A 57671-nucleotide genomic window follows, 5' to 3' on the forward strand; every position below is an offset into this window, starting at 1 on the left:
GTCATCGGCCATCATGAATGCGGAATGACCGGACTCGACCCGGAAAACGTCATCCTGCATATGACGGAGAACGGGATCAAGGACGAAACCATCAACACGCTGCTGCATTCCGGAATGGATCTCAAGCGCTGGCTTACCGGGTTCGACGATGTCCATGACAGCGTGCTGAAGAGCGTCAGCATTATCCGCAATCATCCGCTGCTGCCGCCCAAAACACCGGTTCATGGCCTGATTATCCACCCCGGGACCGGAAAGCTGGATCTGCTGACCAAAGGCTACGATATTGTGGAGAGCAAGCAGAACTAGGATGTTTTTTTAGAGCGCGCCGCTGCCCCCTGTTTAATGGGTTCTCATTTGCAAACAAAAAGTGTGCAGCCTTACTGTCTGGGACAGGAGCTGTACACTTTTTTTGTTTCGGCTTGTTATTTTACGAGCATTTTGAGCGTATCGTCCATGATCTGCCCGCCTGCTTCGTAACCGCTGTACAGCCAGCTGCTGGTTGAAGGCATCTCATAAACATGGCCAGCCTTAACGGCAGGGAGATTCTTCCAGATTGGACTGTCCAGTGTTTCCGTCGTTTTGTCGCTGTTCACCAGGAAGATATGATCCGCATTAAGTCCAGCCAGCTTCTCCAGCGATACGGGACTCCAGGTAGCTTTCTGGTCAGCCGTAATATCGGACACCAGATTCGGAGGCGTCATGCCAAGATCGCCATACAGAACGGCGCCGCTGGAACGGGTTTCGTCCACGATATAGAACTGCTTCTGCACCAGCCACAGGATCGCCGCGGATTGTGTGCCGATGGATTGCTGAAGCTTCGCCTTGGTATCGGCCACCTTCTGGTCATAATCCTTCAGCGCCTGTTCGGCCGCCTCCGTCTTGCCAAGCAGCTCGCCTATCTTGAGCAGCGTCTTGCGCCAGTCTTTATTGATTTCATCGCCAATCACGTAGGTCGGTGCTATTTTGGCATATTGCTCATAAAGACCTTTTTGAACCTGCGACTCGGAGCCAATCAGGATCAGATCAGGCGAGAAGCTTGCCACCGCCTCGAGCGGCAGATCGTAGCTGATAATCGGAATGCCCTTCAAATCCCCCTGCAAATAATCCTGGACACTTTCCGGCCCAATCGACCATTGGGCTATGGGCTTGATGCCCAGTGCGACCAGATGATCCTCAAGATAAGAAGCAAGAATCCGCTGCGGATCAGCCGGAATCGTCACTTCATGACCCATCGCATCCGTCACGGTTTTCTCAGTTTGCGCTTCGTTGGGCGTGTCTGTGCCGCTGCCTTCCGGAGCTGCCGAATCTCCTGTTGGGCTGGTGGCGGAATTGCCTGCTGCCGGTGTACCGGCGCCGCTGTTATTATCAGCCTTGCCAGCCCCGCCGCATGCCGCCAGAAATACGGTCATCACCAGCAAGACGCTCAATGCCAAGGTGAATTTTAAAGAACGTTCTTTACGCGAATGATTCATGAGTTCCTCCTGCTTTTCTCTGTAAGTTATAGAGCGTCCATTATGTAAGATGATGCGTTCATCGCCCTTAAACTATGATAATGATAATCAATATCATTGTCAATGAGAAAATTGGCTCCCATTCCTCATGCGGTCAAGATTCCTCTTCCGTCCTTACTTGTCCGTTTGACGTCTTCTTGTTTTCTTGGCCGCCGCGGCTGCCGCTCTTGCTGTGATGACATCGCTCCGATCCCGCAGCGTATGACGGTGCAATAGTTCTTGATCCTCCGGGCTCTCTGCACCCCATACGAGATTCCGGGAGCTGCAAATCTCTTCACATTCGAGCCTCAGCGCTTCATCCGCAAGCGGCAGGTTCATATCGCGGAACGGCCCCTCCACTTCCAATCCGGCAAGGCGCTCTCTCACCATGCGAATCAGTTGATGTCCGTCCAGGCCGAGCTCTTCCAGATGTTGAGGCACCAGCCGGTCCAGCGATTGCCCGAGCATTTTGGCCGCGCCGCGCAGATTGCCACGGCGGTGATGATAGGAGCCAACCGCAATTTGTATCAGACCGACCCAGGTATCTGCATACGCATCACCAGGATGCTCTTTCCAATATTCCTCCAGCAGCTCATGACATTCAAAGTAATCTCGCGTTCCATGAAATTCCACTAAATATAAAATATAGGCCTTTGGGTAGTTGACATCTCCCATTGCTATCCTCCTGAATTTCGACGTGATACGCATTAAAAGTGAAACCTTTGATCATATTAGACGTAATTGAAGGGAAAGGCAATGATCCTTTCATCGCCTAAATACCAGAAGGAGAATGACAGATGAAAAAAGGTTTAATGTTGTTCATGGCGTTCACACTCTTCTTTGCTGTCAGTGTGGGATCGGTAGATGCCAAAAGAGGCGGAGGCTTCAAGTCTCCCAGACAAGGCTTTACCCAACATCCCGCAAAGAATCCCGATAGCGGAATAAATAAATCGACAGGCGGGACAAGCGGTGCCGTAAAATCAGGGACGGCTGCAACAACGAAACGCGGTTTTTTCAGCGGCGGCAGCTTAATGCGAGGTTTGATGATTGGCGGTCTTGCCGGCCTGCTGTTCGGCGGAATATTCGGAGGAATGGGATTCCTGGGCAATTTTCTGGGATTGATCGTCAACGTGCTCGCGATCTACATTCTGATTGCGGCCATACGGGGTATCATCCATTACTTCCGTAACCGGCGCAGGCCATCCAATCCGAACAACCGGGGCTCCTATTAATAATGAGGATCTATACGGATGAGATCATCAATGCGATTTGCCTGAATATTGCGGATCGCAAAGGCCTTCCTCCTACCGCGGTAGAAGCGCAATTGTCCTGGGACGAGCAGTATGGCTATACCGCCGAGGTTTGGGTGCAGGGCCGCAGCCAGTATCTGGTCGAAGCCAACCTGCTGGAAGCGATCGAGCAGTATATGCTTAAGCAATACCAAAGACGCGTGTTCCGCTCCCAGATCAAATTGGATGTGGACGAAGAGTTTTGGGCAGATATTGAGGATTAATTCAGGTTAAACGTATTGTTTATTACAAGAAGATCGGACATGGAGGAAGAAAAACCTTCGTGCCGGTCTTTTTTTATGGGTTTGACAAAAAGGTTGCAGCTGTCAGCGATGTAAATAATGGAAGACCGCCATTCTGCCGAAACCTCCTCTCTATTCCAGCGTTTAATTTACTAGACTAGTAGAGGAGGAGCTGAATCAATCTTATGCGTCAACGATGGAAGCTGATCATTGCGATCGCGATGATTCTGCAAGCTGCATACGGAACAGCCGCTTCTTCTGTAAGCGCCTCCGATCTTACGACCCATTACCGCGTCTATCAGAATGACCAGGCGGTTAAGGAATTTCCGACCGAAGCGGGAGCAATCGCTTTTGCGAAAAATTTAACTTACAGCCATGTTGAGCTGATAACGGGTCGAGTATGGGTATGGGATAATTTTCCCAAATACAAGGTTTATGAGAATGGGTATTCCACAGGAAACCGGGAATTCAGGACGCTTGCCGAAGCGAAGACCTTCGCCGGGAAGCTTCGTTTCCCGCAAATCCGCGATCTGGAGCAGCCAGGATGGATATCCGGCACCTACCCCCGCTTTCAAATGTACCAGGGAGACAAATCTCTTCCGGGTTGGAGCTATGCCTCTCTGGACGAGGCCAAGCAGGCCGCAAAGGCTTACAGCAATATACACATTGTCGAGCTTGCGACCAATCAATGGATTTGGGATAACTTAAGCACTGCGCAAAAGCAGGCCCAGCGTTCGGCGGCAGCCGTCTACGATATCCGGCAAAATGGCGCATCGACCGGAGGCATGCGCTACTCCTTCCTCCTCGATGCCATGCGAGCCGCTGCCAGGCAGCCAGGAAGCGTTGTGGTAAACACCGCAACCGGACTTGTTCCGTATACGACAATAAAGCCGTTCACTGTCACTCAAAATGGCCGGCTGGTTCAATCCTTCAGCGGGCTGGGCGGCGCGCTGGTTTATGCCAAGACGCTGTCGGGTGCGGCAATCATAAAAGACGGGCTGGAATGGTGGACCAATATTCCTTATTTGAGCGTTAGACAAGGGGATCGTGTTGTGTCCTATTTTCATACGAGTCAAAGCGCAGTTGCTTTCGCCAAGGGTTACAAGAACGCTTCGGTCGCTGCGGCAGACGGCCGTATTATTTGGAGCGATACAAGTCAGCTTGCTTATTTCGCCTGGAATGGCACATCCAGCACGGATACCATATTAGCACAGGTCCAAAATACACAGGGGTTGGATATCGACTCCCCTTCCTGGTTCGAGCTTGCCGGGTCTGACGGAACGCTGACCGATTATTCCGATCCTGTCCTTGCGGCATCGATGGAGAAAGAGGGCTTAAAGCTGACGCCGCTTGTGCATAATCAGTTTGATACGAAGATGACCAGCGTTTTCCTTCGCAATCCGGCTGCAAAAGCCAAATTTATCAACTCCCTGGTGGAGCGTCTCGCAGCGCTTAAGGTTGAAGGTGTGAATCTTGATTTTGAAGGGCTGGACGGGGGTGACCGCGCCCTCTACACTTCCTTCGTTGCCAGTCTTGCTGAGGCTGCGCACCAACGCGGCCTGACGGTATCCATCGATTTGCCGCGCGGCGATGTGGCGTGGGATGCCCAGACCGCCTATGATCATAAGGCTTTGGCGAATATTGCCGATATGATCATGATCATGGCTTATGACCAGTATTGGGAGGGCAGCCAGCAAGCCGGCTCTGTGTCCGAGCTTCGCTGGGCTGAAGAGGGAATCAAGCAGTTCCTGGCCTACGGGATTCCCCGCGGCAGGCTGATGCTGGGCATTCCCTTCTATGTTCGCGAATGGCGGCTCGACGCAGCAGGAAAGCTGGTCGACAGCAAGGCTGTCTTGATGAAGGACGTCGCGGAAACGATTCAACAGCAAGATGCTGTAGGCACGTATGATCGCGGAGCAGGCCAAATGAAATATACGTATAAAAAAGACGGGTATACGTATGTATTCTGGGCGGAAACAGCGGATACCGTGAAGGCGCGGGTTGACCTCGCCAGAAAATATGGCCTGGCAGGCGTTGCGGCCTGGCGTCTGGGCTATGAAAGCTCTGCTCTTTGGACGATGCTATTACAGCAGAAGTAAAGATTTGTCCGCCACTTTATTAGTGCTTCCTTCCTCCGATATGGTATGATAATAGGGAACGGTTGAGAAACTATTAGCCAGCTTAAGGAGGAGATCAGGATATGTCGCAATATAAAGAAATTCAATCTCTTGAAGAATGGAACTCCGCTCTGGAAGGTTCTGCAGATCGTCCGCTTGTTGTGTTCAAGCACAGCACGACCTGTCCGGTAAGCGCGAATGCGTATGAGGAGTTTACAAAATATCTGGAGCATGACTCCGGGTCCGATACGGATTATGTCCTGGTAAAGGTGATCGAATCCCGTCCGGTTTCCAACCAGATTGCGGAAGATGTAGCCGTCAAGCATGAGTCTCCTCAAATTATCATGATCAAGAACAAAGAAAAATACTGGAGCGCTACACACTGGGCGATTACAGAAGCCCATATGCGCGCGGTAATGCAATAGTACCGATTCGCTTGAAACCCAAACAGCCAGCCTCTGAACGTCTGATGACGTCGTGGCCGGCTGTTTTATTTTGTTAAGCTAGCTGTTCCCCTTCAATTGCTTCACCCGAGCCAACCGGTGCTTCGCAAGTGAAATTTCGGCACACATAGGCAGTCGCCTGGCCGCCTATTGAGCGTTTATCGGCCAAATGCTGCGGGTGCGGGTAGCTCCCGTCATTGCTGCCATGCTGCTCCGCAATGAAACGCAGGCTGCCATACGGTATGTAAGTCTTCTGGGCTGCTGCGAGCATCCGCCGTGTTTCTTCATCGGCGGGATCTCCGGCAATGACCACATCAGTCCCCCTCCGCTCTCGGCAGCAAGCCCCGCCAGCAGCAGCATCGAATGGCCTCTGGATTAGCGCCCTGCCGGACCGGCTCTCGATTTGTTAAATTATAGTATAGTCAATGATCTGGAAAATAAAAAGAACGCCGGTTAAGCCCCCACCTGCTTACACAGGTAGTTACGTGCACTTCCTCCTCCATGTGGTTTTGTTTATCGCGCCTTGGACAATCCTTGGGTCAATGCCATTCCGTAACATTCATCCAATCACGCAGAAGCCTGTATGCATAAATTACAATGTACCGAAAATTCAAGGAGGTGCTTTGAATGTCTGATGTAGTTGGCGGTGTTGGCTCAAGTTTCGCATTTATACTCGTTCTCTTTATCTTGCTGGTCATTATCGCTTGCAGTTGCGGTAAATTCGGTTATTAATTACCCCGGAACCTGACCCCCTTTCATGTTCCGGACTTGCAAAATCCAAAAAAAGGACCCGCTTCTGCGGGTCTTTTGCCATTTTCTCTATAATAATATATTTTCGCTGCTCCATACGAACCCCATTTGCGGCGCCATGTCGCTTCACAGATAAACATCGGAATTTGTTACTGAGTTTGTATCGTTGTCGGTAATGCAAACCAAACGATGGAGATGTTCACTGAATTGGAGCCAGGAGCAATTATGCATGCCGTGGAGAAAAACTGAGGCTATATTCATTGGGGGACCCTTTTCCTGCTGCGGCTTTCATTTAAACGATGACAGAGGAATTCCATTAATCACGATAAACAATATCGTTCCAATGAGAAATATAACGTAGGCCAGCAGCGGCCTGGAATAATGGAGCACCACAATCGGGAGCATTACGAAATCAAAAAGCATGGATTTCAGCAGGTTCCATCCGTGATCGTAGTGATAATCTCCAAACACATACAGAATTCCTTCTATTAACGTTAATAACAGCGCCCATACAGATATGTAAATCCCTTTTTTAATAATTCCTTTATCGTCTGGATAGTTGGTCAGATAAATTAGTGTCTTGGGTGGATAGAAGAAAATACATATCAATAAATCATTAATTAAATCTCCTCCCAATGCAGAACGTTGATCCCACAACGTATATCTATAGGTTATTAGATTAATCATTAAATCACCAGCAATTAAGAACAAAATAGTGGATTGGTAATTTTTCCAATTCCTCCAATCACTTTTGTAGTAAGCAACGATCCAAACCAAAAGAAAAATCGCTATACGCATCATAATAATCACCCCAGTATCAAACATTCCCATTTCGTTTACTTTTAATCGTCAACTGAGGGATGCAAAAAAGCCACCCGCAGTGGAATGGCTGATATTATAGGTATAAAATACGCATAAACACTCATTCCCGTGCTTTTTCACGTTATTTATTTACAGACTTCTCATCATTAATCCAAAATAGAAAATTATTCCTTTTTGTCCCATGAATCAGGATAGTCTTTCCTTCCCGTTCCGCAAAAGCGAGCGGATATGAATATACATCCAAGTGATAATCGTCCCGGGATAACTTCCCAATCTCTTTGCGATGATGCAAGTCAATAAGAGAGGCATATTGATAGAAAATCGCGGTATACAAGCAAATAGGGCGACGTGCTTTTTAGCGGACAACGCACATCCCCCTATCCTCAAAAAAGCATAGTCTGGAGTATTAACCATCCATAGACGATACAGAAATTACAGAGTGCCTCGTATAGTTGGCCACTATCGCATGAACTTGCCCCGGCATAGGCAAGGGCTCCCTTGCAGTCTTGCTGATCAGATTTGCACTATAGACATTGACGAAGCTCGGGTTAGGATAAAAAGTCAATGAATAGGCATATTTACTATCCGCTGTAATTGTCATTCCTCCAGAACTGGCAAGGGGAATAAAGGCGCTTGGAGGCGTCGATATACCAGCGGGAACGACCGAAATGACTTGCAGCCCTGACTGCTGTTGATTTATTGAACTTCTAATTAAGACGCAGATCCGCTTCCGATCCGGTGTCACGGCAATTTCTCTTTGATCCGTATAGCTGTCGATCGACTCAATGACGGTATTTCCGTTCATTCGAATTATTTTATCAACATCCGATTGAATAATATACCTTGAATTATTGGGTAATCCGGTCATGCTGAGCGGACTCTGCAAAAGTGGATGGGTGATGCGCTGATTATTGAACAGATCGTTTACAGGAGCCGAGAAGATATCGCCAGGGCTGTGATCTAGAGTTTGGATATTCAAAGCCTGAATTTGATATGCTCCCTGGTACCCGACAACCGCGAAAGGAATTACTTGTTCCATATAGGCGGGTGATCCGTATTCGCTTGCAAGACTTGCAAAAATATCATGCGTAACCGACTGTGTTCCTACAGGAATAGCGTCCACTATGCCTCTCGCCGAAGGAGTGCCCGCCAAATTATTGATAGCCACAAATACAGTGCTGCTGTCAGGTGATACTGTCAGCGATACATTTTCACCTGATGTGGTGTGAAGATCGTACAGAAATTGTTTATTGGCTGCATCAAAGACTTTGACAATACCGGAGTGCAGATCGGCTGCGTAGAGATAGTTATTATCCGGAGTCACCAGCATGGCATTCGTATACCAGGATTGTTCAAATGAATATATCTTGACCGTTTCTCTAGTCAATAAGTGGACTGCATAAAGCGAGCTGTCTACTAAATTGGCTACATACAGCTGTGTCTCGTCCGGGCTTATCGCAAGGTTCAGCAGGTTAGACGGCACTCCTCCGGTAGCCACACCAACAGGAACTGACGCACCGGTAATGGTATTGGTTACGGGATCCACATAAGAGATCAATGCTGTTGATTCATCGGGGGATAAATGAGCGACATAAACGTAATTGGGAGAAGTGGACGTTTGGAATACGGACGCATTGAAATCGCGTTCGCTCACGGTTGGATTATAACCGCCAATCTGGCTTTCTACCCGCGCGCGCAGGGTGTAGGTATAGGAGCCAGCTGACGGTTCGTCAACGAATGTCAGGGAGACGGGTCCCTTGAAGTTAATGGAGCTGCCGGTTCTGGTATGATCATAGATAACCGCGTTGGAATAGACGGGGTCACCATTTCGAAGAATTTGATACGTTATGTTCAGTACACGGGGCAAACCTGGCGGGCTGCTGAAGGCAAGCTGAAAAGCGGCATCCAGCTTAACGACCAGCTGATCCGTCGATACAAGCAAATTATGAATCGTATTCAAGGTTACCCACGCACCGGGCGTTCCTGAAGGAAATACGACCGGTGTCATTGAGCGGTTGTAGCCCATGACCGGGATTATTCCCGGACCATACCCCATCGGCCCGATGGGGCCAGCCGGTCCTGGCGCTCCCGCAGATGGATTGCCGGCAGCTCCCTGGGCTCCAGGCGGTCCAACAACTCCATCACCTGTTCCCGAAACGGGATACCCCATCATGCCTGCAGATCCTGCCCCTTTCGGACCTGTTCTGACTTGAAGATCAGAATCTCCCTTCGGCCCCGTCGGACCTAATGGTTCTATAATCATACGATGCACTCCCTCTCTGGAATCGTGAGCAGTCCCACAAAGTACCTAACTGGAATTCCGTTATGGATTATCTGGCTGCTGTCTCTCTATCATCTTTACAATATATGAAGTTTACAAGATTATGTCTTGGCATTTGCCTCAATTTTCTAAATCAGGGCAGCTGTAAACCCAAATAATAGATGCCAGTCTGGTATAGAAATTAAGCTTGTATTTCTGCTGACAGCTAGTGCAATAGAATGGGGCCTTGAGAGGAATCTCTCAAAGCCCCGCTTCATTCAGATCGTGATACGGCTATCATAGCGGTATCGGGGTTTGGCCCCGACAGCATCCACCTCCCGGGGCAAAAGAAATCCAGCAGCCCTGCGGATTATGTAGCGCAGCTCATTCTTGTGCCAAAAGGAGACGACATCAAATTCGTTATTGAGCGAGAGCTTCAAGCCGGCAAACTTTCTTTGTCCGGTGGGGTCAAGAGCATCCCCCGGCTGCAGCCACAAGAGATACGGCTCCGATGCGGCTTTATGTATAAATTGACATGCCAGACGATAGTCGACCTTTCCGGTAAAGGTATAAACATGCCTGGTAAAGCGTTTTGCGATTTCCACCGTATGGTCCGTGGATCCCCGATCCAGCACAACAATTTCATCAACAAGCCCGGCTGTCGACGAAAGCGAGGCTTCCAGCCGCTTCGCGTCATTATTTGTTGTCATGCATAAACTGAGCCGGATGGGATCCTTCTCGATTAGTTCTCGAATGGGAGCCCCCCACTTGCTCTCCGCCTTCTTTTTGTTTTCTATAAGCAGATTCTGTAAATTCATTGCCGGCAGCTGATTGCTGCTCGCATGTCCGATATGGTGGATGAAGGAATCCTGTACAATCAGCAATTTGTAGCCATTGCGGATCGCTCTCAAGGATAAATCGTCGTCTTCATAATTGCCTAAACCATATTGTTCGTCGAAGTGTCCGATATCTTCAAGAACACTTCGTTTGGCAAGCAGGCAAAAGCCAATGAGACGGCGTACCTCCAGGACCCTTCCTCTACGTTGTTCACAGTAGCTTTTCGCAAAGCTCTCCATATCTTCAATAGCCTTGTAGTCCACCGCGATTTGTTGATTGCCGCTTGCATAGTTCGTTACCGGACCTACCATTCCGACCAGGTCGCTGCTATACAGAGCTTCGATTAAAGGCGTTAACCAGCCTGTGGGGACAATGGTATCGTTATTGAGAAATAGAATGTTGTCCCCTGTTGACACCTCAAGACCTTGATTGCAGCCTTTGGCAAAGCCGAGATTATGCTTGTTGGCAATCAGGACGATGTTATCCAGACGTTTGAGAAAGTCAACCGTGCCGTCCGTGGAACCATTGTCAACAACGATGAGCTCGTAATCTTCCGATGTGCATCGTCTAATACTGTCCAGACAATCCGCCGTCACCGCAAGCTGATTATAAGTGAGAATAACAATACTGGTCTTCATATCCCCACCCCTTTACTTGTTCTCATCTCCTGGCCATGTAAGCTCCACATAGCCGGCACCCAGCAATTCTTTGTAGTAATTTCTGTTGTAAATCATGCTTGGATGTGACGGATAGTAATGCAAGGCCACTTCATTATGGTAGTTGGCTTTGTGCGAATCCCCCAATCGGTCATAACACAAACACAGCTGCAGATGGGGCAGCCAGGTGGAAGAAACCGTGTCCTTCATTCCCATCGACTCTTCACGATCCGGCAGGGCTATGGCTTGCTCGTACCAGTAAATGGCCTGGATATAACGGTTTTCCGCGAAGAAATACGATCCAAGCCTGCAGCAGAACTCAGACCGCGGAATATCATACTGGAGAGTTCTGCAGAGGGCTGCAAATTGCATCTGTTTATCTCCCAACCGTTCCCGGCATTCGGCCAGCTTCAAGCAAGCCTGAAAATTATCTTCAATCCACCCCAATCCGGTTGCCAGAAAACGCTCGTAATAATCGCAGGCTTCCTCATTGAAAGCATGTTCACGAAGCTCATTCGCGTAATAATATAAATCCCGTGGGGAGAACGCTTCCCCCTGTTCGGCACGCTTGCGGTATATCCGTAAATTCCGGTCGGTGTGCGGCTTATCCTTCTGATGGGTGATGCATACTTCGCTGGCAAGCGAACTGCCGAATACCGCCAGATATTCATGCACTGGCCCCAACCACAGAAAATGGCAATCGCGTCTTACCAGACGGTTGCGTCTCAAGCTGGAGGTTACCTTCCCCTCACTGTCAAAGGCAAGATTGTATGCCATGCTTACCGATTGGATATCGGGTTTGAGCGATGCCTTCAATTCCTTGAGAAGCGTCCGGTCCTTCTCCTCAATGTAATCATCGGCGTCAAGCCACAGAATGTATTCGCATGCCGCTTTGCTGAAGGAATAATTTCTCGCTGCCGCAAAATCGTCGATCCATTCGAAATCGTAGACCTTCGCTCCCCATGCTGCGGCGATTTCCTTGGTTTTATCCGTTGATCCCGTATCTACAATGATTATTTCATCAGCAATATCCTTGACACCGGACAGGCAGCGCTCCAGAATTTTCTCCTCATTGCGGACAATCATGCATAGACTGATCGTAATCATGGGCTTCCTCCCAATTCTCATCATCTATATTTATATAAAATATATAGAAATAACATCGGATGTAGACCATCTCAGGCGGCGAGCCGGGCACTACCGTAAATACTGAAAAAGACACCGACGGTTTGTCAGTGTCTTTATTTCACGCCTTATAGCCATCGATTTCAAAGAGACGGCACCAACTTTTATCCTGCTACCTTGCAATCCATAAATCAAACCCGGGATTTGGTTAACTTCAAACAGCTGGCATATCGCATCCTCAGCAGGTAATTATAAAGAGGATCATGCCCCTTCTCCGGCATGATCCTCTTTATGGTTTCCCCCATGATACCGTGACACTTAAATGTGCCTACTTCCCAATATATTATTCTGGATACATAATAGCATCACTGCCAGGCGGACCATCAGAGAGTCACATCATACTTGAATTGAAAGCAGGTGCAATAGTGGAAAATCATCAAACGAATGCAGAAATCAAACCACCGGTTTTTGAAATCGGCCTCTATACTTTCGGGGATCTGGTTCCCAATCCGGACGGGGGGCGAATCATCCCTGCACGGCAGCGCATCCGGGAAATCGTGGATGCCGCTGTGCTTGCCGATGAGGCCGGACTCGATATCTTTGGCGTAGGCGAGCATCATACGCTGGAATTTGCCATATCCTCCACCTCTGTCGTACTGGCCGCAATCGCACAGCTCACGAAGCGAATCCGGCTGACCAGCGCGACCACAGTACTGAGTACCATTGACCCGGTCCGGTTGTTCGAGGATTTCGCCACCGTGGATTTGCTGTCGGACGGACGTGCTGAAATTATTGCCGGGCGTGGAGCGTTCGTGGACTCCTTCCCCCTGTTCGGCTACGATCTTGACGATTATCACAATCTATTCGCCGAGAAAATCAGCCTGCTTATGAAGCTGGGCGAGCAAGAGCGGATCACCTGGAGTGGACGTTACCGCAGCGCTCTGAACGATCTGGAGATTGCTCCGCGTCCGAAGCAGCCTGAATTGCCCATATGGATAGGTGTTGGAGGAACACCGGAGAGTGCCGTGAATGCGGGCCGTCTTGGACTTGGCATGGCGCTTGCGCTGCTCGGCGGACCTCCCGAGCGGGCAAAGCCCCTCGTTGATATGTACCGGCAGGCAGGTCAATTAGCGGGTCATCATCCATCGAAGCTGAAGGTCGCAGTCTCCAGCCACGGTTATGTGGCCGAAACCTCCCAGCTTGCGAGGGATGAACTTTATCCGTATTACAGCAGCTATTTCGAGCAATTTCTGGGTAAGCGGACCGGAAGGGGAAGAATGTCCCGTACCGAGTTCGAGCAGTCAGCCAGACCTGGCACCGCGCTTGCTGTCGGCAGCCCACAGGAGCTGATCGAGACCATTCTGCACCAGCATGAGCTTTTCGGGCACAGCCGGTATATGGCCCAGCTTGATATTGGAGGGATGCCATACTCCAAGGTCGCGAAGGCGATTGAATTGCTGGCTGCTAAAGTCGCGCCTGTAGTAAGGCGCGAGCTGGCACGCTGACAGCATCGGAATTCCAAGTGTAGGACACCTTATTTTATTTTCCAGCGGTTCTTTATTTATGATGCCCAGCATTTCATGATCTTCAATGAGACTGCAGATGTAATGTCAGTGAAAAGAGCAGAACCCCGGTTTTGAAGGCTCTGCTCTTTTTGCTGCTCTGCTGCTCTTTTTTATGATTTATCTTCAACCAGCGCCAGGCAGACACCGGACGGGGTTTGTAATGGACAGATTCAAGGATATGGCGTTCCTTTCCCATAATCGTTGAACCCGCTTGCGACCGCATCACAGCATATCCACATAATATGATTGGCAAGACCGGTTTAACACTGGTATAGCTGCATCATAACTTGCGGTCCCGTTGAACCTTCGCATGAATTTCATGCGGCATTAACCAGGCTGTTATGCAGCTATCAACAGTAGCTTCGGAGATCGGCAAACATACCGACTTTAAGCACTATCGATCGTCAGACTATTTCAACTCTTCCAAATTCCTGGTCAGCACCATCCACCGCTCCGGCACATCCTCCACTTGATCCACATAAACCGCCTTCAAATAATCCGAGACGTTCATCACCCTGTCTTCAACCAGCACCTCCCGTATTTCAGACGGCTTCCCTGGCACCAGGTTATTCAATACCGATTGGAAGCGATCCAGGGGCAGGAACATGGCCGGACTTTTTCTGTAGGAGCAGAGATTGGGATAACGCGGCGAGCTCCCCGAGTCATACTTGGATAGCCTCACTGCGGAATAATGCCCCGCCATCAAAGCATATGCATCAAATTCCAGCACGGCGAACCGTTCATCCGGTTCTCTTCGCGCATAGGTGTCCATCATTTTCTGACAATCCTTTAAAGTTGGCCAGAAAAACACATGCCGGTCCAGACAAGCCCGGAATTGTTCCAGAGTTGTTGCAGGATCAATCATACTGTCTGGAATCCTGAGATGTGTATTCACGATGATGGATAGACCATTATAATTCACGTTTACGGGCTTTAGCCGGCGCTCGCCGGAAATGTCGCGGCTTGCTTGACTGCTGGACAATAGAGCGTCGAAATAGGCGATAGCCGGCAGATTGCCCGCCCTTGTAAAATGAAACAAGGACTGCCTGTTTTTTGCTTTTGTTATGGCGGTTACAATCGTATCGTTCATGGCTTCAGCTCCTCCGCTCAATCGGGTATCCCCAGCTTATCATTATTCCCTTGTACGATGCACAAGCATTCCCTCAGCGCAAAATAGTCTGCAATCACGCTCCCGGAGCCGATGGTCTTCCAGCAAAAAACACTCCTCGATTAAGCATGTGAGAAGTGTTCAATGATTCTGTTGTGTATGCGAGTCAACTTATTAAAGAGGACCGTTCCGGTGCACGTACACCGCCGCCTGGGTGCGGTCGTCCACCTCAAGCTTGGCGAAAATATTCGTAATATGCGTCTTGACGGTCTTGACGGCGATCGCCAGCTCTGCTGCGATCTCGTGATTGGTTTTCCCCTCCGCAATCAGGCGCAGCACCTCAATTTCCCGCGCCGTCAGCGCATCATGGGGCAGCTTCTGCGGCGCGCGGCGCATCTTGGATAGCACTTTGCCGGTCACTTCCGCTTCCAATACCGAATCTCCTCTGCCCGCGGCGCGGATCGCAGCGGCAATTTCACGGGCTTTCGTAGTCTTGAGCAAATAGCTGAGTGCTCCCGCTTCAATAACCGGATACACCATATCGTCATCCATGAAGCTGGTAAGAACAATCACCTGCGGCGCATCCGCCAGCTGGCATATTTGCCTGGTCGCTTCCACGCCGCCCATTCCCTTCATGACCAGGTCCATGATAACCACATCCGGCTTCAATTCCTTGACGAGCTTGACGCCTTCTTCTCCGCTGGCTGCTTCTCCGACAACCTCAATATCGGTCTGTATGTCCAGATAACTGGATAAACCCATCCGCACCATTTCATGGTCGTCAACCAGCACTACTTTTATGCTCATGACTGCTTATCTCCTTCGTTCCCGATAATCGGCACCTTCACTTCCACCTGTGTCCCTTTGCCCGGGGATGAAACTACAGTCGCCACGCCTCCAATTTCATTGGCCCGCTCCTGCACGGTTTTTAATCCATATGAGGAGGACTTGGCCGCATCCCGATCAAAACCAATGCCGTTATCCGTTATCCGCAAATGCACCTGATGGTTGTACAAGCCAAGCCTCACGGTTGCGGAAGTGGCTTCCGAGTGCCGGAGAATATTGGACAATCCTTCCTGGGTAATGCGGAACAGATGATCCTCGACGCCTTTTGGCAGTCCCTCCACGAGTTCAATCTCGGACCGTATCGTGAGTGATTGCTTGTCCGCCATCTCCTCCAGAAGCTCCTCGAGACCTTCCTTCAGCGATTTCCCCTCCAGTGTCGCCGGACGAAGCTGCCTGAGCAGCGCCCGCATTTCATGTTGCGCATTTCCTGCCATTTTCTCGACCATCTCGATTTGCTTCCTTGGTTTCTCCGCATTCAAATCCGCGCTTTCCACGAGCGCCGAGGTCATCAGCGAAATCGCAAACAACTGCTGGCTGACCGCATCATGAAGCTCGCGCGCCAGCCTCTGCCTTTCTTCGACGATTGCCGATTTTTTCAGCTGCTCACCCATCTCCGCTTTCTCTGTCGACAGCTTCTGCAGGGAAGCAACCTGCCGTTCAAGTTGGTCGGCCATTTCGTTGAGACGCTGGGCCATCAAGCCAACCTCATCGTCCTCGCCTTCCCGCATCTGCAGACGATGGGAGAAATTCCCTCTCTCGAACAGGGTGATGGATTCCAGGAGCCGCCCCATTCTTTTCTTCAGCGTATTGCCGTAGGCCCATCCCGTAATCGCCCCGATCAAGGCGACAGCAACGCCCAGGATGACGACCACCGGAATGTTTTTCTTCTCGATCCACCATAACAGGCGAAAATCCAATTTATAGAAGATGATGATTCCGCATAAAGCAGCGGCGAACATAAGCAGCGAGAAACCGATTGCATATAGGGTAAGCTTCCATCTGATGCTGACCAGCCGGTTTATTTTCATGTTATAAATACCTCACAGCCATATCCCCGATTATTGTGCTCATGACAAGATTTATTTTCCTGCCGGCTTGCGGATAATTCGCCGTTTCCATCCGGAATCGGGGATTCACTCCCTCACGATTGCGGCCCAGAACATCCAGCGACCCATAATACACTGTAATATCCACATGGACTGCCAGATCATAGGGGAGATATACGGTCACATTGCCGAGCAAACGGTCCACGGTAATAACCCTCTCCCCTTCCGCCGCGATGGCTTGAGACAGATCGATATGCACGTCGCCAATCCCTCTCGGAACGGACAGATCCGTTAATACCACCGGGCGGATATATACATCTCCGAATCGCTCGCGCAGCGGGACCCGACTGGCAGCGCCGCGGCTCCGGCTTCCGGCTTCCGGTTTATTTTGCAGAAACGACCGTTTATTCAGCAGCAGAATATAACCCGCATAGATCAGGGCCGCACCGGCAAGCACACCTGGCAGATCCAGATCCAGTCCTTGCGACAGCAAAATCAGCGTGATTGTCCACGGGATAATGGCTGCCCACCTAATACGGGAGCGGAAAGTGGACAACAGCGAGCCCAGACTGAACCAGATTAAGGGATCGTAATATCCGTAGCCTGTTCCCGCAATGATCCAATAGATACCGGCGCAGACGGCGATATATCCGATGAACGGATGAATGAGCAGTCGTTTAAGCATCTTGTTTCCTTCTTTCTTCAGGAATCAGGCCCAATATTCACATCGCCGGTTTGCACATGTATGTCAATCGGGACCTTGCCCGTTCCGCTGGAAGCATGCAGCTGCTTGTCGTCCTGATTGATAATCTTGTCGAACGGATAATCAGCGTTTACGCTTCCGCCTTGGGCTGATGCATCCAGTTCAATGTCCGCTTGCTCAGGCAGAGACAGAGTGGCATCGCCTTCGAGAATATTGATGGCAATGGATCCTTCCGGCTTGCCCAGCCGCGCATTCACGTCGCCATCGGTGACTTCGGCATGCAATCCCCCCGAATAGCGGTCCAGATTGATTTTGCCTGCCGTCAGATTCACTTTTCCGACGCCGCCGGCAATGTTCGAAGCATTCATCTTGCCCGTCACGATAGCAGCGGTATAATCGCCTGAATAGTGATCAAGATTGATTTTACCCGTTACGATATCGAATGAGGCATGGCCCGCGTGCAGCCGTTCTCCCGAAAATTTGGATGTATACGCTTTGAAATCGAGCCGCTCCGCATTCACATCGCTCACATTCACATCACCTGACTGTAGCGTTATCGCAAGCTTATTCAGGACCATCCGGGCATCTTCCAATTGTCCGTACACATGGATATCCCCATCGCTGACTTCCGCAATCAAGCTATTCTTATAGAAGCTTGGAATATGAATGTCGAGGGTGGAGCCGGTCGGCAGGAGGCCCTTGGCCTTATCCTCCACAAGGACGTCGATTGAAATCCCCTCTTGCTTGAAGCTTAACGTGCCGCTGCCATGGAGTGCTGCTTCCATTTCTTGCGAATCGTCATCCGCAATGATGCGGATGTCTGCATTTGAAGCATTGATCGAAATCTGTTCAATCGTAACCGGGACGGCAATCCGCGCCTCCTGACTTCTCCACGTCAAGCCTTCTCCGGGGAAGGAAGCACCTATCATAATGAGGCCGCCCAGCAGGAGCAGAGCGCCGATTAGCTTCTTCAACCGCAACAACCTCCTGTAAGACGATGCCTAACCATCCCATTTTATCATCAGACGGCGCTTTTTCCATACGTACCTGGATCTGATCTTGTATAAGACCACGGTCTTAGAAAGTCTGAAGCGTCAACCGCCTTCCGGTCTTAGATGAATTACAACCTGAGGACGTTACGCAAGCCATTCTTCATGGTTTATTCTGTATACACCTGCAAGAGTACGGCAGCACCGCACCAGGCAGGCTGGAAAATTCGAAACGGAGTGACTGCTTATGTATAAGAAATGGAACCTGTTAAAAAATCACCTGCTGGCGCTCAGCCTGCTGCTGTCCATCCCCCTGCTCAGCATCGCTTACATTTATCTGAATCACAGCAGAGGCGAGCATACGTTCAGCCTTGTAACCGATCTGGACCAGCAAATTCCGTTTTTGAAAATATTCATTCTGCCGTACTTGGCCTGGTTCGTCTTTATATTAGCCTGCTTTGTCTATCTTGCCTTCCGGAATCGTCAGCTGTATATGCACACGCTGCTGCGCTTCAATATCGGGCTCGTCGTCTGCTACCTGGTCTATGCCGTATATCAGACCCATGTGCCGCGCCCGGAATTGGTCGTCATCGACTGGCTGGACCGGCTCGTTCAATATGTCTACAGCATGGATGAACCCTTCAACTGCTTCCCGAGCACGCATGTGCTGACCTCTTACTGCATGATGAAGGCCTTTATCTCGTCGCCCGGAATCAACCGGTATATCCGCATTGCGGTATCAGGCATGTCCATCCTTATTATCGCCTCGACCTTATTTGTCAAACAGCATGTGCTGATGGACATGGCAGGTGCGATTGCGGTTGTGGAAGTGATTTATTTTGTCGGTGCCCGAACCTGGGCACGAACCCGTGCAGGTGAAAAGCGAAGCAGAGTTCCTGTCCTTCCGTAATTGGGGGGGTGGACACTTTGCTCCGGGCCCCGAAGATACCATCCGTCCCGGTTCTCTCCTTGCTGTCCTCCATTTCCGGAATGCGTAGTATGTCTTGCTATACCAAGCCGAATGCATGCACAAGCAGGAAGCCGAGGACCGACAGCAGCACCGAGCCTATCCCTCCTGCGGCAAAGGGTCTCATACCCAGTCGGCGGAAGGTGCCGATGCTCACTCCTAGACCAAGGCCTGCCATCGCCATTGCCAGCAGCAGATAAGCTGCGATAATCATCTGTGCGCTAATCGCCGCAGGAATGATACCTAATGTATTCACCCCGCACATGAGCAGGAAGCCGGGAATAAACCACGGGAACGGGATCTCCCTCCAGCTTGTGCGGCCTTCGGCTCCGCTAGCATAACGGCGCTGCTTGCGCGCGGCCCAGATTCCGATAACCATTGCCACCGGCACCAGCATGACCACGCGTGTCAGCTTCTCAATCACCGCAAGATCAACCGCTTCCTGCCCACCTGGTGCGGCAGCGGCAATGGCATGAGCGACCTCATGAAGCGTAGCTCCCGAGAAAATACCGTACCCTGAAGGACTTAAATCCAGAATGGGATATACCAAGGTATAGATTAGGGTGAAAATCGTGCCGAGAATCGCAACCGTCGCAGCGGCAACAGCCGTTTCCTCCTTATTTGCCTTCATTTGCGGCGAGATTGCCACCACTGCGGCGGCTCCGCAAATCGCAGTCCCGCATGCCGTTAACAGGCCAAGCCTCTTATCAACGTTTAGCCACCTCGTCAGCCCGTACACAACCAGAATTGTAAAAAACACATCAATAACCGCAATGGCCAATACTTTGGGTCCAGCATGAACAATATCGGACAAGTTAAGCCTCATGCCCAATAAAATAATGCCGTACCGCAGAAGCTTCCTGCTAGAGAAGGAAATTCCGACAGCTGCAGATTCCGGCATCCTGAATATGGCTTTGCAGACGACGCCAAGCAAAATCGCGATCACAAGCTGGCCCATAATGCTTAGAAACGGCAGCATCGCCAAATATTTTGCAGCCACGGCAAGCAGCAAGGTGATTGCCAGCCCCTGTGTGAATCCCATACCATTATGCAGCCTGATGCTGCTTGTATTTGCTAGTGTCATTGTATCTCTCCCCAGGCGGATGACTTGATTTCATTATGGTTTATAGGGTTAACTATATAGCTCCGGGGATGGGAAGTGAAATTCCGATCTGTTATCCAAATCATCATTAATCCTTATGATTGCTTGATTGGCTTTTAGCCAATATAAAAACAAGCGCTGCCCTGTCATGCAGGGGAGCGCTTGTTGTGCAGCTGCCTTTATCCAGATAGAGCGAAATTACGTATTCTGCGTATACGAGCCTATGCGTGCCTGCAGGGGACGGGGGCTGTCTGCCGCGCGCATGCTGTCATAAGCTTGAACAGCGGCAGTGGCAACCTCTATATCCTGATCGCTTGTTCCGCCGCTCACCCCGACTCCTCCGTAGATCCGGCCATCTTTGATGAGAGGAATCCCTCCCCCCAGGATGACAATCCGCCCGTTATTCGTTGTATTAATGCCGAAGGAAGGTCCGCCGGGAAGTGCCGCCTGGGAGAGATTGACTGTCGGCATTTTCATCGCCACACTGGTCCATGCCTTGTTCAGGGCGATATCGATCCCGGCAATACGGGCATAATCCATGCGGTGAAAAGCAATCAGATTGCCTCCTTCATCAACAATCGCGATGTCCTCAGATACCCCGATCTCCCGGGCCTTCTTCTCCGCTGCCAACAGCAATGCTTTAGCCGTATCCAGCATAATCCGCATAGACGCATACACCCCTTATGACCATATATTAAGTAGTGTATGGTCATTTTCCCAGTGAAATGATCTAATATCTAAATTCTCCATGGCACCATTTAACACACTATTTAGTCGTAAAGTATGTTTTAATAAAAGAGAGCCAATATAAAATCTACAGCAAAGGAGCTCAGGCCTTATGCAAATCTCTTCATTCCTGTTTCCCAAAGACAAGGTTGCTTTCATCACTTCTTCCATGTCCATGAAGGAAGCGATGGATCAGCTGGAGCATCACCATTACTCGGCAATTCCCATTATTGACGACGACGGCAAATATATCGGCACCCTCTCGGAGGGCGATCTGTTGTGGAAGCTGAAGAATACCCCGGGTCTTACCTTTGATAATATGCAGCAGGTGCCCGTAACCGAAATAAAGAAACGCATCCATAATGAATGCGTCTCGATTAATGCGCAGATGGAGGATATGCTGGCCCTGGCGGCTGATCAGAATTTCGTGCCTGTCGTGAACAATGACCGTGTATTCATCGGAATTATCCGCCGTAAAGATATTATTGCCTATTACACTAAAAATATTACCGATTGACTGTTGCTTGGACCAGCATGGCATAAACACATTTTCCGGAAGAGAAACTCTGCAATCCTGCTGTCCTCCCGCAATCATGGGGGATAAGCAGGCAGCCTCTTCCTGCTATGATTGATGTACGACGGGCGCCGAATCCCCGCGGCCCGGCAGTACGGATTTTTCATACGATTTGACCTCGGCCAGCCATTCCTCGCGAACCGGAACCCCGCTTTGCTCGCAGTAGTAATCCCATACCGCTCCAAATGGATAGGATTTGAACTCTTCAGCCAATGCCAGACGTGTCGTATAATCCCCTTCGAGCTCCGCCTGCTTCAGCGCTTCAGCCGGCTCCAGCATGGCCCGCAGCAAGGCTTTAATTGTATTGCGCGTCCCGATCACCCATGCCGCCACACGGTTGATGCTGGCATCGAAGAAATCCAGTCCGATATGTGTGGTATCCAGCAGCTCATTGCGCACAAGCTCCCGGCCGATGTCCAGCAGCTCATCGTCAAGCACAACGACATGGTCGCTGTCCCAACGGACCGGACGGCTGACATGCAGCAGAATGCCGCTGGTGAACAGCGACAGTGAGGAAAGCTTGTTGGAAATCACTTCTGTCGGATGAAAATGTCCCGCGTCCAGACAGATCAGCTTATCATTCTTGATGCCATAGCCCATATAAAATTCATGGGAGCCTACCGTATAAGCTTCCGCACCGAGACCGAACAGCTTGCTCTCCACCGCATCAAGGTTATGCTTCGGATTAAGCTCCTCCGCAAACACTTCATCCAGCGCTTCCATAAGGCGGCGGCGCGGCGCGAGCCGGTCGGCGGGAATATCCTTGTAGCCGTCCGGGACCCAAACATTGGTCACACAGGTCTGACCCAGCTGCTCGCCAAAATAAGCGCCGATTTTGCGCGAGGCTTTGCAATGATCGATCCAGAACCTCCGGATTTCCGCATCCGGATGGCTCAATGTAAACCCGTCCGCGGATTTCTCATGAGAGAAGCAGGTCGGATTGAAATCCAGCCCCAGCCCCTGTGCCTTCGCCCAATCGACCCAGGATTGAAAATGGCGGGGTTCCAGCTGGTCCAGATCCACTTTTTCGTTCGTATCGGCGTAGATTGCGTGCAAATTGACTTTATGCTTGCCAGGAATTAATGAGAACGCTTTCTCCAAGTCCAAACGTAATTCCTGAGGCGTACGCGCAGCCCCCGGGTAATTACCCGTAACCGAAATTCCTCCGGTCAACTCCTGATCCTGAAACAGGAAGCCCCGGACATCGTCGCCCTGCCAGCAGTGGACGGAAATCTTGATCTGGGCAAGCTTGCGCAGAACCTCGTCCACATCGATTCCATGTTTAGCATACAGCTTTCGGGCATCTTCGTAACTTGATTCAATTGACATGGTCGAACCTCCTTAAGCGATATGGTGATACAGCATACTGTCCCGTACAAGAAGAAACGGCTGAAGCCATCCATTCTGTAGCTATGTCAAGTTTCTTCCCTCAGAAATATAAGAAAAGTATGATGGAATTTTATACTTTCTTATATTTTTAGATAAGCCTTCCCTTGATCATCTCACGTAACAGTATGCCATAATCACCTGCTCAATTCCACGTCAATCGGGACAATTTCAGTCAGAAAATGAACCTTTCACGGCAATCCCTGCCGAGTACTCCAGCGTTCCTGAAAGAGGTCATCAGAACCGTCCTGATCTGAAGATCGAATAGAGCAGCCACATAAACAGAAACCCCGCTATGACAAAACCGATCTCGATCGCCGGGATGTTCCACAGCATGCTGTTTTGGTGACTGATGGAAGAACCGATGATCAGACCCAGCATGATGATGCTGAAGGACAACAGCACAAGGCTGATTGACAGCCGGTTGCTGATCCGGTCCAGCTTATTCAGGATGCCGTCAATGCCCGAGACGCTGATCTCCAGCTTCAAATTGCCGTTATTCACGACGTTCAGCAGTCCTTTGATCTGTTTCGGAAAATCGACCAGGATCTCGCGGTAATCGGATACGTCCTTCCACAGCCGTTCTCCGATATTTTTCGGGTTGAAGCGCTCCTTAAGCAGTCGTTTGCCAATGGGCTCCGCCATCTGGATGATGCTGATCTCCGGGTCCAGCTTCTCGACAACGCCTTCCATCGTCAGCAGTGTCTTGCCAAGAAGAATCAAATCGGCGGGGATGCGGATTTGATGGCGGTAGGCCAGATCGAACAGGTCCTGCACCGATTCGCCGAGACTGACCTCGCTGAGTGCGACTCCATAATATTTATCGCGCATTTGATTGACATCTTTTCGAAGCTCATCCTTATCGACATGCTCGGTAATTACCCCCATATCGAAAAGGGACTTTATAATGGCGTCGGTCTTCTTGCGCATTAGACCAATAATCAAATTCGAAAAATGAAGCTTCATCTCCGGCGTAAGCCGTCCGACCATCCCAAAATCGATAAAAGCGACAACCTCGCCGGGCAGCACCAGCAGATTGCCGGGATGCGGATCCGCATGGAAGAATCCTTCAATAAAAATTTGATGCAGCACCGCTTGTATGAGGCGTTCAGCGATAATTTTATTATTATAATTCTTACTCATCAGCTGCTCGTTGTCGCTGACCTTAATGCCCTCGACAAACTCCATCACCAGCACCTTGCCTGAAGAATACGCCCAGTACACTTCGGGAATATAAATATTGACGTCCTTCTCGAACTGAGCGGCTATGAGCTCCGTGTTCTTTCCTTCGATCTTGTAATCCAGCTCATCAATCAGCGATTTGCCGAATTCTTCAATCATTTTTTGAATTTGATATTTTTTGGCCCAATCGAACCGGTTCTCCATAATGGCAGCCAGATTGCGGAGTATCTCCAGGTCGGTTTTGACCGTCTCGGCGATGCCTGGGCGCTGAATCTTGACCGCTACCCGTTCTCCGCTGGTCAGCCTGCCTTCGTGAACCTGGCCAATGGAGGCGGCAGCCGTAGGCACTTGATGAAAATCAGCAAAAATCTCCTCCATACGCATACCGGATTCCGCTTCGATGATGGCCTGTACATCGGAAAAAGGAAAAGCTTCAACCTGATCCTGAAGCTTTTCCAGCTGCTTGATCATCTCTTCCGGCAGCACATCCGAACGCGTGCTTCCGATCTGTCCGAGCTTGACGAAGGTCGGACCCAAATCCTGAATGACATTCCCGATCCGCTCCCATAGCGATAATTTGGGCGTTTTCTCGGATTGCTTCATGATCCTTGCGGGAAGGGAAAGCATATGGAAAATATCAATTTCCTCCACGATAAAACCAAAACCGTTGCGAATCAAAGCTATTGCGATATCCCGATACCGGTTTATGTGACGCACTCGTTTACCGAACATAGGGCTGGTTTCCTTTCAGTTGGCCTTGACGCCTACGCCTGATCCTCTTGCTGCTTCCCGGACTGTCCCTCTGTCTGAACTTCGCTCACATCTGCTTTCTCAACCTTCAGATCCTTGATCTGGGATTCCAGGCGCAGAATATCATCCTTGGTAGCGACATTCAATTCAACCAGCAGCAGCTTCAGCTGCTCCCGCACGATCCGTTTGAGCTCATTTTGCTCGTCCTCGCCCTTTTGTATCAGGCGGTTCAGCAGCTCCTTGGAGTCGCCAGGGGCGATCTCCCCTTTTTTCACCAGCTCTTCGACCGCCTTCTCGACCTTTTCCTTGCTTGTAATCGTAATGCCTACGCCGAGCGCCAATGCTTTTTTGATCAATTCATTCATCGTTACAGCCTCCCGTTCATCATTTATATTTACTAGCAAGAATCCTGGCTTTAGTACAGCTTCCCCTGAATATACAGATTGGTCGACAGCTTCATGACCGCGTGGGTATAGCAGATTTGACGCAGCGAGCGGCTGTTCCCGAAGTAACCGGGGTAAATCGCGTTCATGGTCGATTTCATCTTGTCATGAAGCAGCTCAAATACCTGCGCTTCACTGTAAAATTGCGTCTCGCGGCCCTGCAGCCACTCAAAATACGAGACGATAACGCCGCCCGCATTCGCCAGAATATCCGGTATGACGATACAGCCTTTATCCAGCAATATCTGATCCGCATCACCCGTAACCGGAGCATTTGCTCCCTCTACAATGAAGCTGGCTTTGATGCGCTCCACATTATCGGCGCGTATCTGATCCTCCAGCGCCGCGAGTACCAGAACCTCGACATCCAGATAGAGAATGTCCTCTCTGCCCCGGATTTCCGCTTTGACATTCGCTTCGGCAAGCCCTTCCGGCGTATTCGGCAGATCGCCATGATGCGTCTGTGCATAGCCGATGAGAGCAGGAATGTCCAAGCCTTCGGCATTGTATAAAGTGCTGTTGCGGTCGCTGACCGCCACAATCTTATTCTGCAGCTTCGTGCACTGGTAGGCTTCCAGGGCCACGATGGAACCGACATTGCCGAACCCTTGAACAGCCAGCTTCAGCGGTCGGCCGGCATGAGCCATAACGGTCTGGGCGAAGGAGTTGCTGCTGCCTGCAAACCCATGCTGTCCCTGAAGAAAATCATGGAGCAAATAGCGGAAGGTGAAATAAACGCCCTTGCCGGTCGCTTCCCTTCTTCCCAGGGAGCCTCCGTTAATGACGCTTTTGCCCGTGAAGCTGCCGCGATAGGGCTTTCCGGGATTAATGCTTTTATATTCAGCCATCATCCAGTCCATTTCGCGTTCGCCCGTGCCAACGTCAGGCGCTGGAATATCCTTGTCGGGTCCCAAAATATCGCTGAAATACTGGACATATTTTTTGCAGATGAGGTACAGCTCGCGTGCGGAATAGTTTCGCGGATTAATCGCAACCCCGCCTTTTCCGCCGCCAAAAGGAACCTCATGGAGCGCGTTTTTAAGCGTCATTAACGCAGCCAAATTAATAACTTCATCCTCGTTCACCGATTCGTGGAAACGGATGCCCCCTTTATAGGGCCCCAGCGTATCGTTATGCTGAGTCCGAAAAGCGGGAATCCTCGTCACCTCGCCATTGTCCAGCGGAACGCGCAGAAAGGACTTGTGCATGCGATTGGGAGTAGATAATATGGAGGCCAGAGATTTGAAGGCTTTCGCTCTGATTTCGTCCTGTAAAACCGGCAAATAAGCGGCGTCTTCCAACAGATTTTGTAAGGAACGCTCAATGACTGCGCTGGTCTTGCTTGTCATATGTATGGATCACCTCATATTTTGGATTGTCGTACGTTGCCTCCTCCAATTACAGTATAACCAACCTCGGGACTTTGACCAAATTTTTACTTGAGACAGCCGTATCCTTGGCAGAAGACTGCGGCGAAATAACAATAAGGCAGCCTCTTCCCGGTCTCAGACCGGGAAGAGGCTGCCTTATCCGTAAAACCCGGGGACAAGCATGGCTGCGCAGATGGAAGCCGCGTTTCATAATCTAACACTTCATCAGGCGGCTTCCGCAGGCTCCGCCAGCTAATCGCCGGTTATCTATATAAACGCCATCAGGCTCCTACAGCGTGAGCCATCCTGACGGATTTTCGAATCCGCACGGCCATTACGGCCGCAAACAAGCAGACAAATCCGGCCATCACGAACGGAACGGTATAGCTGCCGAGCCAGTCGCGCAGCACCCCTGCCCCATAAGCGGCAGTGGAAGCCCCTACCTGATGAGCAACGACGATCCAGCCAAATACCATTCCCGCCTTTTCTTTTCCGAATACATCGGAGGTGATCTTGACCGTCGGCGGAACAGTGGCAATCCAGTCCAATCCGTAGAATACCGCGAAGATCAGCAGCTGGGTGTAGCCCATACTGAGCGCGGTGGGCAGGAAGATCAGGGAAAGACCGCGCAGTCCGTAATACCAGAACAGCAGCCATCTGCTGTCGAACCGGTCGGACAGCCAGCCGGAGAGCGTCGTGCCTACAAGATCGAACACTCCCATCAACGCCAGCAGCCCTGCCGCTATGACAATGGGAATATCAAAATCGCCGCAGGCCGGAATCAGATGGGTGCCGATCAGCCCGTTGGTGGAAAACCCGCAAAAGAAGAAGGTCCCGGCGAGCAGCCAGAAGGTTCCGCTCCGTGAAGCGGAAGCAAGAGTCTGCAGCGGCGCAAGAAATAAATTTCCTCTGAATGGAGCCGGCCGTGTAATCTCGACCTCGCCTAGCGGAGCCGCTCCGACATCATAAGGGTGATTTCTCATCCATATGGCAACCACAGGGATCAGCAGCACAAGAACGGCTACAGTCGTAAAGATGGAGGCTCTCCAGCCAATCGCTGTCGTAATTTGCGCCAGCAGCGGGAGGAACAGCAGCTGGCCGGTAGCCGCGCTGGCCGTAAGCAGCCCCACCACTAATCCTTTATGCTTGACGAACCAGCGGTTTGCCACAGTTACGCCAAGAACATTGGCCATCATGCCCGTGCCCAGGCCGACCATGACACCCCACAGCAGGAAAAACTGCCAGAGCGCCGTCATCAAGGGTGTCAGCGAGAGACTGCCTGCCAGCAGAATCATGGCGATGACCATCATCCGGCGAATGCCGAAACGCGCCATAAGCGCGGCTGAGAACGGCCCCATAAGTCCGTAAAGCAGGATCTTAATGGATAAAGCTCCGGATACGGAAGCCCGGTCCCAGCCGAATTCCTTTTCGAACGAGAGCATCAACACACTCGGTATCGAATTGATTCCAGCGGAGACGAGCAGGGCCAAGAAGGCAATCAACACGACGATCCATCCATAATAAAGCTTTGATGCCTTTGCGGCCTCTGTCATCATTTGTTCCTCCCGAATGAATAAATGCTTCTTTACTGTAATATTAAATATTACAGTAAAGAACAAAAAAAATTTACAGCCTGGATTGCAGCTCCACACGACTTAGAATATCGGCAATAGTATAATTGCGAAGGTAGCTGCCCACCTGATCCTCCAATGAAATAAAAATGCCATCCATGGCGCTCTCAATATTGGCCCCGATCAGACATTGCGTATTGGGATTCGGAAATTTAGGCTTCAAAGATCCTTCCGAGGTAAGCAGATACAGTTCATCGAGCGTGACCTCTTCCGGCCTGCAGTTCAGCTCGAACCCGCCTCCGGCACCCTCTTTGGATTTGATATACCCTTTCTTGCACAGCATGCTGAGTACCTTGCGCACCCTTACGGGATGGACGGAAACGCTTCTGGCAATCCGGTCGCTTGGCGCTATATGTAAAGGCAAATGAGCCAAATAGGATAGACTGTGTACGGCTATTGTGAAATCGCTGTTCATACGCTGCCTCATCTCCATCGGTTGAATAACTATAATAATATTTGTTACAGTTACATCCGTCAAGAATTTTTTTCGTCCGGCATGCAGAATTTATTACGCGGCCTTTTCCGTTTGATTCAGGATTTGATCCGACTGTGGTACGATAATGTTTCAATATGAATGTTCTCTATTATTATCATCATAAGCGGCAAACGATACGATAGTTGAAGGAGGGACCGTCAATGGACCGCGCAGAACCTGAGTTTTCCTCAAGCTTCGCTTTGGATGAATATACGAACCGCTTCCTTACCGAATATCCCGTGAACTGCCAGCTCCGGACAGCTCCGCTTGGCCAGCGGATGCTCCATGCCCACAATGGCTTCGAATTATATTTTTGTCTGGATGGCTCCGGCTCCTACATCGTCGGAGATCGGCTGTATCCGCTCAAAGCTGGCACATTGACCATTATCCGACCTCACGTCGTTCATAGGCCCTTCACCGGAAAGCCCGAACAGCTGCACCGGTTCGTTGTTTCGATAGACGAAGCTTATATGGATGCAATCAACGCAGCCTGCTTCGGCTCTGCTCTGCCTATTTGTTCCCTGTTCATAGATGACGAATACCAATCTGGCCATTATTTTCTTTCCGCGCCGCAGCAATCGAAACTTGCCAGCCTTCTCTCGGAGCTTGAGCTGCAGCTCCAGAACAAGACTCCCTATGGCGAACTGGCTGTCCTCAAATCCATTGCTGAAATGCTAATGCTTATCATTGACCTGCAACAAAACGGCGCGGCCGGCATGAATCTGAGCGAGTCGGAAGATGAACGGATTGTAGGCGGGGTATTATCCTATTTGACGGCGCATTATCAGGAAAAGCTCCAGATTGAGGATCTGCTGCGGCTGTATCCAGTCTCCCGGTCCCGGTTGTTTTATATTTTCAAGGAAGCTACCGGAAATACCATCAAGCAGTTTCTGACGGATTACCGTCTGAATCAGGCCAAGCGGCTGCTGGCGGAAACCGCAATGCCGGTTACAGAAATAGCTCTGCACACAGGCTTCGGGGATATGTCGCACTTCTTTCATGTGTTCAAACGAGGGACAGGGCTATCGCCAAAAAAATACCGCGGAGAAGCCGCCGGCAGCCCAAAAAGGCAATCCGGTATGAACCGGATCACCTAAGAAGTGACTAACCTCGCCGTCCTTAGTCGGCAAAGCTGGTTTCCTCCCATCAAATATCAGAAACAGTGAGGACATATCTTACCCCTTCTGATATTTTAAAAAAACACCCGATCTGCGGAATCACTCTCTGCCAGGGTGCTTTTGCTACACTCGCTTGCCCTTCCCGCGTATGGCTTGAACGAGCAGCAGGAGAACCAATCCTTGACCATAGAGAGCCGGATAAATAGGAACCTCATTATAAGCCGCGATGCTGGCCAATACAGGCGTGCCGCCGGAAACGCCTCCGACTACCCCCTCCACCGAAATATAGGGGATCACCGCCTGCACGACGCGTTCTATGACAAAACTAAGCTGTTCATCGGGTTCAACAAGTCCCATATCAAGCGCTTTCGATATTCCGCAGCCAATTCCGGCGCTTCCGGAAATCTCGCGATAATAATCAGGGTGATCCATCACCGTACTCCATAAACCATCCGCCTGCTGGTAGCCTGCCAGACCTGTAATCAACCTGCCGTATCTTTCGATAACCTCATCGGGAATCTCAATCAGGGGAGCAATCTCCTCCAGGATCATGGGGACCCCAACTGTTACCCATGCGTTTGCTCTTGTCCAGCGGGCTGCGGACATATGGCTGCCGATATCGCAGTTCCAGCCGTGGAACAGCACTTGGGTCTGCGTATCCTGAAGCAGCCGCAGGTGAATCAGAACCTGACTCGCCGCTTCCTCCGCATAACGCTTATTGTCGAGCATGGAAGCGGTGCGCGCCAGAAAAAGAACAGCCATAAAGATCGTATCCGCCCATACCTGCTCCGAGAAGCTGGCATTCTCGGTAACCGTATGTTCAAAAGCCTCTTCCCGGGTACGGGGAGCTTCGGTAACCAGCCACAGGGCCACCCGCTCCGCTTCGTCCGCATACCAGTTCTCGCCTGTCAGACGATGCAAAGCCGGAAATATCGCATAGGGAGCAATGCTGTTTATAACTCTGGTTCCCTCCGCCTTGTCTTTGTTTTTCGCCACCCAGTTAACCAGATACGCCAGTATCTCCGGGTCCTGTACAGCTTCGTAATATTCCATCAAAGCAATGACGCCCACTCCGGGCACCCAATCCCATTGCTGAATGTCCATTCCCCATTGACCGGAATGATCCTTCTTCATCTGCTTCCATATTAAATCCCCATACCGCCGCATCGTCAAGCGCCTCCTCAAGATTTGCTGCCGGACTCTACAGCCGGCAACGCCACTTTACCATGTTCCGGCAGCAAACACTTGGGGGATCGTCCTGAAAATATGGGTAAACGTCCACAGGGAACCAATTCCGGCTTCCTTGAGAAAGACCGGATACCTTACTTGGCTTGATGCTTGAGCAGCAGATCTGTCAACGTATCAATTTGTCCGTAAGTCGAGACGGGATCAAAATAAAAATAAGTTTTATAATCGAGACTGATCACATGCCCCTCTTTGACGGCCTTCAAGCTTTTCCATACGGAGCTTGCCATTAATAATTTCAGAGCTTCATCCGTTCCGTCAGGGTAGGAGCTCAAGAAGATATAATCCGCATTCAAATACTCGGGGAGCACTTCAAGCGATACGGTCTTGTATTGCTCGCCACTGTCAATTACATCTTTTTGCACAAGCGGGGGAGCCTTGAAGCCAAGGACATGATAAATGGCCTCTCCCCCACGGCCGTAATTATCGCCTAGCATGGCAATGGTTTTGCCGTCCGTTTCGAGAAGCGACGCGGTCATACCCGGCTCCACGATCCCTTTCAGCTTCTCTTTGGCCTGCTTGGCCTTGTCCTCGTAATCAGCCTGCCACTTCGCGGCTTCCTCCTGTCTGTTCAGCAAATCGCCGAACATGGATACTTCCTCACGGATATTTTTGATGGAATCGTAAGGAATAAGCAGCGTCGGCGCGATTTTGGCCAATGCATCATAGCTGTCTATCAGTGTATCATTGATGACAATCAGATCCGGTTCAAGCGCTAGCACCTTTTCCAACGAGGCAGGCGAGCCGATGTCCGTAATGGTTTGCTCCTGAGTGGTCAGGAACGGGCTTCCCATCCACCACTCCTTGCTTCCGCCAATCGGATGAATCCCCAGAGACAGCAGCGTCCCATGGTAATAACCGGCAACGATCCGCTGCGGATTGGCGGGAATTTCAATATCCCCCTTAACTGTTTTGACGATTCTGGTGTCTGATCCACTCTGCGCTTCTTCTTCCTTCTCCCCATCGGCTGCCGCTGAATCAGACCCGCTGGCATTCGTACCCGCGGCGTTTTGCTGTCCATTTGCAGGTGCAGGTTTCGAACTCCCCCCGCAGGAGCTTACGATAATTGCGAATACGATGAGCATACCTAATATTCCTGTTCTACGTGAAACGTGAAGCATACTTATCCCCCTTCTTAATTGTTAATGATTATCATTATCATCGATAATGATAACAAACATCCTAGGAATCGTCCATCCAAAATCTGACGAATATTGGTGGCATTCGTGAAATTATTGCCGTAACACCTCTTCCGTCTGCAGTTCCCGGGACGAGTTATTATGCCATAATAACTCGGTTTCAGCTAAGCCGCGTATCTTCTCCATATTGAAGTAAATGGACAAAAAAAAGCCTGCCGATCAGAAATCGGCAGAGCCTTTGGATGGGTTCTACACCCGATACTTTTGATCGTGTTCTTTATCCTACTAGACGGTTCTTGTCTCCAGACATTTCTCAAGAATAGCCATGCGGATAAACAGGCCGTTCTGGGCTTGCCGGAAATAGCCTGCCCGGGGGTCGGCATCGACCTCCGCTTCGATCTCTCCCGCGCGGGGAAGTGGATGCAGGATAAGGGAATCCTTCCTCATATGCTCCAGCAGATGACGGTCAATGATATATTTTCCTGCCGCAAGCTGATACTGCTCCATCGACGGGAACCGTTCTTTCTGAACGCGTGTCTGGTAGAATACATCAGCCGTTTCCGCCACCTTGGTCAAATCGCCGGTTTCCTCGTAAGCTACCCCCTTCTCGTCCAGATAATGCTTGACTGATTCCGGGATCCTGGCATTATCAGGGGCGATAAAGGTGATCCTGACATCCTTATAATTCGACAACAAATAACTGAGCGAGTGCACCGTACGCCCATAGGTCAAATCGCCAATCATGGCGATATGCAGACCTTCGATCCGTCCCAATTCCTTCTGAATGGTGTACAGGTCCAGCAGCGCCTGGGTGGGATGCTCTCCAGAGCCATCGCCCGCATTAACAACAGGAACTCTCTCCGAGACCGCCGCCGCGCGATGCGCCGCACCTACATCCGTATGACGGAGCACAATGACGTCGCAATAACCCGAAACGACCCGCACCGTATCCTCCAGCGTTTCTCCCTTGATCGCCGAAGAGAACTGTGCGGCGTTCTCCGTTCCAATGACGCTGCCTCCAAGACGGTACATCGCCGATTCGAAGGAGAGCCGGGTTCTGGTACTGGCTTCAAAAAACAGGGAGCACATAATTTTGCCTGCAAAACGGGTTGTCCCGCCTGTCGCCACAATCTGTTCCATCTGTGCAGCGGAGCGGAATAGATCTTCCAGCGCCGCTCTCTCAAATTGCTTCGAACCAATGACGTGAAATGAGGGATTCATAGGGTTTCGTTCCTTTTCCGGCAGCGAATTCAAGCTTCGTGCCCTTGATAGTTGAATTCATTCAATTACCGCTATATAAAGTGGATCACTCTTAATCGGCAGGCATGCCAAAAACTCCCGACCTTTAGAATTATAACGCAATTCCGGGCCGGGAGGTATCCTTCTTTATTCAGGTTTGCTTGACAGTGCGGCTATCCTTTTCTTGCGATAATTTCCATATTTTTGATCCGCTGCGGTTGAACAGGAGAAGGTGAGCGAATTCGTCAGATCGACAAGCGTCAGGCGGCAGCCGTGCTTCGCTCCGGTATCAATCCCAAGCTTCCGGTTCGCCTGCCACAGCTCTCCCCGCTCCGCCCCGAGCCTATGTGTTGGCGTATGGCCGAACACCACCGTCCGGCGGTCCGAATGGGGATACCGGTGAAAAGGATCTCTGATTTCCGTCAAATCCAGGATCGTCTGCTGCTCCAAAGAAACCCCAGGCCTGATCCCGGCATGCACGAACAGATAGGAATCATGTCCGGCATGCAGCGGAAGCGACAGGATATACTCGCACCAATCCTTGCGGCGGGCCACCTCCGCCTTCTTCAGGCCTTGAAACTCCTTGTTACCCGCAAGTGCAACAGCACCTTCTCTTGTCAATGCCTGAACATAGTCCAGCGTATGGAAGGAAGCGATGTCGTCATCAACATAATCGCCAAGCAGATAAAGACGATCGGAACGAGAATCATAATCCGCTGCTTCAAGCAGCAGCTTCAAGCCTTCCGTATGTCCGTGAATATCCGAAATAACCAATAAACGAGACAAGGTATTTTAACTCTCCTTCGTATCCAGGGCATAAACAAACGTCAATGCGACCGGTATTTCAGCATAAAGCTCCGCTCCAATCGAAACACGGCTGCTGTGGAGGACGGATAAACGCTGCCCGTCTTCCGTTTTGACCAGAAGCCGCCACTGATTTCCCTCAAAAGCACAGTGAATAACCGAAAGAGTCAGCCGGTTGGAGCTTGCCGACCAGGATGTCTGAAGCCCTTCGGTCAACGTAATATCTTCCGGACGGATCATGACTTCCACCCCGGAACTTTCATGAAGCGGTACCGTTTCATTGGCGAATGCGTATTGAAAAGTCACGCTGCCAATCCGCACACGGGGTTCACTATCGACATAGGTGATCATCCCCTTCAGCACATTGGTCGCGCCCAGCAGCGAGGCTGCCCAGCGCGAAGCCGGCTTGCGGTAGCACGCCTCCGGCTCATCAAGCTGATCCACCTGGCCGCTCCGCATAATCATCAGACGATCCGCAAGTGAAAATGCCTCGCTGGGATCATGTGTCACATGAAGTACGGAAATACCCAGCTGGCGGAACAAATAAGACATCTCCGTGCGCATATCAATGCGCAGCCGCATGTCAAGGTTGGATAAAGGCTCATCCATCAGGAGCAGCGAAGGGCGGGTTGCGAGCGCCCGGGCAATCGCCACACGCTGCTGCTGGCCTCCCGACAGCTGTGGAGGAAATCGTCCTTCCAGCCCTTGCAGCTGGAGCAGATCCAGCAACTCCCCTATTTCCTTGCGCTGTTCCTGTGCGCTCATCCGTTTGCGCCTCAGTCCATAGGCGATATTATCGTAGACCGTCATATGCGGCCATAAGGCATAATCCTGAAATACCATATTGATGCCGCGCTTCTCCGGTGCGACAAAACGGCCCGGAGCCGCGACAGTCTGGCCGCGCAGCCGGATTTCTCCGTCATTCGGGGCGTCCAGTCCGGCAACCAGCTGCAGGAGTGTGGATTTCCCGCAGCCGGAAGGCCCCAGTATACTAATAATTTGCCCTTCCTCCAGCTTGAAGGAAACGCCCTTCAGCGCTGTGAATGAGCCATGCTTCTTCACCACGGAGTTTACTTCCAGAACATCAGTCATGCAGTTGTTTCTCCTTTCTGCGGAACGCCAGCTCAAGCAGCAAAATAATCAGAATGACGAGTCCGCCGCCAAGCATCGTTGCCGCAGTGGCATAGCCGAATTTTAAATCTTCAAAGCCTTTGTTGATCGCCACCGGCAGCGTCATGAAGTTAGGCGGGTACAGGATGGTCGACACCGCAAGGTCGAATACGCTGGAGCCAAAGGCGGCAAGCCCTGCGGATAACAGAGCCCCGCGGACAAGCGGCAGCAGAATTTCATGGCTGCGCCTGATGAAGCCAACGCCCTGAAGCTCGGCGGCATGTATCAGCTGGATCGGAATTTTCGTTAAGGAGCCGACAATGATACGCGTAATGATTGGAATAGCGCCGGCAACGCTGGCTAATACCAGAATCCAGGGCGTTCCGTATAACAGCAGTCCGATGTTCTCCAGCCATGCTTGATTCCAGACGAAAATATATCCGATGCCCAGCACGACACCCGGAACTGCCAATGTAACCAATGAAAAAATATCGATCAGCCGCTTCCAGCGAAAACGTGAATAAATCAGCACATAAGCGACCAGGAATCCAATAATAAGACTGATAACCGCGGTTGAGCCGGCAATCATCAGAGAATGATACAAGCCCTGGAACAAGGCCTGCTTGTTGACGAACAGCTCCCGGTAATAATGGAGCGTCCAGTTGCTCCAGACAAAGCCTCTGGAAATATTATTCATAAAGGACACAGCCACATTGGTTCCCATAGGTATTCCTATTACAAGGATGAGAAACAGGACATTCCCTGCTGTGAGCAGCAGACCTTTGCGCCCCATCTTCTTGGGTACAGCTGCTGTTGCGCGGGAAGAGAGAAAATCAAATCTGGCTTTGCGCAGCGCATAGAACTGCACGAACATGGCAATCGCAATGAACAGAACCAGATAAAAAGACAATACGCCCGCCATATCAAACCGGATCGGCGACGTATAAATGGCCGAATAAATAGAGTAAGGCAGCGTCGGAAACCGGTACACCGCCGCAAGGGCAGATGGCAGCCCGAAATCGCCGATCGTATCCATAAACACAAGCGCGGCACCGGCCAGAAATGCCGGCAACAGAAGCGGCACCCAGATGGTCCGCCACACGGTAAAGGGACTGGCTCCGCACAGCTTGGCTGCGCCTCCCAGCTGATCCACCTTCCATTCCATGGCCGTGTATACACTCAGGTAGGCAAAAGGAAATTTACTCAGCACCATAATGGCGACAAGCCCGGCGGGTTGGAATACGAGAGAGGTCACCCAGTCCCAGCCAAATATTTTATGTGCAAAGCCATTGGAGGAAGCGAACAGAACCCAACCTTGGGCAAGTATAAAAGAAGGGGTAATCAATAACACCCAGACGGACAGATCGAGCCATCTTGCCGTAGGGAATGACCAGCTTGAACGCAGCATGGCAAGGCCCCCGCCAAGTAAAGTCGCAAATACGGTCGTGCCGCCTGCCAGCAGCAGGGAATTCAGCATGGACTGCCGCCACAGCGGCCGGCTGAATACATCAAGCAGCAAGGAGAGATTACCGGGATTCCAGTCGCCGAAGAAAACGCCGGGGAAAACAACCTGGATCATTACGGCTGCCAGCGGATAGAGAATAAGCAAAGCCAATATTGCAGATACGAGCCAGCCCAGAAAGTTGGGAGACAGGGACGGCCTCAGCCGCCCCTGCCCTATGTTCCGATTATTTGCTTTTATCATACAGCAGCCTACTTAACCGATTGGTCAGCGAACCATTGCTTGATTTCGGCTTCATGTTCAGCTGCCCATGGCGCTTGCGCATAGACAAGCTTCGTATCCTTGGCACGGTCTTCCTTGGCATTAACGCCGACAGCGGAAGGCTCAAAGTAGCTTTCTGCTCCCTGATCGATCAGGTACTGCTGCGTTTTGGGATCCAGCAGGAATTCAATGAATGCTTTGGCAGCCTTCATATGCGTGCTCTCCTTCTGAATGGCTGCGACACGAACGGATGCCGGAGCACCTTCTTCAGGCCAGACGATTTCGATCGGCTCTCCATCCTTCTTGAGCGTATAAGCATTGCTTTCCTGGATGGCCGCCACCTGAATCTCTCCGCCGGCTACGGCAGTAGCGACATTCGGGTTTTTCGGATAGACATGCATACCGTTGTCCAACATTCCTTTGAAGAACGTTTTCCCTTCATCCATCCCCTTGTTCTCGAAGAACCAGGATACGAAAGGATAGGCAGGAGCCGCTACGGCCGGATCGGCCATGCCGACGAGTCCTTTATATTCCGGCTTGGCGAGATCCGCCCAGCTTTTTGGCGCTTTATCGGCCGTAATCAATTTCGTATTGTAAATAATGACGCCCGCAGCATGTACGCCGGTCGGGAAATAGGCATTGTTGGCAGGTACGATCGGTTTTGTAAAATCAGTCAGGTTCTTGAGGTTCTCCGGCTGCCAGCCTTCCAGCAGTTGGCCTTGCTCTCCCAGTGAATGAATGGAAGGCAGAGCATCCATCCATACAACATCCCAATGCGGATTTCCTTTTTCCGCTTCGATACGGGACATCGTTTCAGCGCCATTGCCGACTACAAGATTCACTTTGTAACCCGTCGCTTTTTCAAATTCTGGTCCGATAATTTCATCAAAGTCATTCAGATAAACAGTCAGCGGCTCATCGTCGGACTTGTCATTCGGATCCTCAGCAGGAGCATTTACTGCCGCATTCCCAGCTGCATTCTCCGCAGTGTTTCCTGCGGTATTGTCTGCTGTGTTTCCTGCAGCCGTTCCAGTTTCATTGCCCGACGCGTTGGCATTTCCTGCCGCCGCATTCGCGTTTGTGTTTGTGTTTGTGTTTGTGTTGCCGGCCCCATTGTTGCTCCCGCATCCTGCCACTGCCAGCACCAGCGCCAGCATGAACAGGATAGTCCCCGCCTTTTTACTCCACATTTTACGCATTTCTTTAAATCCTCCCTAAATCTTTTTCGTTTTACTAGACTTAGAATAGTCGAGTTTTGTTTACTTGAAATTAACGCCGTATATTGATTTTGTTAACGTTATCTTATTATATTGATAGAAACATAGATACTATCTATAATAAGGCCAAAAGGAGGCATCACGATGAACATACAACAGCTAAAGGTCTTTGTAGCCGCCGTAAACTATAAGAATCTGACCGAGGTGGCCAATCAATTGGGCCTGAAGCAGCCCACCGTCAGCTTTCATATCAAGAAGCTTGAGCAGGACACCGGGGTAGAGCTGTTCATCAAATACCACCGGCAATTTCGCCTTACGAATGCCGGCGAAGCGCTTCTGCCCTATGCCGAGCGGATTGTGACTCTGTTCGAACGCGCCGGTCAAACGCTGGCCGACTACCGCTCACACCGCAAAGGCCATATCCGCATCGGCTCCAGCTACACGCCGGCCACTTACCTGCTTCCGCCGTTATTGTCCAGCTTCAGCCAGAACTATCCCGATGTCTCGCTGCAGCTGACCGTCAAAAAAGCCGATCTCATTGTGGATCTGGTGAAGAACTTCGAGCTGGATCTGGGTATTGTTTCTCATACTCCGATGGAGGACGATCAGATCGAGCTGCGCCCGTTGATGGCCGATATGCTCAAGCTGATTCTTCACCCTCATCATCCTTTGGCAGCCAAGGAAGAGATAACGATTCATGATTTGCACGGGCTTCCCTTCCTGGTTCATGAACCGGGCTCCACCTCGCGCAGGCTTGCAGATGAATGGGCAGCCGAGAATGGGATGAAGCTTGCCGTCAGCATGGAGCTTGGCGCGATTGAGCCTATCAAGGAAGGCGTGCGCTGCGGGATTGGAATCGGCATTCTGCCGCAAAGAAGCGTGTTGAAAGAGGTCGAACGGGGAGAGCTGGTGATGAAGGGTCTGCCGAATTATATCAATCACCGGTTTATTTGTCTTGCTATCCGCAAGGAAATGGAGCTTCCCGCTGTCGTCAGCAGACTTGTCGATCACTTTTCTGATATAATGTAATAAATACCAATTTGATAGGCAGGTGCTGCTTTTAGCATGGCTAAAATATTCGCGGTATGTATGAACAAAGGCGGTGTGGGCAAAACAAGTCTTGTGACTCATTTGGCCGCAGCGGCTTCCTCCCTGTTCCCGGACAAAAAGACGCTGATTATAGATACCGATGCCCAGGGCAATGCAGCCGTTGTTTTTGGCAGCGATCCCGATAAGTCCGAACTTACCATGTATGATGTATTCACTGGCGCCAAATCAATCAAGGATATCCTAATATCCATTAAACCCAATCTTGATTTGGCTCCGGCATCCGACAAGTTCAACATGCTGGAATTTCATATTTTATCCCAACTGGAATCGTACCCCTCTCCTTTTCTGCTGCTAAAGAAAGAGGTTGATCAGATCAAGTCGGATTATGATTACATATTTATTGATTGCCCGCCTTCACTCGGCTTGATAGCCGGCAATGCGTTAAAAGCCGCTACCGATGTGCTGATCCCTTTTGTTCCGGAAGCTTTCTCCGTCAAGGGGCTCCAGCGCGTAATCCAGACTATCGAAGCATTCGGCTCCAAGGAGGAACCTTCGCCGCGGATTACCGGCATCATTGCGATGATGGTCGACGGGCGGTCCAAATTGCATCAGGAATTGGTGGGCCATGCCCGTGAGTTCTGCAGCAAGAAGGATATCCGGCTGTTTGAAACCGTGATTCCACGGTCGATCAGCTTTGCCAACGCTGCAGCCTATGAGGGCTCGCCGCTTGTATGGACTGACCGCTCCAATCCCGCTGCGGAAGCCTATTATACTTTGGCCAAGGAGGTGTTCGAATATGCCACCAAGAAAAAAAGAACTGCTCGTAAACTTTGAAGAACCTGCGGACAAGCCGTCCTCCGCTGCACCGGAATCGATGGTAGACAAAGCCGAAAAAACGCTGCGCACCAGAAAGAAGCCGGCTGCAGCCAAGCAAGCCCGGAAATTGCCAGCCGATCCTTCCGGTCAGGAAGCTCCGCCAACTCCAGCTGTAAAAGTGGAGGAACTGATGCCGCAGGTCAAGCTGGATAAGAAGCTGCGCAAGGAAACCCACTCCAAAGCCGAATTTTATATCCGCAAGGATCTGCTGGAACGGGTCAAAACGATATCGCAAAATAAAGGCAAAGGCTTCAAAACCAACCTTATCAATTATGCGCTGGAGCAGGCATTGGATGGGCTTGACAGATCGGGCCATTCCCCTTCGGCAGATTAGCAGTGCATCATCCATCATAGATGTGTTTATGACAAAACAGGCCGCCAGCGGATATTCCGCCAGCTGCCTGTTTTGTTGTGGTTTGCCCTTGCACCCTTGGCCGTGTTCCCCGATTACAGCGATTATTTCATCAGACCTTCAGCCTAAGAGATAATCTTATTGAATTTCAATGCGTTTCTTAACGGATTGCGCTTTTTCCTTCTTGGGTATTTCCAGCTTCAGAATACCGTTCTCGAAGCTCGCCGATATTTGGTCATCCTTAATATTTTCTACATAGAACCGGCGGACAAATTCGCCATAATAACGTTCACGCCGGATAACCTGATGATCTTCCCCGTCCACATTCTGTTCCTGGTTGCGCGAAGCCTTGATCGTCAAATAATGATTGCTGTAGCTGATATCGATATCAGCTTTAATGAACCCGGGAAGCTCGGACTCAATCAGAAAAGCATCCTCGCGTTCGTGAATATCCGTGCGGAATGGATGGGTATTGCTTCTCATCGGCGCAAAGAAATCTTCATTGAAGATATCATGGAATGATTTCATCAAGCTGCGGCTGACATCTTCATTTCTTTTCCGAAACGGAACTAAATCCAACATGTACATCTCCTCCAATTTCTTATAATGTGATGCTTACACTTTTTATTATAAGGATGCTGCCTGCTCTCCTCAAACCCGATAAAACAACAATAAAAATCATTTTCCGTGAATTTAAGGAAATCCGGCAGTCCCCTCGTTATTTTTCTCAGTCTTTCTTTGACTTTCTCTGACTTTGATTTTTTTTGACCTTTCGCTGCAGTTCGTTTGCTGCCCAGAATAGCCATGAGGACGTTACACTCCACATGTTGTTCAGATTTTGTACAGTTCCTATCTGGTATAATCACCTTACAGGAGGGCCTGCCAACATGAAGAAACTGCTTTCTTTTTTGCTGATCATCACTGGATTTGTGCTGATTGCGCTGCCTTTTGCAAAAGAATGGCATTATGATCAGAAGCAGCGGCGTCTGCTTGATCACATGGATCATAATACCTTCGCCTCCGCGGCCGAGAAATCCGATCGCCTGCTTGCAGAGAGTTACCAGCGATTATCCGACCTGTTCTCTAATGAAGCAGACGCTGCCGTACCTGAGGCTGTCAGCGACGATCAGAGCAAGGAAGATCCTCAAGGAATCGCTGTTATTGAAATCGGCAGCATCGATGTGAAGCTTCCTGTTCTGGAAGGCGCCACAACGCAAAACATGAAGTACGCCGCTGTCCATCTGACAGAAACAGCCGCACTTGGAGATATTGGCAATGCTGCCCTGGCTGCACACCGGGCTCATACGAAAGGCCGATTGTTCAATAGGCTGGGGGAAGTTAAGATGGGAGACAAAATTACGATACGGGTCAAAAACAAGGTTATGGAATATACCGTATTCAAAATATTGGTCGTTAAGCCAACTGACCTGTCCGTATTGAATGGCAATGACACCGACAGGGTGCTCACGCTTATTACATGCGATCCGCTTATTAATCCGACACATCGTCTGATTGTCCAGGCGAAACTGTAATCTATCATCACTTAAAAATAGTTGTACATTCTATCAAATATTGGTATAGTTATTGTCAAGATAAGTCACGATAACGGCAAACCTGTCGAAAGGCAGCGACGCAAAGCTAGAGGGCCTTCCCATTATTTGGATGGCAGCCAGCTACCGAAAGTTTGTCTTTTTTTGTTTTCTAAAAACAATAAACACTCAACGATAAACGGCAAACTTGTCGAAAGACAGGGACGCAAAGCTAAAGGGCCTTCCTGCTTGGATGGCAGCCAGCTACCGAAAGGAGTCTTATTTCATGAAATCTTTTTTTCTTGTTCTCGTGACCGTATTCATTTTGTCCCTTCCCCTCTCCACAACTGTAGCAGCATCCGGTACGGACTCCCCGACTTGGCTCGATACGAAGCAATTGGATATTGGAATTATCGGAGCTGCATTTAAACCTGCCGCAAAAACACCTAGTGTGCTGTTAATAACCAAAAACGGAGTCACTTATACATACAAATTGCCTGCCACAGGCACGATGGAATACTTCCCCCTGCAGCTTGGTGATGGTTCTTATACAATCTCCCTTATGCAAAATGTTACCGGCACCAAATACAAAAAAATCGGTACGGAATCAGTTAACCTGAACTTGAGCGATGACAGCAGCGTATTTCTTGGTTCCGTGCAAAATGTCAATTGGAAAAGCTCCCCGACTGCTGTTGCCAAAGCCAAGGAATTGACGAAAAACAAAACGAAAGTTGAAGACAAAGTCAAAGCGATTCACGATTATATCGTTAAAACCATCAAATATGATTCCAAATTGAGCACATCTGTAACAACGGACTATATTCCCGATGCGAACAGAACGTTGAAATCAGGCAAAGGCATCTGCTATGATTACTCCTCCCTGTTTGCTGTCATGGCTCGCAGCGCCGGCATCCCGACCAAGCTGGTTATGGGAACAACCGATTATGTGAAAGGCTACCATGCCTGGAACCAGGTACTGATTAATGGGAAATGGAGCAATATTGATACAACGGTTGATTCCGGTTTGGGCAAAACCAGCGCAAGCAGCAGTTCAATGTTCAAAGAAGCCGGCAAATACGCAGCAGCTAAATTCTATTAAGCTTAATCTGATCGCTTGATAGCATCTGTCATTAAGCAAAAGCAGCTTAAGACAGCAAATAGCGCAAAAAAGAGACTATTGCAGGATCCCCCCTCCTGTAAAGTCTCTTTTTTGCATTTTGACGGGTAGTTCGGTATTACGCTGCCTGGATATGCAATCCCTTATTTCATGACATATGCCTCTCCCATCGTGCATCTCACCATTATCATCTTTAGAAAAAAGGAGCTGCGCCTCGTCATATGATAATGACGGAGGAACAGCTCCTGATGGATTTTTACTAAAAATGATCTTATTTCTGGATATGCTTCCGGCGCAATCTCAGCAAAACAATTCCGAGAATGACCAGACACAGTCCTGCAAGTTGAAGCGGCAAAGAGCTGCTTTCCCCTGTTTTGGGGAGCGTCTTGCCAGGTGTGCTGCTGTCTGGATCGTCATTACCGGGTTCTATACCGCCCAAAGGAATCTCATCCACATTTACATCGAACAGGACTTCTTCTTCGTTGCCGTCCTTGTCAGTTACGATGATAGAGAAATGATCCTCGCCCGTATAGCCTGGTTCAGGTGTATACATCCATTTACCATCCGGATCGACCGTCAATGTACCGTGTTCCGGTTGGGTACCGATTGCAACATTGCCGCCCTCTGGTACTTTAACCGTCCCTTGAATCGGTTTGTCCTGTACGGTTGTTTCCTGCTGCGGCACTTGTGTATCGCTTCCAGGTTCTACGCCTGGATCAGTCGGCTCACCTGGATTCGATGGTATACCCTGGTTGCCCGGATTGACCGGTGTACTTGGTTCGCCCGGTGCTCCCGGATCAACCGGCGGCGTTCCCGGATTTGCCGGATCCTCCGGATCGTCAGGTGTTGTCGGATCCTCCGGATCGACTGGAGGGAAGTACGGATAATAAGGATACATTAAACCCAAATCGATCGTAAGATCTTCCCATCCCTGCGGAGCGTCTTCGCCAATCGTGATGACTGCCGTAGTACCGTCAGTCAGCTTATTGGAGTCTTTATCAGCCGCAATTCCCGCTGCTTCCGGAGTTGTCATTTCATAGCCCTCAGGAGCTTCGAAATAAACAAAATATTGGCCTCCGACCAGATTATCAAACCGATAATAGCCCGGTTTCCCAGCAGCATCATCAGCAGTCAAAGTCTCTGCAAGCAATTGCATGTCTTTGTTATAAAGCTTGACCTTCACGTTGTTTATACCGTCGTCATCAGCTTCATCCTGCATGCCGTTCCTGCTGCTGTCCAGCCATACGTAGTTGCCGATGACGCCTTTGGCAACAAGACCCAAGTCAATGCTGAGATCCTCCCAGCCGGGAGTTTCGCCGATTTGAATTTTAGCTGTAAATCCATTCTCATCGGTTGCATTGGAATCCTCCTTGACGTCGGCTCCTTGTTCTTGAACGGTCCTCGTATAGTCGGCAGGCACAATGAACTTGACAAAATAGTCGCCTGGCAGCAATCCGTCGAACAGATAATAACCCGGTCTACCTGTCAGATCCGCTGCAGTTGTTGTCGTAGCGACAGGGGTTCCTGTCACATCATCTTTGAACAACTGGACTTCGATTCCGTTGATTCCCTGAAGCTCATTCTCGTCTTGTATGCCGTTCCGGTTGCGGTCCAGCCATACATAATTTCCGATCACGCCCCGTGGAACCAATCCCAAATCGATGGTCGGATCCACCCAATTGGAAGGTCCGATTACAATCTCATCGGTAAACCCGTTGCCGTCCGTGCTGTTGGAATCCGCCTCGGGCGATCCGACCCCCGGTTTGGTTGTTTCATACTGTCCACTGTAGAAGAATTTAACGTAGTACTTGCCTTCTTTCAGACTGCTGAACAGGTAATAGCCTGGCTGGCTGCCATTATCCTTCGTCACCGCTGTGGCGATTTCCGTTCCATTCCGGTCATCGTACAACTTCACGGTTACTCCGTTGACACCAGACTCATCATCGTTTTGTATGCCATCCTGATTCTTGTCCAGCCATACAAAATCGCCGATAGCGCCTTTCATTGCGATCAGGCCCAGATCAATACTGTGATCCACCCAACCCGGAATTTCGCCGATTTCAATAACAGTTGTAATGCCGTTTATGTCCGTAGCGTTGGAATCCAGCTCCGGTTCCGCTCCTTGTCCCGCAGCGGTCTTCACATAATCTGTTGGAACAAAGAACTGGACAAAATAATTGCCTTGCAGCAGATTATCGAACAGATAATAGCCTTGCTTACCTGTGGAATCGTTAGCCGTGGTTGTTACGGCAACAGGAGTTCCAGCGGGAGAGTCTTTATAAAGCCGAACTTCGATTCCGTTGATTCCTTGAAGCTCGTCTTCATTTTGTATGCCGTCGCGGTTGCGGTCATCCCATACATAATTTCCGATTTCACCTCGCGGCACCAATCCCAAATCGATGGTCGGATCATCCCACTTAGAAGGTCCGATTACGATTTCATCCGTAAATCCGCTCACATCCGTGCTGTTCGAGTCTTCAGCAGGCACTGCCGCTTCAGGAGAAGTCATTCCATACTGTCCTTCGTAAATGAACTGGACATAGTAGGTATCCTCCGGGAGTCCGGTGAACAGATAGTAGCCGTCTTTGCCGGCATTCTCATGGGTCACCGCCTCGGCAATTGCCGGTCCGGCAATATCTTTGTACAGCTTCACGATAACGCCGTTAAGTCCGGACTCGCTGTCGTTCTGAGCGCCGTCTTCATTATCGTCCAGCCACACATAGTCTCCGATCGTGCCTCTCGGGTCCGTAGTAACAGGTACATCAAGCGTTACTTCAACCATTGGTGTCTCATCAGGCTTCGCAGAAGCGGTATTCGTTACCTTGGGCTGCCCCATATCGGAGTTTGTAACTGTATAGGTATACTTGATTTGCTTGGACTCGCCTGGCTGCAGCACCGGAATGGCCGGAATACCGGATACCAGGGAATCACTGATCACCACATTGTGCAGAACAGAACTGCCCGTATTCACGATCGTAACCGTGTATTCAATTTGCGTTCCCTCTTCGGTTACGGACAGCACATTGGCAGTTTTGTTGATTTTGAGTCCCGCCGTCGGAATCTTCGCATCATCCGTGATCGGATCAGGAGATTCGTTATAATGCACGGTTGCCGTATTATCCAAATCGGTGCCGTCGATATCGTCGGCCGTGATGGTATACGTACCTTCCAGCGACAACGATTTGCCAGCTGCCAAATCCTTAATGACAACATAAGGCTCCGAGCCCGTACCCGGGTTGTCGATGCGGGTAATAATATCCGGGCGGTTGTGAGTATTTCCATTGATTGCAATTGGATCGCCATCGTACGTAAGCTTATCGAATTGGAATCCGGACTGTCCTCTGTCCAGTGCATCCGAAACCTTGATATTATGCATGGTGACGGATGAAGTATTCGTCAAATCGATTTTGTAATGAACCTTGTTGCCTTTCACTACATAATCCTGCGAAGCGACGCCTGCTGTCCCCGGTTCCACGTTTGTAATGGTTTTATCCATATCAGCCGAAGGATAATCGTTATCATCAGGAGGACTGGTTTCAATCAGACCCAGATCGATCGTACGATTCTTTTCGGCCGTGCCAAGCGTGATTTCATCGGTTTTGTACGTTTTGTAGCCGCTGGCACCGCTTACGGGTGCAACAAAATTGGAATCCTCAGCGATTGCATGATTCGGATCGGTTCCCTTCTTGTTGGCATCAGTAGTTGTGTATTTGTCGGGAACGACGAATTCGACGTTGTAGTCGCCAGCTTCAAGTCCCTGGAACAAGTAATAACCCGGTCTGCCATTAAAATCATATCCGGTCTTGCTCGACTTGAATGGAGTCGTTTCCCCAGCTTTGTACAGATTAACCGTGACGCCGTTAATTCCCGCGCCTTGTCCACTGTCCCCTGAGAACTCCTCGTTTTGCGTTCCGTCGCGGTCACTGTCGAACCAGACAAAATCGCCAAGCTCGCCAAGCGGAACATGCTCGTTGTCAGGATGGACAAGGAATCCGACCTTGTTCGGAGCGGTCGGAAGCATTTTGCTGCCTTCACCACTGCCGCTGCTTCCATTCTCCGTCGCCTGAATGGCGAATGAGTTCCAGGCGACGGAGTCCGTTTGTGCACCTACCGGCGCATCCATTTTCCAGTCCAGCACGATGTAATCTCCTGGAGCAAGTCCTGCCAGATTGTCGCTTCCGCTTATACCGGACAATTCAAAATACAGCGACCGGATATCCGTCAAATCATCCCTGTTGTAAGACGCCTGAGCCGTCCAGCCGGTCTTTCCGCCGGTCACGTTATCGAAGTTGACCACGTTATCCTGGTTGGTCGATTTGCTGTAATAGGTGTTCAGCATATAATCGACTTCCTTCGGAGCTCCGGCATTCTGCGGTGTCCAGGCGAATGTCTTCGCTCCGGATTCCAGCACTTCCGCCAGATTCGGCTGCCACTCGGAATGACGTTCTTCAGCCGGTCCAGAACTCACTTTCACGGCCGTATCCCCAACAAATGGAAGGATATCAATGACATCGATTTTACCCAGTCGGGTGTTTCCGCTGTTGAAGATGACCAGCTTGTAGTCCGCCGTTCCACCCTCGTAGGTGACGCTGTAATACGGGAACTCCGTATACTGCGGCGTATCGGCAAAATCGAAAGGCATATCCGGGATTGCAGGCTGGCCCGCATACTCCGGATTTTCTGCCGCTCTGAAAATTGGCGCCAGATCACCTCTGTTCCATTTGGTCGATTCGACCTGGGAAGACTTCTTCACTTCAACCGGTATGGATGCATGAACAAAATATTCATCAACTCCCGGTGTCGGATCTATCGTATCCTTGATGGAACTGTTGCGCGATTGCCATGCACCCGGACTATCAGGCACATCCTGCGACTGATCTCCCGTATACCAGAAAGGTGTCCCAGGTACATCCGTTGTAAGATACAGATCGTTGGTATACGTATGAGTGCCGTCAGTCATCGGCGTTCCAGCCTCGACCTGGCCCTTGTAATCGATCCGGAAGCTTTGTCCGGGTTCAAGCGATACCGGAGTGGCCCAAGACCATACAACAAGAGATCTTCCATCTTTGAAGTTGTCTATAATGTGAACGCTCGGCTCTGTCAGAGCTGGAGTATCACCAAGTGGGACAATATCAAAGGATTCCTGCAGCGCTTCATTCTCGTCAGCAATCAGAGGATTGGTGTAGTAACCAAAGCTGACAGGCAGCAAATCATAAACGGCTGAGGTTACATAGTTTCCTGTGGCGCGTTTATCATTCTCCACCGTCAGTTTGAAAGGCACTGTGCTCATGGGACGATAATTGCCGGTCGTTACTTCTTTTTTGGCATTTATCCAAGGCTTCTTATTGTTGATCTGGAAATCAGCAGCAGCGTTTTTGGACTTGTCATCCAGTTGATTCGGAATAACAGCGTTTAACTCCTTATAGTCCAGCAGGACCGAATTAAGCACCGTATCTCCGTGTTCAACAGGATCAGCTGTGACTCCATTGACACCTGTTCCGTTCGTCACACTTCTTACAATACCCTTAATGGTAATATCAGAAAGTGAGCCATTCACGGGCAGTTTATCATTGTAGCTCCATTCGAGCTGCTTCAGATAGGCATCCGAATCCAGAATGATATCTTTGTTGGCGTTAAGTCCATCTGTGCTGTCGCCAATTCGGATAAGATTACCCGGTTGGCTTACTACATGCCAGACATTGTCATTCGTCAAGTAACGGAACTGGTCCCACTGAAAATTCGCTGTCGAAATGGAGGTGTAGTCCATTTCCGGCGGCAGCGTATCAACGAGCACCAGATCGGATAACGGCGAATTCACGCTTGTACCCGAATTATTGATTCCGCCAATCGTAAATGACTGCTCCTGACCGGGAAAACGGTATTGAAACTCCCGGTTCTTGAACAATCCCGGCGTTCCGGATTTCGGAGGTCCGAACTCCGTTGTTACTTCCGCATAATCGCTTGTTACAGTTCCAGTCCCAGTCAGCGAATAGGTCGCAAAGATGACCGAGTTCTTCTGATTCTGCGGATTGTTGGAAGCATAACCGTAATTATCCGGATACGTGACGGTTACTTCTGCCTCAAATCTCCCGCCGGAAGGCACCACAATATTACTCCACGTGATAGTCCCCGAGCTATAAATGCCGGAAGGATTCGAGCTTACATAAGTCGCCTCTGGCGGAAGAGTGTCTGTAAATGCCGGCACGGTCAAACTTCCGGTATCCGTGTTTCCGGCAGTTCCCTTGATGCCGACCATATACTTCACCTGGCCGCCGACGATCTTGACACCATTGCCCAAGCCGGTATCCTGAGTCTTGTAGGTTGACCACTTATCATAGGTCACATCCGGAACCGTAGGCGGGTCCGGGTCGTCTCCCCCATCGGGATCGGGCCTGATCGCCACATCGACGGCTGCCGGAACCTCGGTTGTACCGCCCGGATCCGTTACCTTCGCAATCGGCGTATTGATCGTCGGTACGGAGGAATCGGAACCAGTAGGCTTTACTTTGACCGTAATTCTGAGGTTCCCTGAAGTTCCCGCTTTCAGCACCCCGTCAGGAGGAGGACTGAACGTTACGGTTTGCCCTGCTTGCGAATCCCACATTTCAGAATTCACAATTTCAAACTTATCGGGGACCGTGTCCTCAATAACCAGGCTTTTCCCAACCTGAGTCGCATCGCTCACCTGATATTTGATCAAATAATCAAACGTTTCTCCTACATCCACTTCTGAAACCGGTGTATCGAGTCCGGTCACAACCGCCTGGGCGGTAAAAGAGAATCCCGGGAGTGAAACGGGAGCGGCCGAAGACGTAATATGAAGCATAGGCTGCAAAAGCACCTGCAGCACCAAAGCCCAAATCAGCGTCAATGCCAGCTTTCTCTTGCCGTCTTTCCTGAAATACGAACGCATAACTCTACCTCTCTCCACTTTGAACATTCTTGCATTCCTTACTCCTCAAAACGCGACGACATTTCAACTCAACCGCCATGGATCAATTCGCTTGCCAAGCACTCCTCCTCCCCCCTCACTCCTATCTCTCCTTGTCTTGTCGGTGCGCTGTCGAAAATTGGAGAGTTACAGCTGACTATACCTATATCATCTGAACAAAAACTGAACAAAAATTTGTGGAATAAATGAACATATTCCCGGTTTCACCTCCATCATCAGAAGGGAAACGGGACATTTGCCCCAATCCCTTTCCATACCCATTTCAAAAGTCCCTGATTCCCCATTTGGGCCCGTTGTTTCACCAGACACCGTTTCCCATAGATACAGCCCAAATGACCTATCCATCAATCCTGCTGACAACAAAAACAGCCGCCCGGCAGATACCACCGCGCGACGGCTGAACATTCATAATTCACTTGAATGGAAACGCCCGCGTTCTCCAGTATTCACGCGCCAAGACCCTTCACGGTTATGAAAATCACTCCGGCAGGCATACATATTATCCTTGGCTCTTTCATATCGGCCAAAGGGGAGGGGGATACCATGCTTCAAAATATCAAATCCGGGATCAGTCTGCTCTCCAGCCGATTAATCAATCATCAATCGCCGGACGGAAGTTGGCGGTATGGCTTTATAGAGAGCGGGCAGACGCTTGATGCCGCAGCAATCATCCTGATGCGCATTGTAGAAGAGAAGCAGCCAGGCGATCCACTTGTTCAAGCCTTGGCTGAACGCATCATCGCATATCAAGGCGATGACGGCGCCTGGCGCGTCTATCCCGATGAGCCTGCCGGCAATTTATCCGCTACAGCGGAAAACTACTGCGCCCTGCTCTATGCCGGCTTCGATGCCGAAGCCCCCTTCATGACGAGGGCTTATGAAACGATCCGCAAGTTGGGCGGTTTATCCGGCGTTGACAGCCTGATGACCAAGTTCCTGCTTGCCGTTATCGGACAATATCCCTGGCCCAGGTGGTTCCCGCTCCCGCTTTCCATCATGCTTCTGCCCTCTTATTCCCCCGTTCATTTTCAACAATTTTCCGGTTATGCCCGCGTCCATATGGCTCCGATGCTGCTTCTCGGATACCGCAAGCCGAACTTTGGCCTTGCCTCCATCCCCCGGTTGGAGTTGCATAGATCCTCAACGAAGCCGGAAGATCCGTACGGGAAAAATGAGGATGCCAGCTCCTTATGGATGCGGCATTTTGACCGCAGCAAGCTTTCCCTCCTGCAGGATTGGCTGCTGGCCTTGAAGAAGCTTCCGCTGACTGGCGGATTCAGCTCCTTCCTTTCACAGAAGAATGCGGCAGCCCGCGCGGAGCAGTTCATGCTTGAACGGATTGAATCGAACGGCCTGCTCTACAGCTATGCAACCTCGACAATCCTCATGATTTATGCCCTGCTTGCCACGGGGTATGAGCGCAGTCACCCGGTTATCAGAATGGCGATGAAGGGACTTCAAAGCCAGATTTTCCAAAGAGACAGCCAACGGATGCTCCAAAATACCAATTCAACCGTCTGGGATACGGCATTAATCAGCTACGCGCTTCAGGAGGCCGGAACGCCTGCCGACTCGCCTACTGTCCGAAATGCCGGGGCATATCTGCTTTCCAGGCAGCATACGAAGCTCGGCGATTGGAAGCTTGGCGTCCAGCATCCATTGGCAGGCGGCTGGGGATTCTCGGATATCAATACAATCAATCCAGATATGGATGATACTACAGCAGCGCTCAGGGCTATATCAGGCATGAAGGACCCCCGTTCTGAAGCAGCAAGCTCCCGCGGACTGCAGTGGCTTTTATCGATGCAAAATAACGATGGAGGGTTTGCCGCATTCGAGCGCAATATCGATAATCCGCTTCTGCTGTGGCTGCCTATTGAAGGAGGCAAGGATGCAGCCACTGATCCGTCCACGGCAGACTTGACGGGCCGAACGCTGCATTACCTGGGGCACACTCTCGGACTTACTGCCAGACACCGTTTCGTCGAACGTGCAGCAGAATGGCTGTATCATAATCAGGAGAACGACGGATCCTGGTATGGGCGTTGGGGGGTTTGTTATATTTACGGAACCTGGGCGGCACTAACCGGCCTGATGGCTGCCGGCGAACCGGCAGAGCAGCCAGGCATCCGCAAGGCTGCCAGGTGGCTACAATCCATTCAGCATGAGGATGGCGGCTTCGGTGAGTCATGCCTCAGCAACCGGGTGAAGCGGTATATGCCGCTTGCAGCCTCCGTACTCTCCCAGACCGCATGGGCGCTGGATGCCCTGATTGCGGTCAGGGATGAGCCGGATGAGTCGATCCAGCGCGCCGCGGGTTTTATCCTTCAAAATCTGGACAGTAAAAGCATCGTCTCCAGTTATCCGACAGGTGCCGGACTTCCGGGACATTTCTACAACCGATATGAGAGCTATTCGCTGGTTTGGCCGCTGCTTGCGCTTTCCCATTATGAACAAAAGTATGGCACATCTCCCAAATAAAGCAGTTTGTTCTTCCAGATCGATGACAGCATGCAAAAAAAAGCGCCCCTTCGAGGGACGCTTGTCAATTAAAAGCCAGTGCGAATTGCGATTGAAATACGATATTGCTTAAGAAAGATTAACGGAGCTTCCAATACAAATCGCTCATGCGCAGCTCGTTGCGGAGGGCACGCGTGCTGGTCGAATTATCGATGATGACGTATTCGATGCCGGCCATCTCTGCCCAATCCACCAGCTGCTCCACTGTAACCTCATAGGAGAAAACGGTATGGTGGGCGCCTCCAGCATGAATCCATGCTTCTGCCGACTCACTAAGGGAGGGCTGCGGCTTCCATAATACGCGCGCCACAGGCAGCTTAGGCATGTCGTGATCGGGCTGGACCGCATCCACGACATTGATGATCAGGCGGAACCGGTTGCCGAGATCGATAATGGAGGCATTCAACGCCTGGCCGCTGCGGCCATCGAATACCATCCGGGCCGGATCGGCTTTGCCGCCGATACCGAGCGGATGTACTTCAAGGCGCGGCTTGCCTGTGGAAATGGTCGGGCAAACCTCAAGCATATGCGCACCCAGCACCATTTCATTCCCCGGTTCAAAATGATAGGTGTAATCCTCCATAAACGAGGTGCCTTTGTTGTCCGCAATCATCTTCATCATGCGGGTCAGGGCAGCCGTCTTCCAGTCGCCTTCTCCGCCAAATCCATAGCCCGCCTCCATCAGACGCTGTACCGCCAGACCCGGCAGCTGTTTGAGGCCGTGCAGATCCTCGAACGAGGTGGTGAAAGCCGTGAACCCTCCTTCCTCCAGGAAGGATTTCATCCCGAGCTCGATGCGTGCCTGCTCGCGTATGGCCTCCCATTTCTCGGGGGAATTTCTGGTTTCAGCTGCAATCACATACAGCGTTTCATATTCATCCGTCAGAGCGTTGACCTGCTCCTCGGAAATTTGCGCTATACGCGCGGCAAGATCGCCGACGCCATAGCCGTTGATGGACCAGCCGAATTTGATTTGAGCTTCCACCTTATCCCCTTCTGTAACCGCAACCTCCCTCATATTGTCCCCGAAGCGGGCCACCTTGAGGCCGCGTCCTTCTGTGAAAGCAACCGCAGTACGCATCCATCCGGCAATGCGTCCGCGGGCCTGCGGGTCTTCCCAGTGTCCAACAACGACTTTGCGGGCTATGCCCATGCGGGCACCGATGAAACCGTATTCGCGATCACCGTGCGCGGATTGATTCGTATTCATAAAGTCCATATCAATGCTGTCCCATGGAATATCGCGGTTAAATTGCGTATGCAGATGCAGCAGCGGCTTCCGCAGCTCGGACAGGCCGGCGATCCACATTTTGGCCGGAGAGAAGGTATGCATCCAGGTGATGATGCCTGCACAGCTCTCATCCACATTGGCTTGCGAACAAAGCTTGTAAATCTCATCGGGCGATTTCACCACTGGTTTGAAGATCACTTCAAAAGGGATAGAGCCGTCGCTGCCCAGCGCCTCCGCGATCGTACGGGAGTGATCTGCGACTTCAAGCAGCGTTTCCGGACCGTACAAATGCTGACTGCCCGTTACAAACCAAAACTGATAAGGCTTCACGTTAAGCATATTTTTTTCCCTCCATACTGCAACCGTTAGATGAGTTATCCATCTCGGTTGTCAGTGAAATGTGCTGCAACCGTTTGATGAGTTTATCCATCTCGGTTGTCAGTGAAATGTGCTGCAACCGTTAGATGAGTTTATCCATCTCGGTTGTCAGTGAAATGTACTGCAACCGTTTGATGAGTTTATCCATCTCGGTTGTCAGTGAAATGTACTGCAACCGTTAGATGAGTTTATCCATCTCGGTTGTCAGTGAAATGTACTGCAACCGTTAGATGAGTTTATCCATCTCGGTTGTCAGTGAAATATGTGCAGCCTTTAAACGGGGAAATGCCCATCCGGCTGCCGGTAAATCATTTGTCCGAGTTGTCAGTACATATTCCCAACTTGTACAGACAATCCAGTCCGTCAATCCATCAATCACTTCGTCAACTGCTGATTCCCAGTGAAAATGCCTGTTCCATTTCAACCAATTTCGCTCAACTTGTACGTACAACCATAACAATATGTATTGTACGCCCATGCGGATTCTTTTTCAATACCTAATCTGCCCCCAATCCTGAACAAAAGGGCGGATGACAAATTTGAATCCATTCTAAATGGCCTAAAATCGATTAAATCATTGTTTTTCCCGTATTTCTTAGAGAAATTCACGGAATGCACTTGACATTGATACACTTTGTATCATAAATTACTAGTATATAGAATTAAAAGGTACCCGTTTGTACTAGGACTATTGTCCGGTGTGAACGTAAGGAGCTATTGCTATGACAATGGGAGATCGATTAAGGGAATTGCGATTGAGAAAGCGTCTGTCGCAGGAAGACGTCGCCAAGCAGATTGGAATCACCCGATCCGCGTACAGCCATTATGAGATCAACAACCGCCAACCTGTTTACGAAACATTGAAGAAGCTGGCCATTTTGTTTAACGTAACGCTTGATTATATTATCGGCGGCGAGAGTACCAAGCAGGAACACAATGTTTCCCCGGATGCGTTTGAAATCATCCGCATTCTTAACGGCATGGACCATGACAAAAGAAAACAATCCATCGACCGGATGCTCGCTGTAATTAAGCAAGCCGAGTGACCTCTGTACAGCACGGCTTTATAATCTTTACAGCACGGCTTTATAAAATGAAAGCTGGAAGCGCTATCCAGATAGTTGTACCTATTCCAGGTTCGCTCTTGGCACCGATTTTGCCGCCATGCGCTTCAACAATCTCTTTGGCAATCGCAAGGCCCAGACCGCTTCCGCCATCAGCCGAGTTCCGGGATATTTCTTTTTTATAGAAACGGTCGAATATATAGGGCAGATGTTCCGCTTCTATTCCGATCCCGGTGTCAGAGACGGTAATTAAAGCATCATGGGAATCACGTCTATAAGAAAAAGAAAGCGTTATCTTGCCCCCTGTTTGGGTATGCTTGATGGCATTGTAGACCAGGTTTGCCATGACCTGGTCTATTTTTGGCAGATCGAGCTGAAGACTGATCTGCTGTGGATCCGGATAATTGCTGCCGTCCTTATCCCCTATGTATTCACACTCAAAAGCGAGCCCTGCGCTGCGCACATCAATCTCGTACTGCTCGCAAAGCTGCTCCCGCCACTGCTCCAGGCTGACAGCCGCCTTGTCAAAACGATGCTGCCCCGCTTCCAGCTTGGAGAGCTCAAAGAGATCATGGATTAGCCGTTCCAATCCGCCTACCTTGCCAAGCATCATGCGGACGTACCGCTGCCTCTGCTCCTCCGTGTTTACGACTCCGTCCTGAATAGCCTCAAGATACCCCTGAAGCAATGTAATCGGCGTTCGCAAATCATGTGAAATATTTGTCATTAAATGTCGTCTTGAGGTCTCCATCCGGCCAAGCTCCCGGTTCGCTTCCTCCAGCGTCTGGTTGGTCTGCTTCAGGGCGTCCGTTCTCTCCTCGATCCGTTCCTCCAGGTGCGCATTCAATTCCCGCAGCTCATTGGACACCAGTTCGACCCGGCGAAGGGCGCTGGAGAAGCGCGTGGAAATGATAAAGGACTGCATCAATATAAAGAAAAACAACCCGAGCGGCACAAGCTGTGCATATACAAGCCATTCATTATAGAAAAACACATCATTAAATACGGTAAGAACAAAAACGCCCATGCCGGCAAGAACAAAGCTTGCCCCTTCCCTTCTGTTCATCCTTGCAATGACCAGAACGACCAGGCAGTACAGCCCCACAACAAGAGCAAACAGCTGATAAAACAGCAGGATTTTGGAATAGATAATCGCCGGAACGATAAGAACGAAGAAGGTGAGTACAAAGCCGATGCCCATGATCGCTTTAATGGCTTTCCTGGACGCATCCTGCGGGAAGAGCCTGTATACGTACAAGTAGCCTGAAATTGCGCATAACGGCAGTGATATGTAGCCCAGCTTCACCCCTGTTTCCCATGAGATCGGAAAAAACTGGAGCAAATATGAATCGCCGGTGACGCCCGCCCGTAAGGCTACGATCAAACACAGCAGGCCAAAATGAATCGTAAATTTCTCCTGCCTGCGGAATGCATACAACCCGATATGATAAATGCCTATAATCAGCAGGCTTCCGAAAATAACCATATCCTGCGCAGCCGACCATTTTTGCATACGGAGCATAGAGTCGCTGCCCCCTAATCGGAATTCGACCCATATCCCGCCTTTTCGATGCTGAAAATTAGACACCTGCGCCACAATATCGATCTGCCCCGTTTCCGCCTTGAACGCCACAACGCTGGGATACTGCTCCGCTTTCGACGATTGACGGCTTGTCCCCACCGTGCCTTCCGAAGCCAGAAGCTCGCCATTGATCCACAGCTTGTAGGCGCTGTAAATATTGGGCACCCGCAGAGCCAGCACCTGCTCCGTTGGATCGATCCGGACTGTCAGCCGGTAGGTGGCAAAACCCATCCCGCCCGCCAATCCGTAATCCCTGGGATAGCTGTTCCATGATTTCGGCACATCGACATAATGACCTCCCGGAACATTCGAAGCCAGTTGCTCCGGCGTCAGCAGCTGGCGCGGATAGAATGCCCACTCCCCGTTCAATGGCACTGCTCCCTCTTCCAGAAAAGAGCGGTTGCGAAGATCCAGAGTTCCGTGCTCCGCTGCATGCTTTTGAGAGTCCCGGCTGTCTCCGCACCCTGCCAGAGCAAGGGGCAGTGTCAGCAATAAAATGAGTAAAATCAACAGGCGGCGAATAAAAAACTC

Annotated in this window: 48 protein-coding genes and 2 riboswitches (2 of these 50 running past the window's edge); of the genes, 17 read left to right on the top strand and 31 right to left on the bottom strand. The window is 50.5% G+C overall.

The window, feature by feature from the left end; translation table 11 throughout:
* A protein-coding gene (locus AC0YOA_RS15135) for a beta-class carbonic anhydrase (RefSeq protein WP_475787292.1) crosses the window boundary here: on the top strand, positions 1–306 show its 3' portion. The gene continues 276 nt to the left of window position 1, outside the view; the window shows 306 of its 582 coding nt (coding positions 277–582); its start codon lies off the left edge, out of view; it ends in the stop codon at positions 304–306.
* A gap of 116 nt (positions 307–422) precedes the next feature.
* On the opposite strand, the gene AC0YOA_RS15140 is transcribed toward AC0YOA_RS15135, so the two are convergent.
* Both AC0YOA_RS15140 and AC0YOA_RS15145 read right to left on the bottom strand, forming a co-directional pair.
* The gene (locus tag AC0YOA_RS15140) at positions 423–1472 is read right to left on the bottom strand and encodes an iron-hydroxamate ABC transporter substrate-binding protein (RefSeq protein ID WP_475787293.1); all 1050 of its coding nucleotides are present in this window, start codon (positions 1470–1472) and stop codon (positions 423–425) included.
* Between the two features lie 153 nt (positions 1473–1625).
* Positions 1626–2165, bottom strand: a complete 540-nt coding sequence (locus tag AC0YOA_RS15145; protein WP_475787294.1) for a DUF309 domain-containing protein — start codon at positions 2163–2165, stop codon at positions 1626–1628.
* Positions 2166–2287: 122 nt separating this feature from the next.
* Between AC0YOA_RS15145 and AC0YOA_RS15150 the strand changes: the two genes are divergently transcribed.
* The 4 genes from AC0YOA_RS15150 (at position 2288) to ytxJ (ending at position 5563) form a co-directional block, all read left to right on the top strand.
* On the top strand, positions 2288–2722 hold the full coding sequence (locus AC0YOA_RS15150) for a hypothetical protein (RefSeq protein ID WP_475787295.1): 435 nt from the start codon (positions 2288–2290) through the stop codon (positions 2720–2722).
* A 2-nt stretch (positions 2723–2724) separates the two neighbouring features.
* Positions 2725–3003 (top strand): YxcD family protein, encoded by a 279-nt coding sequence (locus tag AC0YOA_RS15155; protein ID WP_210040483.1) that lies wholly within the window; start codon positions 2725–2727, stop codon positions 3001–3003.
* 203 nt (positions 3004–3206) lie between these two features.
* Positions 3207–5120, top strand: a complete 1914-nt coding sequence (locus AC0YOA_RS15160; protein ID WP_475787296.1) for a glycosyl hydrolase family 18 protein — start codon at positions 3207–3209, stop codon at positions 5118–5120.
* A 101-nt stretch (positions 5121–5221) separates the two neighbouring features.
* Complete coding sequence (ytxJ, locus tag AC0YOA_RS15165) at positions 5222–5563, top strand: bacillithiol system redox-active protein YtxJ (protein ID WP_210040481.1); 342 nt, start codon at positions 5222–5224, stop codon at positions 5561–5563.
* A 73-nt stretch (positions 5564–5636) separates the two neighbouring features.
* Here the strand turns inward: ytxJ and AC0YOA_RS15170 are convergent, their stop codons facing one another.
* Positions 5637–5894: a hypothetical protein gene (locus AC0YOA_RS15170; protein ID WP_475787297.1), complete on the bottom strand. Its 258-nt coding sequence runs from the start codon at positions 5892–5894 to the stop codon at positions 5637–5639.
* 314 nt (positions 5895–6208) lie between these two features.
* Here AC0YOA_RS15170 and AC0YOA_RS15175 point away from each other — a divergent pair, with 314 nt between their 5' ends.
* Positions 6209–6313, top strand: a complete 105-nt coding sequence (locus AC0YOA_RS15175; RefSeq protein WP_210040480.1) for a YjcZ family sporulation protein — start codon at positions 6209–6211, stop codon at positions 6311–6313.
* Between the two features lie 306 nt (positions 6314–6619).
* Here the strand turns inward: AC0YOA_RS15175 and AC0YOA_RS15180 are convergent, their stop codons facing one another.
* From AC0YOA_RS15180 to AC0YOA_RS15195, 4 genes are all read right to left on the bottom strand, one after another.
* A complete protein-coding gene (locus AC0YOA_RS15180; protein ID WP_475787298.1) occupies positions 6620–7162 on the bottom strand; it encodes a CBO0543 family protein in 543 nt (180 codons plus the stop codon).
* A 397-nt stretch (positions 7163–7559) separates the two neighbouring features.
* Positions 7560–9416, bottom strand: a complete 1857-nt coding sequence (locus AC0YOA_RS15185) for a hypothetical protein (RefSeq protein WP_475787299.1) — start codon at positions 9414–9416, stop codon at positions 7560–7562.
* 275 nt (positions 9417–9691) lie between these two features.
* Complete coding sequence (locus AC0YOA_RS15190) at positions 9692–10888, bottom strand: glycosyltransferase family 2 protein (protein WP_475787300.1); 1197 nt, start codon at positions 10886–10888, stop codon at positions 9692–9694.
* Positions 10889–10900: 12 nt separating this feature from the next.
* On the bottom strand, positions 10901–12013 hold the full coding sequence (locus AC0YOA_RS15195) for a glycosyltransferase family 2 protein (protein ID WP_475787301.1): 1113 nt from the start codon (positions 12011–12013) through the stop codon (positions 10901–10903).
* A 443-nt stretch (positions 12014–12456) separates the two neighbouring features.
* Between AC0YOA_RS15195 and AC0YOA_RS15200 the strand changes: the two genes are divergently transcribed.
* A complete protein-coding gene (locus AC0YOA_RS15200; protein WP_475787302.1) occupies positions 12457–13536 on the top strand; it encodes an LLM class flavin-dependent oxidoreductase in 1080 nt (359 codons plus the stop codon).
* 469 nt (positions 13537–14005) lie between these two features.
* Here the strand turns inward: AC0YOA_RS15200 and AC0YOA_RS15205 are convergent, their stop codons facing one another.
* From AC0YOA_RS15205 to AC0YOA_RS15225, 5 genes are all read right to left on the bottom strand, one after another.
* Positions 14006–14686: a DUF7002 family protein gene (locus AC0YOA_RS15205; protein ID WP_475787303.1), complete on the bottom strand. Its 681-nt coding sequence runs from the start codon at positions 14684–14686 to the stop codon at positions 14006–14008.
* Between the two features lie 192 nt (positions 14687–14878).
* Positions 14879–15511, bottom strand: coding sequence for a response regulator transcription factor (locus AC0YOA_RS15210; protein WP_475770623.1), 633 nt, complete (start codon positions 15509–15511; stop codon positions 14879–14881).
* Positions 15508–16578: a sensor histidine kinase gene (locus AC0YOA_RS15215; RefSeq protein WP_475787304.1), complete on the bottom strand. Its 1071-nt coding sequence runs from the start codon at positions 16576–16578 to the stop codon at positions 15508–15510. Before AC0YOA_RS15215 ends, AC0YOA_RS15210 begins: the two co-directional genes overlap by 4 nt.
* 1 nt (position 16579) lies before the next feature.
* Positions 16580–17281, bottom strand: a complete 702-nt coding sequence (gene liaF / locus AC0YOA_RS15220) for a cell wall-active antibiotics response protein LiaF (protein WP_475787305.1) — start codon at positions 17279–17281, stop codon at positions 16580–16582.
* 17 nt (positions 17282–17298) lie between these two features.
* Positions 17299–18273 carry a DUF4097 family beta strand repeat-containing protein gene (locus tag AC0YOA_RS15225; RefSeq protein ID WP_475787306.1) on the bottom strand — a complete coding sequence of 325 codons (975 nt, stop codon included), beginning with the start codon at positions 18271–18273 and terminating at the stop codon, positions 17299–17301.
* A gap of 262 nt (positions 18274–18535) precedes the next feature.
* Here AC0YOA_RS15225 and AC0YOA_RS15230 point away from each other — a divergent pair, with 262 nt between their 5' ends.
* Complete coding sequence (locus AC0YOA_RS15230; protein ID WP_475787307.1) at positions 18536–19198, top strand: phosphatase PAP2 family protein; 663 nt, start codon at positions 18536–18538, stop codon at positions 19196–19198.
* A 97-nt stretch (positions 19199–19295) separates the two neighbouring features.
* Here the strand turns inward: AC0YOA_RS15230 and AC0YOA_RS15235 are convergent, their stop codons facing one another.
* Both AC0YOA_RS15235 and AC0YOA_RS15240 read right to left on the bottom strand, forming a co-directional pair.
* Positions 19296–20339 (bottom strand): YeiH family protein, encoded by a 1044-nt coding sequence (locus AC0YOA_RS15235; RefSeq protein WP_475787308.1) that lies wholly within the window; start codon positions 20337–20339, stop codon positions 19296–19298.
* Positions 20340–20555: 216 nt separating this feature from the next.
* A complete protein-coding gene (locus tag AC0YOA_RS15240; protein WP_210040451.1) occupies positions 20556–21023 on the bottom strand; it encodes a GlcG/HbpS family heme-binding protein in 468 nt (155 codons plus the stop codon).
* Between the two features lie 172 nt (positions 21024–21195).
* On the opposite strand from AC0YOA_RS15240, the gene AC0YOA_RS15245 reads away from it, so the two are divergent.
* Positions 21196–21600 carry a CBS domain-containing protein gene (locus AC0YOA_RS15245; protein ID WP_210040449.1) on the top strand — a complete coding sequence of 135 codons (405 nt, stop codon included), beginning with the start codon at positions 21196–21198 and terminating at the stop codon, positions 21598–21600.
* Positions 21601–21705: 105 nt separating this feature from the next.
* Here AC0YOA_RS15245 and rhaA read toward each other — a convergent pair whose 3' ends face one another.
* From rhaA to AC0YOA_RS15275, 6 genes are all read right to left on the bottom strand, one after another.
* Complete coding sequence (gene rhaA / locus AC0YOA_RS15250; RefSeq protein ID WP_475787309.1) at positions 21706–22986, bottom strand: L-rhamnose isomerase; 1281 nt, start codon at positions 22984–22986, stop codon at positions 21706–21708.
* Positions 22987–23280: 294 nt separating this feature from the next.
* Positions 23281–24957 (bottom strand): ABC1 kinase family protein, encoded by a 1677-nt coding sequence (locus tag AC0YOA_RS15255; protein WP_475787310.1) that lies wholly within the window; start codon positions 24955–24957, stop codon positions 23281–23283.
* A gap of 32 nt (positions 24958–24989) precedes the next feature.
* Positions 24990–25340: a phasin family protein gene (locus AC0YOA_RS15260; RefSeq protein WP_475770631.1), complete on the bottom strand. Its 351-nt coding sequence runs from the start codon at positions 25338–25340 to the stop codon at positions 24990–24992.
* Positions 25341–25390: 50 nt separating this feature from the next.
* Positions 25391–26767, bottom strand: coding sequence for a Glu/Leu/Phe/Val family dehydrogenase (locus AC0YOA_RS15265; protein ID WP_210040441.1), 1377 nt, complete (start codon positions 26765–26767; stop codon positions 25391–25393).
* Positions 26768–27069: 302 nt separating this feature from the next.
* Complete coding sequence (locus AC0YOA_RS15270) at positions 27070–28344, bottom strand: MFS transporter (RefSeq protein WP_475787311.1); 1275 nt, start codon at positions 28342–28344, stop codon at positions 27070–27072.
* Between the two features lie 70 nt (positions 28345–28414).
* A complete protein-coding gene (locus AC0YOA_RS15275; RefSeq protein WP_475787312.1) occupies positions 28415–28834 on the bottom strand; it encodes an Rrf2 family transcriptional regulator in 420 nt (139 codons plus the stop codon).
* Positions 28835–29055: 221 nt separating this feature from the next.
* Here AC0YOA_RS15275 and AC0YOA_RS15280 point away from each other — a divergent pair, with 221 nt between their 5' ends.
* On the top strand, positions 29056–29991 hold the full coding sequence (locus AC0YOA_RS15280) for an AraC family transcriptional regulator (protein ID WP_475787313.1): 936 nt from the start codon (positions 29056–29058) through the stop codon (positions 29989–29991).
* Between the two features lie 144 nt (positions 29992–30135).
* On the opposite strand, the gene AC0YOA_RS15285 is transcribed toward AC0YOA_RS15280, so the two are convergent.
* The 7 genes from AC0YOA_RS15285 to AC0YOA_RS15315 all read right to left on the bottom strand — a co-directional run bounded on the left by AC0YOA_RS15285 (position 30136) and on the right by AC0YOA_RS15315 (position 38471).
* The gene (locus AC0YOA_RS15285; protein ID WP_475787314.1) at positions 30136–31179 is read right to left on the bottom strand and encodes a glycoside hydrolase family 88 protein; all 1044 of its coding nucleotides are present in this window, start codon (positions 31177–31179) and stop codon (positions 30136–30138) included.
* A 155-nt stretch (positions 31180–31334) separates the two neighbouring features.
* Positions 31335–32342 (bottom strand): iron-hydroxamate ABC transporter substrate-binding protein, encoded by a 1008-nt coding sequence (locus AC0YOA_RS15290; RefSeq protein ID WP_475787315.1) that lies wholly within the window; start codon positions 32340–32342, stop codon positions 31335–31337.
* A gap of 339 nt (positions 32343–32681) precedes the next feature.
* Positions 32682–33617 carry an aspartate carbamoyltransferase gene (gene pyrB / locus AC0YOA_RS15295; RefSeq protein WP_475787316.1) on the bottom strand — a complete coding sequence of 312 codons (936 nt, stop codon included), beginning with the start codon at positions 33615–33617 and terminating at the stop codon, positions 32682–32684.
* 165 nt (positions 33618–33782) lie between these two features.
* Positions 33783–34421 (bottom strand): metallophosphoesterase, encoded by a 639-nt coding sequence (locus tag AC0YOA_RS15300; protein ID WP_475787317.1) that lies wholly within the window; start codon positions 34419–34421, stop codon positions 33783–33785.
* 6 nt (positions 34422–34427) lie between these two features.
* Positions 34428–35531: an ABC transporter ATP-binding protein gene (locus AC0YOA_RS15305; protein WP_475787318.1), complete on the bottom strand. Its 1104-nt coding sequence runs from the start codon at positions 35529–35531 to the stop codon at positions 34428–34430.
* Positions 35524–37254, bottom strand: a complete 1731-nt coding sequence (locus AC0YOA_RS15310) for an ABC transporter permease (RefSeq protein WP_475787319.1) — start codon at positions 37252–37254, stop codon at positions 35524–35526. The genes AC0YOA_RS15305 and AC0YOA_RS15310 overlap by 8 nt, the downstream gene beginning before the upstream one ends.
* Positions 37255–37262: 8 nt before the next feature.
* Positions 37263–38471, bottom strand: a complete 1209-nt coding sequence (locus tag AC0YOA_RS15315) for an extracellular solute-binding protein (protein ID WP_475787320.1) — start codon at positions 38469–38471, stop codon at positions 37263–37265.
* A 162-nt stretch (positions 38472–38633) separates the two neighbouring features.
* Between AC0YOA_RS15315 and AC0YOA_RS15320 the strand changes: the two genes are divergently transcribed.
* From AC0YOA_RS15320 to AC0YOA_RS15330, 3 genes are read left to right on the top strand one after another with little or no spacing between them, the layout of a single operon-like run.
* Positions 38634–39518 (top strand): LysR family transcriptional regulator, encoded by an 885-nt coding sequence (locus AC0YOA_RS15320; protein WP_475787321.1) that lies wholly within the window; start codon positions 38634–38636, stop codon positions 39516–39518.
* 36 nt (positions 39519–39554) lie between these two features.
* Complete coding sequence (locus tag AC0YOA_RS15325) at positions 39555–40373, top strand: ParA family protein (RefSeq protein ID WP_475787322.1); 819 nt, start codon at positions 39555–39557, stop codon at positions 40371–40373.
* Complete coding sequence (locus AC0YOA_RS15330; RefSeq protein ID WP_475787323.1) at positions 40336–40749, top strand: hypothetical protein; 414 nt, start codon at positions 40336–40338, stop codon at positions 40747–40749. Before AC0YOA_RS15325 ends, AC0YOA_RS15330 begins: the two co-directional genes overlap by 38 nt.
* Positions 40750–40905: 156 nt before the next feature.
* On the opposite strand, the gene AC0YOA_RS15335 is transcribed toward AC0YOA_RS15330, so the two are convergent.
* Positions 40906–41349 (bottom strand): Hsp20/alpha crystallin family protein, encoded by a 444-nt coding sequence (locus AC0YOA_RS15335; protein WP_475787324.1) that lies wholly within the window; start codon positions 41347–41349, stop codon positions 40906–40908.
* 305 nt (positions 41350–41654) lie between these two features.
* Between AC0YOA_RS15335 and AC0YOA_RS15340 the strand changes: the two genes are divergently transcribed.
* On the top strand, positions 41655–42299 hold the full coding sequence (locus tag AC0YOA_RS15340; RefSeq protein ID WP_475787325.1) for a class D sortase: 645 nt from the start codon (positions 41655–41657) through the stop codon (positions 42297–42299).
* Positions 42300–42364: 65 nt separating this feature from the next.
* Positions 42365–42448, top strand: a riboswitch (cyclic di-GMP riboswitch).
* A gap of 39 nt (positions 42449–42487) precedes the next feature.
* A riboswitch (cyclic di-GMP riboswitch) is annotated at positions 42488–42568 on the top strand.
* A 14-nt stretch (positions 42569–42582) separates the two neighbouring features.
* Positions 42583–43395 carry a transglutaminase-like domain-containing protein gene (locus AC0YOA_RS15345; RefSeq protein WP_475787326.1) on the top strand — a complete coding sequence of 271 codons (813 nt, stop codon included), beginning with the start codon at positions 42583–42585 and terminating at the stop codon, positions 43393–43395.
* A 289-nt stretch (positions 43396–43684) separates the two neighbouring features.
* Here the strand turns inward: AC0YOA_RS15345 and AC0YOA_RS15350 are convergent, their stop codons facing one another.
* Positions 43685–50326: an SdrD B-like domain-containing protein gene (locus AC0YOA_RS15350; protein WP_475787327.1), complete on the bottom strand. Its 6642-nt coding sequence runs from the start codon at positions 50324–50326 to the stop codon at positions 43685–43687.
* A 582-nt stretch (positions 50327–50908) separates the two neighbouring features.
* Between AC0YOA_RS15350 and AC0YOA_RS15355 the strand changes: the two genes are divergently transcribed.
* Positions 50909–52846, top strand: coding sequence for a terpene cyclase/mutase family protein (locus AC0YOA_RS15355; protein ID WP_475787328.1), 1938 nt, complete (start codon positions 50909–50911; stop codon positions 52844–52846).
* 118 nt (positions 52847–52964) lie between these two features.
* Here AC0YOA_RS15355 and araA read toward each other — a convergent pair whose 3' ends face one another.
* The gene (gene araA / locus AC0YOA_RS15360) at positions 52965–54455 is read right to left on the bottom strand and encodes an L-arabinose isomerase (RefSeq protein WP_475787329.1); all 1491 of its coding nucleotides are present in this window, start codon (positions 54453–54455) and stop codon (positions 52965–52967) included.
* 761 nt (positions 54456–55216) lie between these two features.
* On the opposite strand from araA, the gene AC0YOA_RS15365 reads away from it, so the two are divergent.
* Positions 55217–55540: a helix-turn-helix domain-containing protein gene (locus AC0YOA_RS15365; protein ID WP_210040409.1), complete on the top strand. Its 324-nt coding sequence runs from the start codon at positions 55217–55219 to the stop codon at positions 55538–55540.
* Between the two features lie 40 nt (positions 55541–55580).
* Here AC0YOA_RS15365 and AC0YOA_RS15370 read toward each other — a convergent pair whose 3' ends face one another.
* Positions 55581–57671 carry the 3' portion of an ATP-binding protein gene (locus AC0YOA_RS15370; RefSeq protein WP_475787330.1) on the bottom strand. The gene runs 30 nt beyond the window's last position, so 2091 of the gene's 2121 nt are visible here — the last part of the coding sequence; the start codon falls outside the window, past its right edge — the gene reads right to left on this strand; the stop codon is at positions 55581–55583.

It is taken from the genome of Paenibacillus sp. JT22N12 (genome assembly GCF_056269365.1).

Coding starts and splice junctions, on each gene's coding strand:
- AC0YOA_RS15140 (WP_475787293.1), bottom strand. CDS start 1,472: ATGAATCATTCGCGTAAAGAACGTTCTTTAAAATTCACCTTGGCATTG.
- AC0YOA_RS15145 (WP_475787294.1), bottom strand. CDS start 2,165: ATGGGAGATGTCAACTACCCAAAGGCCTATATTTTATATTTAGTGGAA.
- AC0YOA_RS15150 (WP_475787295.1), top strand. CDS start 2,288: ATGAAAAAAGGTTTAATGTTGTTCATGGCGTTCACACTCTTCTTTGCT.
- AC0YOA_RS15155 (WP_210040483.1), top strand. CDS start 2,725: ATGAGGATCTATACGGATGAGATCATCAATGCGATTTGCCTGAATATT.
- AC0YOA_RS15160 (WP_475787296.1), top strand. CDS start 3,207: ATGCGTCAACGATGGAAGCTGATCATTGCGATCGCGATGATTCTGCAA.
- ytxJ (WP_210040481.1), top strand. CDS start 5,222: ATGTCGCAATATAAAGAAATTCAATCTCTTGAAGAATGGAACTCCGCT.
- AC0YOA_RS15175 (WP_210040480.1), top strand. CDS start 6,209: ATGTCTGATGTAGTTGGCGGTGTTGGCTCAAGTTTCGCATTTATACTC.
- AC0YOA_RS15180 (WP_475787298.1), bottom strand. CDS start 7,162: ATGGGAATGTTTGATACTGGGGTGATTATTATGATGCGTATAGCGATT.
- AC0YOA_RS15185 (WP_475787299.1), bottom strand. CDS start 9,416: ATGATTATAGAACCATTAGGTCCGACGGGGCCGAAGGGAGATTCTGAT.
- AC0YOA_RS15190 (WP_475787300.1), bottom strand. CDS start 10,888: ATGAAGACCAGTATTGTTATTCTCACTTATAATCAGCTTGCGGTGACG.
- AC0YOA_RS15195 (WP_475787301.1), bottom strand. CDS start 12,013: ATGATTACGATCAGTCTATGCATGATTGTCCGCAATGAGGAGAAAATT.
- AC0YOA_RS15205 (WP_475787303.1), bottom strand. CDS start 14,686: ATGAACGATACGATTGTAACCGCCATAACAAAAGCAAAAAACAGGCAG.
- AC0YOA_RS15210 (WP_475770623.1), bottom strand. CDS start 15,511: ATGAGCATAAAAGTAGTGCTGGTTGACGACCATGAAATGGTGCGGATG.
- AC0YOA_RS15215 (WP_475787304.1), bottom strand. CDS start 16,578: ATGAAAATAAACCGGCTGGTCAGCATCAGATGGAAGCTTACCCTATAT.
- liaF (WP_475787305.1), bottom strand. CDS start 17,281: ATGCTTAAACGACTGCTCATTCATCCGTTCATCGGATATATCGCCGTC.
- AC0YOA_RS15230 (WP_475787307.1), top strand. CDS start 18,536: ATGTATAAGAAATGGAACCTGTTAAAAAATCACCTGCTGGCGCTCAGC.
- AC0YOA_RS15235 (WP_475787308.1), bottom strand. CDS start 20,339: ATGACACTAGCAAATACAAGCAGCATCAGGCTGCATAATGGTATGGGA.
- AC0YOA_RS15240 (WP_210040451.1), bottom strand. CDS start 21,023: ATGCGGATTATGCTGGATACGGCTAAAGCATTGCTGTTGGCAGCGGAG.
- AC0YOA_RS15245 (WP_210040449.1), top strand. CDS start 21,196: ATGCAAATCTCTTCATTCCTGTTTCCCAAAGACAAGGTTGCTTTCATC.
- rhaA (WP_475787309.1), bottom strand. CDS start 22,986: ATGTCAATTGAATCAAGTTACGAAGATGCCCGAAAGCTGTATGCTAAA.
- AC0YOA_RS15255 (WP_475787310.1), bottom strand. CDS start 24,957: ATGTTCGGTAAACGAGTGCGTCACATAAACCGGTATCGGGATATCGCA.
- AC0YOA_RS15260 (WP_475770631.1), bottom strand. CDS start 25,340: ATGAATGAATTGATCAAAAAAGCATTGGCGCTCGGCGTAGGCATTACG.
- AC0YOA_RS15265 (WP_210040441.1), bottom strand. CDS start 26,767: ATGACAAGCAAGACCAGCGCAGTCATTGAGCGTTCCTTACAAAATCTG.
- AC0YOA_RS15270 (WP_475787311.1), bottom strand. CDS start 28,344: ATGATGACAGAGGCCGCAAAGGCATCAAAGCTTTATTATGGATGGATC.
- AC0YOA_RS15275 (WP_475787312.1), bottom strand. CDS start 28,834: ATGAACAGCGATTTCACAATAGCCGTACACAGTCTATCCTATTTGGCT.
- AC0YOA_RS15280 (WP_475787313.1), top strand. CDS start 29,056: ATGGACCGCGCAGAACCTGAGTTTTCCTCAAGCTTCGCTTTGGATGAA.
- AC0YOA_RS15285 (WP_475787314.1), bottom strand. CDS start 31,179: ATGCGGCGGTATGGGGATTTAATATGGAAGCAGATGAAGAAGGATCAT.
- AC0YOA_RS15290 (WP_475787315.1), bottom strand. CDS start 32,342: ATGCTCATCGTATTCGCAATTATCGTAAGCTCCTGCGGGGGGAGTTCG.
- pyrB (WP_475787316.1), bottom strand. CDS start 33,617: ATGAATCCCTCATTTCACGTCATTGGTTCGAAGCAATTTGAGAGAGCG.
- AC0YOA_RS15305 (WP_475787318.1), bottom strand. CDS start 35,531: ATGACTGATGTTCTGGAAGTAAACTCCGTGGTGAAGAAGCATGGCTCA.
- AC0YOA_RS15310 (WP_475787319.1), bottom strand. CDS start 37,254: ATGATAAAAGCAAATAATCGGAACATAGGGCAGGGGCGGCTGAGGCCG.
- AC0YOA_RS15315 (WP_475787320.1), bottom strand. CDS start 38,471: ATGCGTAAAATGTGGAGTAAAAAGGCGGGGACTATCCTGTTCATGCTG.
- AC0YOA_RS15320 (WP_475787321.1), top strand. CDS start 38,634: ATGAACATACAACAGCTAAAGGTCTTTGTAGCCGCCGTAAACTATAAG.
- AC0YOA_RS15325 (WP_475787322.1), top strand. CDS start 39,555: ATGGCTAAAATATTCGCGGTATGTATGAACAAAGGCGGTGTGGGCAAA.
- AC0YOA_RS15330 (WP_475787323.1), top strand. CDS start 40,336: ATGCCACCAAGAAAAAAAGAACTGCTCGTAAACTTTGAAGAACCTGCG.
- AC0YOA_RS15335 (WP_475787324.1), bottom strand. CDS start 41,349: ATGTTGGATTTAGTTCCGTTTCGGAAAAGAAATGAAGATGTCAGCCGC.
- AC0YOA_RS15340 (WP_475787325.1), top strand. CDS start 41,655: ATGAAGAAACTGCTTTCTTTTTTGCTGATCATCACTGGATTTGTGCTG.
- AC0YOA_RS15345 (WP_475787326.1), top strand. CDS start 42,583: ATGAAATCTTTTTTTCTTGTTCTCGTGACCGTATTCATTTTGTCCCTT.
- AC0YOA_RS15350 (WP_475787327.1), bottom strand. CDS start 50,326: ATGCGTTCGTATTTCAGGAAAGACGGCAAGAGAAAGCTGGCATTGACG.
- AC0YOA_RS15355 (WP_475787328.1), top strand. CDS start 50,909: ATGCTTCAAAATATCAAATCCGGGATCAGTCTGCTCTCCAGCCGATTA.
- araA (WP_475787329.1), bottom strand. CDS start 54,455: ATGCTTAACGTGAAGCCTTATCAGTTTTGGTTTGTAACGGGCAGTCAG.
- AC0YOA_RS15365 (WP_210040409.1), top strand. CDS start 55,217: ATGACAATGGGAGATCGATTAAGGGAATTGCGATTGAGAAAGCGTCTG.